Here is a 54,127-nt window from a genome sequence, read left to right as displayed (position 1 = left end):
AATTTGCCTGGCGGCTTTAGCGCGGTGGTCCCACCTGACCCCATGCCGAACTCAGAAGTGAAACGCCGTAGCGCCGATGGTAGTGTGGGGTCTCCCCATGCGAGAGTAGGGAACTGCCAGGCATCAATTAAACAAACAAGCCTCATGCGAAAGCATGGGGCTTTTTTGTGTCTGTGATTTATGGGTGGCGAGACGTTGGGGCGGCGTTTTCGCCGCCCGTTTAAAGCCGATCAGTGAATTACCTGCGACAGGAATGCGCGGGTACGCTCTGACTTCGGATTGGAGAAGAACTCCTGCGGCGGCGCCTCTTCGACGATCTCGCCGCGATCCATAAAGATCACCCGGTCAGCGACAGTGCGGGCAAAGCCCATCTCATGGGTGACGCACAGCATGGTCATGCCATCCTCTGCCAGACCAATCATCGTATCCAGTACCTCTTTCACCATCTCCGGATCCAGTGCGGAAGTCGGCTCATCAAACAGCATGATTTTCGGCTTCATGCACAGCGAGCGGGCGATAGCCACGCGCTGCTGCTGACCACCGGAGAGCTGGCCGGGGAATTTATGTGCATGCTCGGCAATACGTACGCGCTCCAGATAGTGCATTGCCAGCTGTTCTGCTTCTTTCTTGGGTGTCTTACGCACCCAAATTGGTGCCAGAGTGCAGTTTTGCAACACGGTCAGATGCGGGAACAGATTAAAGTGCTGGAATACCATTCCCACTTCAGTACGCACGCGTTCAATATTGCGCAGATCATCATTCAGCAGAGTGCCATCGACAACAATACGTCCCTGCTGATGCTCTTCCAGATGGTTAATACAGCGAATGGTGGTTGATTTACCGGAGCCTGAAGGACCACACAGCACGATACGCTCGCGCGGTTTGACCTTCAGATTGATATCTTTCAACACATGGAACAGTCCATACCACTTGTTAACATTCTCGAGCGTAATCATCATCGCGTCGTCAGAATTCATTTTAGATTGAGTCATTTTAAACCTCAGTGCGGTGTACGCCCGGTGTGAAAGCGCTTTTCCAGATGCTGGCTGTAGCGCGACATGCTAAAACAGAAAATCCAGTAGACCAGCGCGGCGAAAACATAGCCTTCAGTCGACATACCGAGCCAGGTCGGGTCGACAGTTGCCTGTTGCACACTACTGAAAAGATCAAATAAACCAATGATGATCACCAGACTGGTGTCTTTAAACAGGGCAATAATGGTGTTAACCAGCCCCGGAATCACCATTTTCAACGCCTGCGGCAGGATCACCAGGCCCTGGGTTTTCCAGTAGCCCAGTGCCAGCGATTCTGCGGCTTCATATTGGCCTTTAGGCAACGCCTGCAAGCCACCACGCACCACTTCAGCAACATAAGCTGACTGAAACAGGATAACGCCGACTAAAGCACGAACCAGTTTGTCGATGCTGGTGCCTTCCGCCATAAACAGCGGCAGCATTACCGAGGACATAAACAGTACGGTAATCAGCGGCACGCCGCGCCAGAACTCGATAAAGATAATCGACAGCGTGCGTAATACCGGCATACGGGAACGGCGACCCAGCGCTAATAAAATCCCCAGCGGCAGTGCACCCGCGATACCGATTGAGGCGATAATTAACGTCAGGGTTAAGCCGCCCCACTGGCGTGTTTCCACCCGCTCCAGACCGAAGTAGCCGCCATACAGCAACAACCACACCACAATCGGGTAGCTGACTGCCCAGATGGCAATATAGCGCCCGCGGTGTGGCAGGGTTTTGATAAACATCGGGATAATCGACAGCAGGCCAATGACCAGTGACAGATTGATGCGCCAGCGCAGTTCGTGCGGATAGAGCCCATACATAAACTGGCCGAAACGGGCATGGATAAACACCCAGCATGCGCCATCTTTAGTACAGTCGGCGCGGGTGCTGCCTATCCAGTTCGCCTGGAATATCAGCCAGTTCAGGGCCGGAGGAATCACTGTCCAGATCACCCACAGACAGAATAGCGTCAGCAGGGAGTTGGACCAGCTGGAGAACAGATTTTTTCTTGCCCAGCTCACCATGCGTGAAAACGCATTGGTGGGTACCGGCGGAGTTTCATGAGTGGTTACAGTCATAATGATACCGTTCTCTTAACGCTCAATCAGGGCGATTTTGCGGTTATAGATGTTCATTAACAGCGAAATCGACAGGCTGATGATCAGATAGACCGCCATGGTGATGGCAATGGTTTCGATGGCCTGTCCGGTCTGATTCAGTACCGTGCCGGCAAACAGCGATACCATGTCCGGATAACCAATCGCTGCTGCCAGCGACGAGTTTTTCACGATATTCAGGTACTGACTGGTAAGCGGTGGAATGATCACGCGCATTGCCTGCGGGATAATTACCTGACGCAGGGTGACCGGATTTGGCAGCCCGAGTGAACGTGCGGCTTCGTGCTGGCCGTGATCGACTGACTGGATCCCGGAGCGAATCACTTCAGCGATAAACGATGAGGTATAGATCGAAAGCGCCAGCGTCAGGGCCGCCAGTTCCGGGATCAACGCGAAGCCACCACGGAAGTTAAAGCCACGCAATTCCGGCACGTCCCAGTGCATTGCGGCGCCGAACGTAAGGTGCGCTACCAGCGGAAACACAATCAGCATCGCCAGCGCGCTGGGCCAGCTACGGCGCAGCTGGCCGGTTTTTAACTGATATTTACGGTTAAAACGGAACAGGCCGACGCTGGCGGCAATCGCAATCAACAGCGCGACCAGAAAAGGCAGAGTGCCGGGCGCGTATTCTGGCCACGGAATATAGAGACCGCGGTTGCTGACAAAAGCGAGATCGAAAGCGTTAAGTGCCTGACGCGGTCCCGGCAGATTGCGCAATACGGCAAAATACCAAAAGAAGATTTGCAGCAATGGCGGGATATTACGGAAAATTTCGATATAGATATTCGAAATTTTGCGCAGCAGCCAGTTATCGGACAGACGCGCTAAACCAATAAAAAATCCCAGAATAGTGGCGAAAACAATACAGAGCGCGGAAACCAGCAGGGTATTGGTCAGACCGACAAGAAAGACGCGGGCGTAAGTATCGGAATCTGAATAATCAATCAGATGCTGGACGATACCAAAACCGGCGCTGCGCTCAAGAAAGCCAAAACCGGAGGTAATACCACGGTTGCCCAGGTTCACTACGGTGTTATGAATCAGATAACCCACCACGGCGAAAACCGCGACAATTGCGATAATCTGATAAAGCCATGCGCGCACCGCTGGATTGCTGAATGAAATATCCCTTTTCACGGTTGGGCGTTGAGACATGTTGAAACCTCAGCTACGGAAACTCTGGCGTGGGCACCGCGTGTGCGGCGCCCGGTAAACGGTGGGAATTAACGTACTGGTGGAGCGTACTGGATGCCGCCAGCATTCCACAGAGCATTCTGACCACGGGCGATTTTCAGCGCGCTGTCTTTACCGACGTTGCGGTCAAAGCTTTCCTGATAGTTGCCGACCTGTTTAATGATGTTATAAGCCCATTTGTTATCGAGCTTCAGATCCTTACCGAAGTCGCCTTCACTGCCTAACAGGTGAGCCATATCCGGCGTGGTCGGTTTAGCGGCCATCTGATCAACGTTTTTCGAGGTGATACCCATCTCTTCAGCGTTCAGCATGGCGTTAAATGACCATTTAACGATGGTGAACCAGTCATCATCACCACGACGTACCACCGGTCCCAGTGGCTCTTTCGAGATCACTTCCGGCAGCACGATAAATTCGCCAGGTTTGCCCAGTTTAATACGCAGTGCATACAGCTGAGACTGGTCAGAAGCCAGCGTATCGCAGCGGCCGCTGTCCAGCGCTTTGGCTGACTCATCGGAGCGGTCGAAGGTGACCGGGGTGAATTTCATGTTATTGGCTTTGAAGAAGTCAGCCACATTGAGTTCGGTATCAGTACCGGCCTGCAGACAGACTGTCGCGCCATCAAGCTCTTTCGCGCTCTTTAGTCCGGCTTTGTTATGGGTGAGGAAGCCGATACCGTCATAATAGTTAACGCCAGCGAACATAAAGCCCATGCCGCCATCGCGAGCTGAGGTCCAGGTGGTATTACGCGAGAGGATATCTACTTCACCAGACTGTAAGGCGGTAAAGCGCTCTTTCGCAGTCAGTGGGGTGTATTTCACTTTAGTGGCATCGCCAAATACCGCAGCAGCCGTTGCGCGGCATACGTCAACGTCAAGACCAGTAAACTTACCGCTGGCATCAGCATACGAGAAGCCCGGCAGGCCATCGCTGATACCGCACTGCACAAAACCTTTCTTTTTAATGGCGTCCAGCGTGGTGCCAGCATGAGCCTGATTAGCAACTGTAAACAGTGCCGCAGTGGCAATCAAAGTTGAAAGCATCATTTTATTCATAAAGCATCCTGTGTGGCGTAATTGATTTTTTATGTTTAGTGCGCTTTATTGCAGTGCACTTTTTCCTGTCTGCGGCGTTAAGCCTTCCACGACTTTGCAAATGGAATGCCAAAATTGCAGAATCCTGAAATCACTGGAAAGGGATATTAATACCTGGTTCTGATTAGTAAGTTTCATTAATATCGCGCACCAAATAGAGGCAATACCAGATGCGGCGATCACAAACAGTGCAAATAGTTTCACTATATAGAAGCAGTGTGACCGTGAGCGCAGTTGCGGCGGTCCGTTTTTGGCTGGGTTACGGCAGAAACAAAAAAAGCCCGTTTGTTTTGCACAAACGGGCTTTTCGCATAATGGGGGCTAGTAGAGGGAAGAGGCTCCCGCCGGACGCGTTTTAAAGCGGCGATGCAGCCACATATATTGATTTGGCGCGCGCATAATTTCGCGCTCAATCACTTTATTCATATAGGCAGCAGCGGCGTGCTCATCTTCTAATGGGTAGTCCTGCAGTTCAGGCTGGATCACCAGCTCATAACCTTTGCCGTTCTCTTTGCGAATCAGCACTACCGTTACCATCGCCGGTTTGGCCAGCCGCGCCAGCATATAGGTCCCGCTGGTGGTCGCCGCCTGGGGCACGGCAAACAGCGGGGCAAACACGCTGCCTTTTGGGCCGTAGTCCTGATCTGGCGCGAACCAGACCGCTTCACCCTGTTTCAGGGCGCTCACCATGCCGCGCAGATCACGACGATTAATCATCGCTTTATTCGAGCGCATGCGGCCTTTAGTCTGCACCCACTCCATCAATTTATTGTTGTGCGGGCGATACATCGCCATCATCGGCTGACAGATGCCCATCACACGACCACCTAACTCCAGTGACATAAAGTGCACGCCAATAATCAGTGCGCCACGATTGCCTTGCTGAGCCTGTTGCAGATTTTGCAGGCCATTAACGGTAAACCAGCGTTTGACGCGCGCGTCGGACCAGAACCACGCCATACCGGTTTCCAGCAGGCCCATGCCCAGTGATTCGAAATTGCGGACAATACGCTGCTCAACCATGTCAGGCGCTAAATCGGGGAAACAGAGTTCCAGGTTGCGGCGTGTGATGCGCACCCGGCGCTTTAAGAAACGCATCGAAGTGCGGCCCATCCAGGTGCCGAGTTTTTCCAGCAGCGGGAAAGGAAGCTGAACCAGCAAGAAAAGCAGACCCAGACCTGCCCATGTCGACCAGTAACGCGGGCGTAGCAAATCCCGTGAGAAGGCCGGTGGCGCTTTTGGTGCTTTCATTAGTATCTCTTTATGCGTGAATAGGTAATGTAACGCACAAAGAAATTAATCCATCGCGGTACATAGCATCAGACATCATTTAAGCCGGGAAGTTGGCGCTTCGCTGAAACTTTACATAAGTCAGAGAAGTCTGACTACTGGCAGGGATTAAAAAAGGCGCTGATTATTAAGCAGCGCCTTCATAACAATGAACCGAAACCTTAGTTCATGCCGTATTTTTTCAGTTTCTTACGCAGTGTACCGCGGTTGATACCCATCATCAGGGCTGCACGGGTCTGGTTGCCACGGGTGTATTGCATCACCATGTCCAACAAAGGCTGTTCTACTTCAGCCAGTACCAGCTCATACAGATCATTCACATCCTGACCATTTAATTGAGCAAAATAGCCCTTCAGTGCCTGTTTGACCGAATCACGCAGAGGTTTTTGGGTAACCTGATCTTGTGAATTTACGGTAGAAACGGTCAGTACGTCAGAGTTTACGCGTTGTTCGAACATAGTTCTGTCAGCTCTTTATTTCTGTTTGGGCAAATTTTCGAAGTATGCCTCCAACGCCTCCAGCTGTTCGCTGGCATCCTCAATGGCGTTGAATGTGCGCCGAAACTGGTCGTTCGGGGCGTGCTCCTGGAGATACCAGGAGACGTGCTTCCGGGCAATACGGTATCCCTTGCGCTGACCATAAAAGTCGTGCAGTTCCCGTAAGTGCCCGATGAGCAAGCGCTTAACTTCTGCCAGCGGCATCGGTGCCAGCAGCTCCCCAGTGTCCAGATAATGCTGGATTTCCCGGAAGATCCACGGTCTTCCCTGAGCAGCACGGCCTATCATCAGGGCATCAGCCCCCGTATAGTCAAGTACTGCTCTGGCTTTGTGCGGGTCAGTAATGTCTCCATTCGCGATAACCGGAATGGAAACGTTCTGCTTAACTGTCCGAATGCTGTCATATTCAGCATCACCATTGAACATACAAGCGCGTGTGCGTCCATGTATTGTCAGGGCCTGAATACCACAGCGTTCAGCCAATTGGGCAATCTCTATGCAATTGCGATTGTCTGTATCCCAGCCGGTGCGAATCTTTAAGGTCACCGGTACGTCAACTGCATTCACTACCGCTGAGAGGATAGACTTCACCAGCTCAGGATGTTGCAGCAGCGCCGAACCTGCCATCTTGCGATTCACTTTCTTAGCCGGGCAGCCCATATTGATATCGATAATCTGTGCGCCAGAATCTGCGTTAAAACGCGCGGCCTGGGCCATCTCATCGGGATCGCAACCGGCAATTTGCACGGTGCGAATACCAGGCTCATCACTATGTACCATACGCAAACGGGACTTATCGCTGGCCCAGACTTCCGGGTTCGACGACAACATCTCCGAAACGGTCATTCCGGCCCCCATTGCATAACAGAGCGTCCTGAAAGGCCTGTCAGTAATCCCGGCCATCGGGGCTGCTATTAAACGATTACGAAGCTGGTGTTGTCCTATGCGCATGAAAAAGAAGTGACCATATATGTTCGCAAGGCGGCGTATATTACGCATTTTTTAACGAAGATGAAAGGCCAAACTTTGAACAATCCACCCGAACAGATCAAGGAAAGTGGCAATGAGAGTTAGCTTCCTGATATTTTTCCTTGATATACAATAAGTTAAAAAATAACGATGAAATTGTGTACAAAGTTTTTTCTTTTTTTGTGAGCTATATAGCGATATAAATCACGTCATATATGCTGCTTTACGTGATATCCGCCATGTCAAAAGGCGCCATTGCAGTGTTTCACCGTGATGAAAATGCAGCTGCGCCTGATGATTCACATTTAGCGGCGCACGCCGGTAATACGGCACCACTCCTCTTTTTCGGCGACCGGGTCAAGGGCAAATTTGTCAGCGTAAGCTTCACAAACGCCCTCTGCCTGACTGGCCAGTACACCGGAAAGTCCTAAGTGACCACCCGTGGTTGGCAGCACGCTAATCAGCGGCGCCAGCTCGCGTAACGGGCCGGCAAGGATATTGGCGACCACCACATCGGCAGAGAGATTTTCCGGCTGCTGATGCGGCAGATACAGCGACAGGCGATCGGAAACGCCATTGCGTTCTGCGTTATCACGACTGGCCTGAATCGCCTGCGGATCGATATCAATACCGATAGCCTGCGCAGCGCCCAGTTTCAGCGCGGCAATCGCCAGAATGCCGGAGCCACAACCGAAGTCGATAATGGTTTTGCCCTGCAGATCGAGACCATCCAGCCACGTCAGACAGAGCGCGGTGGTCGGGTGGGTGCCGGTACCAAAAGCCAGACCAGGATCGAGCATTACGTTGACCGCATTTGCATCCGGCACATCACGCCAGCTCGGGCAGATCCACAGACGCTCGCCGAAACGCATCGGGTGGAAATTGGTCATCCACTCACGTTCCCAGTCTTTGTCTTCGATCTGCTCGATCTTATGATGGAAACCGGCGCCGAGCTGCGGATGCTGCTGCAGACCCGCAACCACTTCGCTCATCTCGGTTTCGGCATCAAACAGGCCGATCACATCGGTATCACCCCACAGGCGGGTTTCGCCTGGCAGCGGCTCAAATACCGGATTGTCATGGGTATCCTGGAAAGTGACGGATACCGCACCCTGTTCGATCAGCGCGTCGCCCAGCTCTTCGGCATGGGTGCCAGTGGTATTAATCTTGATTTGTATCCAGGGCATCGTAGTTCTCTTATTCCAGTTTGACACGGGCGGCGATAACGCCGCCCCTACAAGAGTTGGACGTAGGGGAGCCGTTATCGGCTCCCTTCATACAGCATTTCGGTGGTACGACCAAAAAGATTGCCGATCACAAAGGCGATCAGGCTGAGCAGCAGGGCCGGGACAATCGGATGAAAGCCCAGCAGCTGCAGATTAAAACTGGCTAACAGCGTATAAACCACGGCGCCGATAATCATGCCGCTCAGGGCGCCAGTTGCGTTGGCTTTTTCCCAGTATAGTCCCAGCACCAGCGGCCACAGGAACACCGCTTCAAGGCCACCAAAGGCCAGCAGGTTAAGCCAGATAATCATGTCGGGCGGATGACGCGCCGCCAGCAGTAGCAGCACAACCAGCAGCAGGGTGATGATCCCCGACATGCGTTTCAGTAACGGTTCATTGTCCATCTGCTGCGGTCGTGCGCGCAGATAGAGATCTTTCACGATCGTCGCCGAAGACTGGAGCAGTTTGGCATTGATCGTCGACATGATCGAAGCCATTGGCGCGGCGAGGAAGATCCCGGCGGCAAACGGCGGCAGCACGGTGATCATCAGGGTGGGGATCACCTGATCGGGAATTTTAAGATCCGGCAGTACCGCACGACCCAGCGCGCCAGCCAGATGCATACCAAACATCAGGATCATCACCACAATGGTGCCGATAATAATGCCGCGATGCACCGCTTTGCTGTCTTTGTAAGAGATGCAGCGCACGGCGGTATGGGGCAGACCTACCACGCCAAAGCAGACCAGGATGGCAAAGGAACTGAGGAACGCCGGATTGATAATATTATCCACCCCCTGCGGTTCCAGCAGACGCGGATCGATTTGCTGTAGCTTATCCACCGCAGCATGCATGCCGCCAGCGGCATGGATCACCGCAAACAGCAGCAGGAAAGTGCCCGCCAGCATCACCATCCCCTGCATCGCATCGTTCAGCACGCTGGCGCGGAAGCCGCCAAACGCGGTATAGATGGCAATAGTGACGCCAAAGATCAACAGGCCCACATCGTAGGGGATACCTGCCGCGGTTTCCAGCAAACGGGCGCCGCCAATAAACTGCACCGTCATCGCGCCGATAAACGCCACCAGCAGGCTCAGGCTGGCCAGCCATACCAGCAGCTGGCTGCGATAGCGCGCATACAGCATATCGTTCAGCGTCACCGCATTATAACGGCGCGCCAGAATGGCGAACTTCTTGCCGATCACCCCGAGCGACAGCCAGACCGCCGGCACCTGCACCATTGCCAGCAGCACCCAGCCGAGGCCATATTTATAGGCAGCACCGGGGCCACCGATAAAAGAGCTGGCGCTGATATAGGTGGTGGTCAGCGTCATGGCTAATACAAAGCCGCCCATAGAGCGACCGCCGAGAAAATATTCATTAAGAAAGCTGCCCTGGCGGCGTTTGCGCATCGCATATACCGATAGCGCGCCGACCAGCAGTAAATAGCCAATCAGTGGCAGAAGGACTTCAATTTCCATGATTATCCTCGAGCGACATATCGCGGAATACCGTGCGAATCATCAGCCAGCAAAGCACCAGAAACAGTAGGGGAACGTACAGACAGGAAACCTCAAACCAGCGCGGCAGGCCGGTAAACCCGATCTCACTGCCCACCAGCCAGGCGCTTAATCCCCAGGCAGCCAGATATAAAATGGCCAGCGCAAACGACCAGCGGGCCTCTTTATGCGCCTGCAGAAAACGTGCGTCCATCACTCATCCTCACCCAATCACGCAGCAAAAAATAAGAAAGAAAAAGGCCGGTCAGACCGGCCTTTACATTGATACTCGCAACTTCAGGAAAATTAATCCTGCAAGCCGAGTTTCTTCTCCAGATAGTGGATATTGGTGCCACCCTGCTGGAAGTTTTCGTCGGACATAATGCGCATCTGCAGTTCGACGTTGGTTTTAATGCCGTCGATAATCAGCTCAGCCAGCGCATTCTTCATGCGGGCAATCGCCACATCACGGTTTTCACCGTAAGTGATCAGCTTGCCAATCATTGAGTCATAATACGGCGGTACGGTATAACCGGCGTAGATATGAGATTCCCAGCGCACACCAAAACCGCCTGGCGCGTGGAAACGGGTAATTTTACCCGGACTCGGCAGGAAGGAGTTTGGATCTTCGGCGTTGATACGGCATTCCACCGCATGGCCTTTGATCAGCACTTCATCTTGCTTGATTGACAGCGGCTGGCCAGCAGCGATACGCAGCTGCTCTTTAATCAGGTCAACACCGGTAATCATTTCGGTAACCGGATGCTCAACCTGAATACGGGTGTTCATTTCGATGAAATAGAACTCGCCGTTTTCATACAGGAACTCAAAAGTACCCGCGCCGCGATAGCCGATTTCGATACAGGCTTTCGCACAACGATCGCCGATAAAACGACGCATTTCGCTGGTGATGCCTGGTGCTGGTGCTTCTTCAACCACTTTCTGATGACGACGCTGCATGGAGCAGTCACGCTCACCGAGATAGATCGCGCTGCCCTGGCCGTCGGCCAGCACCTGGATCTCAATGTGGCGAGGATTCTCCAGATACTTCTCCATATAGACCATATCGTTGTTGAAAGCCGCTTTGGCTTCCGCACGGGTCATATTGATGGATTGTTCCAGATCTTTTTCCTGACGCACCACACGCATACCACGACCACCGCCGCCGCCAGAGGCTTTGATGATCACCGGGTAGCCGATACGCTTGCCGAAGGCACGGTTCTTATCCATGTCCTCGCCCAGCGGGCCATCAGATCCTGGTACGCAAGGTACGCCGGCTTTCTTCATCGCATTGATCGCGGAGACTTTGTCGCCCATCAGGCGAATAGTGTCAGCTTTCGGGCCGATAAAGATAAAGCCAGAACGCTCAACCTGCTCAGCAAAGTCAGCATTCTCAGACAGGAAGCCGTAGCCTGGGTGAATCGCTACAGCGCCGGTAATTTCAGCGGCAGAGATCAGCGCAGGAATATTCAGGTAGCTTTTAACCGACTGCGCCGGACCGATACAAACGGTTTCGTCAGCCAGCAGTACGTGTTTCAGGTCGCGATCCGCAGTGGAGTGCACCGCGACAGTCTTGATGCCCAGTTCTTTACAGGCACGCAGAATACGCAGCGCGATTTCACCACGGTTAGCAATTACAATTTTATCCAGCATGGTTCGCCTCGTTATTCGATGACTACCAGCGGCTCGTCAAACTCAACTGGCTGACCGCTTTCGACCAGAATCGCTTTCACAACGCCGGATTTATCGGCTTCGATCTGGTTCATCATTTTCATCGCTTCAACGATGCACAGGGTATCGCCTGCATTCACTTTCTGGCCCACTTCCACAAACGCTTTAGCGTCCGGGCTTGGCGTGCGGTAGAAAGTACCGACCATTGGGGAACGTACGATATGGCCACTGATCTCAGCTGGCGCTTCCACAACCGGTGCTGCTACGGGTGCGATGGCGTTAGCCAGCGCTGGCTGCTGCTGCTGCACAGGCATAGCGTACGCCTGCTGCATCATTGGGTAGCCCGTATTGGCAGGTGCGCGGCTGATGCGAACTGACTCTTCACCTTCAGAGATTTCCAGTTCGGAGATGCCTGATTCTTCAACCAGTTCGATCAGTTTTTTAATCTTACGAATATCCATGAGTGTGGTTCCGTACTCTGTTTAATTAGAATGTGACAGGCGTTTTACTGCCGTTTGTAAAGCCCAGGAATAACCGTCGACGCCAAGTCCACAGATAACTCCCGCAGAAATATCAGACAGATATGAATGGTGACGAAAAGGCTCGCGTGCATGCACATTAGAGAGATGCACTTCGATAAACGGAATGCTCACCGCCAGCAGAGCGTCACGAATCGCTACGCTGGTATGAGTGAATGCCGCCGGGTTAATCACGATATAATCGACATTGTCTTTTGCCTGATGGATGCGCTCAATTAACACATGTTCAGCGTTAGACTGGAGATGACTGAGTTTCACATTCAGTGCGTCAGCCTGCGTCGTCAAATCACTGACGATCTCGGCTAAAGTGGTCTTACCGTATTTTTCAGGCTCACGCGTGCCCAGCATATTCAGGTTGGGACCGTTCAAAAGCAGAATATGAAAGTTGACTGCCATCTTGCTGCTATCTCCTGCGATAATTGAGGCAACGCGTAAAATACCTTGTGGAAATCCATTTGTCACCTTTCCAGATGAAAATTGGGCTTCCGGCCTCAGCAAAGGCGGGCATTATATCGATTTCGTTGCAATTAGCAGCTAAATACTGGTCTTATCAGCGAAGATTATCAACCGCGCGCCGGAAATGACGCGCAGTTGCCTGCAGGATATGCGGGCTGGCACACACTATCAGGGACTATTTGGGCAGCCATTTGCGGAATTTTTTATAGCGCCATCCCAGTAAGATCAGCGCAATTAGCGCATAAATGATCGGTTGGGGCGATAAAATCTTCACTGACCAAAGGTAGTGAATCGGCGCGAGGATCGCCACCAGATAGATGCAATTGTGCAAAGTTTGCCAGCGGGCGCCCAGTTTACGCTGTGCGCGCTGGAATGAGGTTAGCGCCAGCGCCAGCAGAATCAGCCAGCTGATGACGCCTAACGTCAGGTAAGGGCGGGTGACCAGCTCCTGACCGAGCAGGCTCAGGTTGTTGATGCCCAGTTCCAGCACCGAGTAGCTGATTAAATGCAGGCTGGCCCAGGCAAAGCACCACAGGCCGAGCAGGCGGCGGGTACGGATCAGCAGCGGCTGTTTGCCATAGCGCGCCAGCGGCGTCACCAGTAAGCTGGCCAATAACAGCTTCAGCGCCATTCTGCCGGTAAAATGCTGGATATCTTTCGCCGGATCGGCGCTAAACCAGCCTTGATCGACAGAGAGCATCAGCCATAACAGCGGCAAAAAGGCCGCCAGATGCAGCAGCGCTTTCAACGCGGTAATCTGTTTTAACGTCAGGCGCACTTAATAATTCTCCCGCAAATCCAGTCCGCGATACAGCGAAGCCACCTGTTCAGCATAACCATTAAACAGCAGGGTTGGCTGGCGTTTTACATCAAGGATACCGCCGGACCCGATAAAGCGCTCGGTAGCTTGTGACCAGCGTGGATGATCCACATGCGGGTTCACATTGGCATAGAAGCCATACTCATCGGGGCCAGCCAGATTCCAGGTGGTTGGCGGGCGCTCGCGGGTTAACTGGATATGCACAATCGACTTAATGCCTTTAAAGCCATATTTCCATGGCACGGTCAGGCGGATGGGCGCGCCATTCTGCGGCGGCAGGGCTTTACCATATACGCCAGTGGTCAGCATAGTCAGCGGATTCATCGCTTCATCAAGGCGCAAACCTTCAACGTAGGGATATTTCAGGCCGCCGCCAATAAAGCGATCCTGCTGGCCGGGCATCTGATCCGGGGCGTAAACGGTCTGGAAAGCGACGAAGCGGGCATTGCTGGTAGGTTCGGCGGCCTGCAACAGCTTGCCGAGTTCAAATCCGACCCACGGCACCACCATCGACCAGGCTTCCACGCAGCGCATCCGGTAAATACGCTGTTCGAGGGGAAAACGCTTAAAAATATCATCCATATCCAGCGTCAGCGGTTTCGCCACTTCACCATCAATACGGATCTTCCAGTCGGTGGTTTTCAGCGTCCCGGCATTAGCTGCCGGATCGGCTTTATCGAGACCAAATTCATAGTAGTTGTTATAGCCCGTCACTTTATCTTCAGGAGTTAACGGCAGATCCGCCTGCCAGGCGGCGGGCTTGCTGAAGTCGAGCGCTTTACCCGCCGGCGCTGGTGGGCGGTCATTTCCTTTAAACCACGACAGCACATCGGCATGCGCGGCCTGTGGCAGTGTCAGCGCGGCGGCGGTCAGCCCGAGAGTTTTAATAATATCGCGCCGATGCTGGTTAAACACCGTTTCCGGCGTTACATCGGCTTCGGTAAGTTTGTTGACAGGCTTCATCTGAAGGCCCTCTGAAAATTAAGGATTATCTTCAGCATGATGTATGGCGCGGAAACTGGCGAGTTATTGGCGGAAAATGTGAAATTTCCTGGACGCGTTCCTTCGCATCCAGCAATGGTCAGCGAACTTTGACCAGCGTACGGCCGGTAATATCGTTATTCAGCAGACGTGCGGCGGTCTCGGCGGCCTGCGCCAGCGGCACTTCGGTCGTGGCTTGCTGGTAAAACGACTCTGGCAGGATTTTCAGCAGACGCTTCCACGCCTCAATGCGCCGATCCGCCGGTGTTTGCACGGAATCGACTCCCTGCAGACGCACATTCCGCAGTATAAACGGCATCACCGTGGTTGGCAGAGCAAAGCCGCCCGCCAGACCGCAAGCGGCAACGGTGCTGTTATAGTGCATTTGCGCCAGCACGCTGGCCAGCACGCGATCACCCGCGGTATCAATGGCGCCAGCCCAGCGCTGTTTCTCCAGTGGACGACTCTCGCCGCTAAATTCACTGCGCGGCAGGATCTCGCTGGCGCCAAGTCCGCGCAGATACTCATGGGTGCTCTCACGACCACTGACCGCCGCCACGCGATAGCCCAGCGCACTCAGCAGGGCAACGGCGGTACTGCCAACGCCACCGCTGGCGCCGGTGACCACAATCTCTCCGCTTTCCGGTGTTACGCCGCCGTCTTCCAGCGCCATTACGCACAGCATGGCGGTAAAGCCTGCGGTACCAATAATCATCGCTTTACGCCCGTCCAGCCCCTGCGGCATTGGCACCAGCCAGTCGCCTTTTACCCGCGCCTGCTCCGCCAGACCGCCCCAGTGATTTTCGCCAACACCCCAGCCGGTCAGCAGCACCGCCTGGCCAGCGTGGAAACGCGGATCTTCGCTGTGACGTACATGACCAGCGAAATCAATCCCCGGCACCATCGGGAAGTTGCGAATGATCTTGCCCTTGCCGGTGATCGCCAGCGCATCTTTATAGTTAATGCCGGACCACTCGACATCCACCGTGACCTCGCCAGCGGGTAACAGCTCGCTGGCAACGGTTTTAACTGTGGCGAGAGTTTTCCCCTCGGATTGTTCTAATAGTAACGCTTGCATAAGAATCTCCTGAAAGAGTGCATTAACCTGCTAAAAATGGTGCCTCTGCGACTATACTCGCCACAATCAGGCGCATCCTGACTGTGCGCAAACAAATGCACATCAGTTGGGCAAAGATCGCGATTTTTTGTAGGGGCGGCGTTATCGCCGCCCGTGTCAGGCCATAATAAATGGCTTATCTAATAACCGCAGTTAAAAGGCACAGGGATGCGATTAACCACCAAACTATCTGCGTTTATCGCATTGCTTAGCGCGCTGGCGATGTTGCTGATGTTAACCGGCTGCGCGCTTAGCTTCTTCTATCTCAGCAATCAGCGCGTGGAACATCGCGTACAGACCATGGTAACTGAGATTGATCAGGCGTTGATCAACGAGCCGGTCGCCAGCCTTGAACCCTGGTTGCGCCGAATGATGCCGTTGCTGAATATCGAACGCATTGATATTCATAATAGTCTGCGCACGCAGTTGTCATTGCAGCGCCACCAGAACGCGCTAATTGAGGATGAGCCCAACCGCTTTCGCCAGGCGGAAATCCCGCTGTTAAAACATCCTGCATTAAGCGTGCGAATTGTCTGGCTGGATCCGGCCAACACCTGGTTCCGCTCGTTTATCGGCGCGTCGACGATGATTGCGGTCGCCAGCGTGGCGCTGATTATGATGCTGATTTTACTGCTGTCGCACCGCTGGCTCTATCGCCACTTAAAAGGGCTGGAGAGTCTGGAAAGCCGCGCGCAGAGAGTGATTCTCGGGGAGCGCGCCAGCGTGGAACGCGGCTCGATTCATGAGTGGCCCGCCAAAGCCAGCAGCGCCATCGACCTGCTGCTGAACGATGTGCAGGAGGCAGGTGAACAGCGTATTCGCGTCGATACTCTGATCCGCGCCTTTGCCGCGCAGGATGCGAAAACCGGACTGAATAACCGGCTGTTCTTTGATAATCAGCTGGCCACCTTGCTGGAAGATGCGGAGGATGTCGGCGCCCATGGTGTGGTGATGATGATTCGTGTGCCGGACTTCGACAGCCTGCGCGACCGCAGCGGCAATCTGGTGGTCGGGGATTATCTGTTTGACCTGGTGAATATGCTGTCGACTTTTGTGATGCGCTATCCGGGCGCGTTGCTGGCGCGCTATTTCCGCAGCGATTTCGCCGTGCTGCTGCCGCACCGTACGCTGAAAGATGCCGGCAGTATCGCCAGTCAGCTGATCACCGCCGTGGATTCACTGCCGCCAACGCGCGCCTTAGATCGCGAAGATATGATCCATATCGGTATCAGCGCCTGGAGCAACGGGCAGACTACCCAGCAAGTGATGGAAAATGTGGAGCTGGCGACCCGCCATGCGGCGTTGCTCGGCGGTAATAACTGGTCCGTAGGCGAAGGCAATACGAATGAGGTGGGGCGCGGCAGTGTCAGATGGCGCACCCTGCTGGAACACACCCTGACGCTGGGCGGTCCGCGCTTATACCAGAAACCGGCGGTGACGCGCGAAGGACTGGTGCATCATCGTGAGATGCTGACGCGCATTTTCGATGGCGAGAAAGAGCTGCTGGCGGCCGAATATATGCCGCTGGTACAACAGATGGGCATGGCGGAAAGTTACGATCGTCAGCTGGTCACCCGGATTGTCACATTGTCAGATGTCTGGCCGGATGAAACCCTGGCGCTGCCGGTGACCGTCGACGCGCTGTTACAGCGTCCGTTCCAGCGCTGGCTGCGCGATACCTTGCTGCAATGCACTAAAATGCAAAGAAAACGGTTTTTATTTGAACTTGCAGAAGCAGATGTGTGTCAACACATCATTCGGCTGCAGCCTGTGTTTCGTTTGCTGCAGGGTTTTGGCTGCCGTATCGCGGTAAATCAGGCAGGATTGACGGTGGTCAGTACTGCGTATCTGAAGCAGTTTAAAGTGGAAATTATTAAGCTGCATCCGGCGCTGGTACGGGATATTGAGCGCCGCACAGAAAATCAGCTGTTTGTGCAGAGTTTGATCGAGGTTTGTAAGGCAACACCGACGCGCGTTTTTGCCGCCGGCGTCAGGACACGAGCCGAATGGCAGACCTTGTCGGGACTGGGTGTGGCAGGCGGCCAGGGTGACTTTTTTGCTGCCTCACAGCCGGTAAACAGCAACGTGAAAAAATATTCGCAAAGATATCGAGTTTAGTCTGCCGTTAACCGCGATTTCACGTAGAATAGCCGCGCGGTTGTGGTTCGAGACGGCTTCGTCGGTGAACCGATGAAACCTGAAAAAAAATGTTAAATTTTATGTATGTTATGTCCGCTTCCCAGCCATATATACAGCGCAGCGCCTGATTTCAGGCACGCAGTCGCAGTGTCGCTTGTGCGGTTATGTCATAAGTGAGAGATTGCGTGACTTTTCACCGAAGTAGAATGTTTTTGCGCCTTGTGGCTGCTTCGTGTGGTTGGTAAAGTAAGCGGATTTTATTTTCCGCCCCCAGCTTGCAGGATTATTCTTTAGTATGTTTAAAAAATTTCGCGGCATGTTTTCCAACGACTTGTCCATCGACCTGGGTACCGCCAATACCCTTATTTATGTCAAAGGGCAGGGCATCGTTCTTAATGAGCCTTCTGTCGTTGCTATTCGTCAGGATCGTGCCGGCTCCCCAAAGAGCGTAGCGGCTGTCGGTCATGATGCAAAACAGATGCTGGGCCGTACGCCGGGCAATATCGCCGCTATCCGTCCAATGAAAGATGGCGTAATCGCCGATTTCTTCGTGACTGAGAAAATGCTGCAGCATTTTATCAAGCAAGTTCACAGCAACAGTTTTATGCGCCCCAGCCCAAGAGTGCTGGTGTGTGTGCCGGTTGGAGCAACGCAAGTTGAACGCCGCGCCATCCGCGAATCTGCCCAGGGTGCAGGCGCGCGTGAAGTTTTCCTGATTGAAGAGCCGATGGCTGCCGCGATTGGCGCCGGTCTGCCGGTTTCAGAAGCGACCGGTTCGATGGTAGTGGATATTGGTGGTGGTACTACCGAAGTGGCGGTGATCTCGCTGAACGGCGTGGTGTACTCCTCTTCTGTGCGTATCGGTGGTGACCGCTTCGACGAAGCGATCATTAATTATGTGCGCCGTAACTACGGTTCACTGATTGGTGAAGCGACCGCTGAACGCATCAAACACAGCATTGGCTCGGCCTATCCGGGTGATGAAGTGATGGAAATTGAAGTGCGCGGACGTAACCTTGCTGAAGGTGTGCCGCGTGGTTTCACGCTGAACTCCAACGAAATCCTTGAAGCGCTGCAGGAGCCGTTAACCGGTATCGTCAGTGCGGTGATGGTTGCCCTGGAACAGTGTCCGCCGGAACTGGCGTCCGACATTTCCGAGCGCGGTATGGTGCTCACCGGAGGTGGCGCATTGCTGCGTAACCTCGATCGTCTGCTGATGGAAGAGACCGGCATTCCGGTGGTCGTCGCAGAAGATCCGCTGACCTGTGTCGCACGCGGCGGTGGTAAAGCGTTGGAGATGATCGACATGCACGGCGGCGATTTGTTCAGCGAAGAATAATCTGCCAGGGGAGTGGTGGTCAGTCCGTCACTCCCTTTTCTTGATGTCGAGGAATACGCTGCGTTTATGAAGCCGATTTTCAGCAGGGGTCCCTCCCTGCAGCTGCGCCTCTTTTTGGCGGTTATCGTGGCAATTGGGGTTATCGTTGCCGACAGTCGAATTGGGGCATTTACCCAAATTCGCACCTATATGGACACCGCAGTCAGTCCGTTCTATTTTCTGGCCAACGGGCCACGTCAAATTCTGGACAACGTTTCTGCAACGTTGGCCTCACGTCAGCAGTTAGAGCTGGAAAACAAAGCGCTTCAGCGCGAACTCTTCCTGAAAAACAGTGAGTTGTTAATGCTGGGTCAGTTTAAGCAGGAGAACGCACGTCTGCGTGAACTGCTTGGCTCGCCGTTGCGTCAGGATGAGCATAAAATGGTCACCCAGGTAATCTCTGTTGGCACCGATCCCTATACCGATCAGATGGTTATCGATAAAGGCAGCGTAAATGGCGTTTACGAAGGCCAGCCGGTAATCAGTGATAAGGGCGTGGTCGGTCAGGTGATTGCGGTCGGTAAAGTGACCAGCCGGGTATTACTGATTTGTGATGCTTCGCATGCGTTACCGATTCAGGTGCTGCGTAATGATATTCGGGTAATTGCCGCCGGCAATGGCTGTACCGAAGATCTGCAACTGGAGCATCTGCCAGGCAATACTGATATTCGCGTGGGCGATGTGCTGGTGACCTCCGGCTTAGGCGGTCGCTTCCCGGAAGGTTATCCGGTGGGCGTGGTCTCCTCCGTTAAAGTGGATACCCAGCGTGCTTACACTGTGATTCAGGCGCGGCCAACCGCTGGCCTGCAACGTCTGCGTTATCTGCTGCTGTTGTGGGGGGCTGACAGCCATGGCGATATGCCAATGGCACCGGATGAAGTGCATCGGGTAGCCAATGAGCGTCTGATGCAGATGATGCCGCAGGTGCTGCCAGCAGCCGATGCGATGGGACCGCCAGCACCACCGGTGCAAGCGGCCCCGGCAGAGGCTACGCCGCCTTCCGGTCGTGGAGGCCAGCCTTGAGTAGCTATCGCAGCAATGGTCGCTGGGTAATCTGGTTGTCTTTTCTGGTGGCGCTGGTGCTACAGATTATGCCGTGGCCGGATGAATTTTATATGTTCCGGCCGTCATGGTTGCTGTTGATTCTGATCTACTGGGTTCTGGCGTTACCGCATCGTGTAAATGTCGGCAGCGGGTTTTTGATGGGGGGCGTTATGGACCTTATCGCCGGATCGACGCTGGGTGTACGCGCGCTGGCGCTGAGCATCGTGGCCTATCTGGTTGCATTTAAATTCCAGCTGTTCCGTAACTTAGCATTGTGGCAGCAGGCATTAATGGTTATGGTGCTGTCGCTGGCAATGGATGTGATTGTTTTCTGGGCTGAATTTCTGGTTATTAATGTTTCATTCCGACCGGAAATTTTCTGGAGCAGTGTAGTCGACGGTATTTTATGGCCCTGGCTATTCTTATTGATGAGAAAGATCCGCCGTCAATTCGCTGTTCAATAAGGAAAACTATGCTATCCCTGTATCTTGCTTCCGGTTCACCACGTCGGCGTGAACTGCTGACCCAGCTTGGTCTGCACTTCGAACGCCTGTCGACTGAGGTCGAAGAGCAGCGCGGTGCTGATGAAGATGCCGAACACTACGTGCTGCGTCTGGCGCGCGAAAAAGCCCGGGCTGGGGTCGCTGTCGCGGCTGAAGACCTGCCGGTGCTGGGTGCCGATACCATTGTCGTACTGAATGGTGAAGTGCTGGAAAAGCCAAAAAATCAACAGCATGCCAGTGAAATGCTGACTAAACTTTCCGGGGAGACTCATCAGGTAATGACCGCTGTCGCGCTAGCCGACCGCGAACAGTTACTTGATTGTCTGGTGACCACCGATGTTACGTTCCGCAGCTTATCAGCCGATGATATTGCCAGCTATGTAGCCAGTGGCGAACCGATGGATAAAGCCGGCGCCTATGGCATTCAGGGCTCTGGTGGCAATTTTGTCAGAAAAATTAATGGCAGTTATCACGCAGTTGTCGGACTTCCGCTGGTTGAGACAGCAGAGCTGTTCAGCCACTTCCAGTCACTGCGTGAACTGAGAGGACAACATGACGGCTGAACTGCTGGTTAACGTTACCCCATCGGAAACGCGTGTGGCGTATATCGATGGTGGCATTCTGCAAGAAATTCATATCGAGCGCGAAGCGCGCCGCGGTATTGTCGGCAATATCTACAAAGGGCGCGTCAGCCGGGTATTACCGGGCATGCAGGCGGCGTTTGTTGATATTGGCCTCGATAAAGCCGCCTTCCTGCACGCCTCCGATATTATGCCGCATACCGAATGCGTCGCCGGTGAAGAGCAGAAAAACTTCAGCGTACGTGATATCTCCGAGCTGGTGCGCCAGGGTCAGGATCTGATGGTGCAGGTGGTGAAAGATCCTCTCGGCACCAAGGGCGCACGCTTAACCACCGATATCACCCTGCCGTCGCGCTATCTGGTGTTTATGCCGGGCGCGTCGCATGTCGGCGTGTCGCAGCGTATCGACAGCGAAGCCGAGCGCGATCGTCTGAAAGCGGTGGTTTCCGCCTATTGTGACGAGCTGGGCGGCTATATTATTCGCACCGCTGCCGAAGGTGTCGGTGAAGATGAGCTGGCGTCTGATGCCGCTTTCCTCAAGCGTCTGTGGACTAAAGTGATTGAACGCAAGAAGCGCAACCAGACGCGCTGCCGCCTGTATGGCGAAGTGGCGCTGTCGCAACGTGTGCTGCGCGACTTCGCTGGCGCGGCGCTTGATCGGGTGCGCGTCGACTCGCGTCTGACTTATGAACATCTGGTGGAGTTCACCAGCGAATATATTCCAGAGATGACCGCGAAGCTGGAGCTGTATACCGGCAAGCAGCCGATCTTCGATCTGTTTGATGTCGAAAACGAAATTCAGCGTTCGCTGGATCGTAAGGTGGAGCTGAAATCCGGCGGTTACCTGATTATCGATCAGACCGAGGCGATGACCACCGTCGATATCAATACCGGCGCCTTTGTCGGTCACCGCAATCTCGATGAAACCATCTTTAACACCAATATCGAAGCTACCCAGGCGATTGCCCGCCAGCTGCGGCTGCGTAATCTCGGCGGCATTATTATTATCGACTTTATCGATATGAGTAATGAAGAGCATCGCCGGCGCGTACTGCATTCACTGGAAACCGCACTGAGTAAAGATCGGGTGAAAACCGGCATTAACGGCTTCTCCCAGCTGGGACTGGTAGAGATGACGCGTAAACGCACCCGTGAAAGTATCGAACATGTGCTCTGTCATGACTGTCCGGTATGTAAAGGGCGCGGCACCTTAAAAACCGTCGAAACCGTCTGCTACGAAATTATGCGTGAGATTGTTCGCGTGCATCACGCCTACGACTCCGATCGCTTCCTGGTGTACGTATCACCGGCGGTGGGCGAGGCGCTGAAAAGTGAAGAGTCGCATGCGCTGGCGGAAGTCGAGATTTTCGTCAGCAAGCAGGTTAAAGTCCAGGTTGAACCGCTCTATACCCAGGAGCAGTTTGACGTGGTAATGATGTAGGGTCGCCGCCCGGCAGACGAAAGATTGAGTACAAGGAGAGATTAGTGAGGCAGTTGCCCAGGATCCTGTTATTAACAGGTGCAACAGTGATAGTGATCGTTGCGCTACTGGTCAGTGGCTTACGCTTAGCCATGCCTCATCTGGACAGCTATCGTACGGCTATTCTGCATAAAATCTCTGCCGTCAGTGAATTGCCGATCACCGCCAGTGCGTTACAGGGCAGCTGGCAAAACTTTGGCCCGACGCTGGAAATTAAAGATCTTAATGTCGGCCTGAAAGATGGCGGCCGTTTGAAAATCGATCGCGTGACGCTGGCGCTGGATATCTGGCAGTCGCTGCTGCATGCCCGCTGGCAGTTCCGCGATCTGACCTTCTGGCAGATGCATTTCACCACTAACTCTCCGCTGGTGGAGAGCGGCAATAACCGCACTAGTTTTAAAACCGATAAGATTAGCGATCTGTTTTTACGTCAGTTTGACCACTTCGATCTGCGTGACAGTAGCATCAGTTTTCTCACTCCCTCCGGTCAGCGTGCCGAACTTGCGATCCCAAAACTCACCTGGCTGAATGAAAAGACGCGCCATCGTGCGGAAGGTGAGGTCAGTCTCTCCAGCTTTACCGGCCAGCACGGTGTGGTGCAGGTGCGTCTCGATCTGAGCGACAACAATGGTTTGCTGAATGAGGGACGCGTCTGGATGCAGGCAGACGATGTTGATGTTAAGCCGTGGCTCGGCCAGTGGATGCGCGATAATACTACGCTCGATAGCGCGCGGTTCAGCCTCGCAGCCTGGCTGAGTCTGAAGCAGGGTGAAGTCTATGCCGGCGATGTCTGGCTGAAAAAAGGCGGCGCAGGCTGGCAGGGCGATCAGCGTCCGCACCGGCTGGAGGTGGATAATGTCACGGCCCATGTCACCAGGGTAAACAGCGGCTGGACGGTGAAGGTGCCACAAACCCGGCTGACCACCGATGGCGAAGCCTGGCCAACCGGCGAGTTCTCGCTGCTGTGGCAGCCGGAGAATGGCATTCTGCCGGGGCCGGACCACAATGAAGAGCTGCGCGTACGCGCCACCAAACTGAATTTACAGCGCCTTGAGCCGCTGATACCGCTGTTTTCTCCCTTATCGCCGCAGCTGCTCAGTAACTGGCGCGCGATTCAGCCGCGTGGTCAGCTGGATGCACTGGCGCTCGATATCCCGCTTAAGCAGCCAGAAAATAGCCGCTTCGCCGCTCAGTGGCGCGACCTTAGCTGGCAGCAGTGGAAATTACTGCCGGGAATGGAGCATTTTAGCGGTACGCTTTCCGGTGGCGTGGCGCATGGCCGTGTCGATCTGCTGGTGAACGATGCCACCTTGCCCTATGGCGATATGTTCCGCGCGCCGCTGGAGATCAAGCATGCGAGCGGCGCCATTGACTGGCGCTATGGTCAGCAGGGCCTGAGCTTAAGCGGTAAAAATCTCGATATTCAGGCGCGCTCGCTGTGGGCTAAAGGAGATTTTAACTACCATCAGCCCGCTAACCAGCCGCCGCGTCTCGATATTCTCGCCGGTATTAACCTGACTGACGCCGCAGATGCCTGGCGCTACTTCCCTGAGCCGTTAATGGGCAAGTCACTGGTTCACTACCTGACTGGCGCGATAAAAGGCGGCGAAGTGCATAACGCCACCCTGACCTTTGCCGGCGATCCGCATAAGTTCCCGTTTAAACATAATGACGGGATGTTCGAAGTGTGGGTGCCGTTGCGTAACGCCACCTACGAGTTTGAACCCGGCTGGCCCGCGCTGGAAAACCTCACCATCGACCTCGATTTTCTGAATGACGGCCTGTGGATGAATGCGCCACAAGCGATGCTCGGTAAGGTGCAGGGGAAAAATATCACTGCGGTGATCCCGGACTACCTGAAAGAGAAACTGATTATTAATGGTGATATCAGCGGCGCCGGACCGGAAGTACGCAACTACTTTAATCAGTCGCCACTGAAGCCGTCACTGGGCGCGGCCCTTGATGAACTGCAGATTGGCGGCGATGTAAGTGGACGCTTACATCTGGATATTCCGCTGGATGGCCAGCAGGTGCGCGCCAATGGCGAGGTGGCGTTACACGACAATACGCTGCTAATAAAACCGCTTGGAAGCACCCTGTCGAAGCTTACTGGCCGCTTTAGCTATGACAATGGCAACCTGCAAAGCGATGAGATGAGCGCCAGCTGGTTCGGGCAGCCGCTGGGGGTTAATTTTAATACCGTGGAAGGCGAGAAAGATTACCAGATCGGCGTCAACCTGAAAGGCGACTGGCAGCCCGCGCAGATCAAAGCCCTGCCGCAGCCAGTTGCCAGCCAGCTTAAAGGCAGCGCGGCGTGGAACGGTAAAGTCGCGATTAATCTGCCGCATCAGGGTGGCGCTAAATACCAGGTCGATGTGGATGGCGATCTGAAAAATGTGAGCAGTCACTTACCTTCTCCGCTGGATAAAGCCGCGGGCAGTGCTTTGCCGGTGAAAGTGAGCGCCAGCGGCAACCTGCAGCATTTCGATCTCAGTGGTTCGCTGGGTGATAAGCAGCGTTTTAACAGCCGCTGGCTGCTGGGCGACCGCCTGCGCGTAGATCGTGGCATCCTGGTCAATGACAGCAAAACCACGCCGAAACTACCGGACCGCACCGGAATGGTACTTAATCTACCGCCGCTGGATGGTGAAGCCTGGCTGGGGTTAATGGCGGGTGGCAGCGAAGGACAAGCCGGGCGCAGCTATCTGCCGGGCAATATTATTCTGCGTACTCCGTCGCTGACGCTGGCAGGTCAGCAGTGGCGCGATCTGGAGGCCACCATCAGTCAGTCGGTGGGAGGCAGTACGCAGATTGAGGCGCAGGGGCGTGAAGTGAAAGGCAGCCTGACGATTCCGGCCAGTTCCGCCTGGCGCGCGCATCTCAATTACCTCTATTACAATCCGCAGTTTGACAGCAGTGGCAATGGCGGCAAATCGGCGCTGCCGGAAGATGCATCCTCGATTAATTTCAGCAGCTGGCCAGCGCTGGACGTCACCTGTGATGAGTGCTGGTTACGCGGCCAGAAATTTGGCCGCATGCAGGCCAGCCTGGTGCCAGATAACGATACGCTGACGCTGAAAAATGGCCTGATTGATAGCGGCAACGCACGCTTAGCCGTGGCGGGTGAATGGGTGAATCGTCCGCATGAGCAGCGCACCTCGTTGAAAGGTCAGTTAAGCGGCAAGAAAATTAATGATGCGTCGAACTGGTTTGGCGTCAACACGCCACTGCGCGATGCGCCTTTTAATATCGATTACGATCTGCACTGGCGCTCAGCGCCGTGGCAGCCATCGGAAGAGAGTTTAAGCGGCGTGCTGAAGAGCCATTTTGGTAAAGGCGAGATTGCTGACGTTAATACCGGGCGCGCCGGCCAGCTGTTACGGCTGATCAGTTTCGATGCTCTGCTGCGTAAGCTGCGCCTCGATTTTAGCGACACCTTTGGTCAGGGCTTCTATTTTGATTCAATTAACGGCACCGCGTGGATCGAAAACGGGGTGATGCGTACCGACAATCTGCTGGTGGATGGGCTTGAAGCTGATATCGCCATGCAGGGCAAAATGGATCTCGTCAAACGCCAGATTGATATGGAAGCGGTGGTGGCGCCGGAAATTTCCGCCACCGTCGGGGTTGCTGCCGCCTTTGTGGTTAACCCGGTGGTGGGAGCGGCGGTGTTTGCCGCCAGCAAGGTGCTGGGGCCGCTATGGAATAAAATTTCGGTGCTGCGCTATCACATCAGCGGGCCGATCGATAAGCCAGAAATCAATGAAGTATTGCGCAAGCCGCGCGAAAACAGCGCAAAGTGAATTTGACGCCACCAGTGATTTAACGCAGGCTTAACGTAGGGGCGGCGTTCTCGCCGCCCGTGCCGATGATTTGCATCATTGCTAAAAGTGGCGTTCTTGCCGCCCACGCCAATGATTTGCACCATACAAAATAAGTGAGAAACGATGAGTCTGAATCTGGTAAGTGAGCAGTTACTAACTGCTAACGGTATTAATCATCAGGATCTATTTACCCTTTTAGGGCAGCTTTCAGAACGTCGACTGGATTACGCCGATCTCTATTTCCAGACCAGCTATCACGAGTCCTGGGTGCTGGAAGATCGCATTATTAAAGATGGTTCCTACAACATCGACCAGGGTGTCGGTGTGCGTGCGGTAAGCGGCGAGAAAACCGGTTTTGCCTACGCAGACCAGATTACCCTGAATGCGCTGACGCAGAGCGCCAATGCGGCGCGCAGCATCGTGCGTGAACTGGGTGACGGCAAAAGCAAAACCCTGGGCGCGGTAGAGAACCGTTTACTGTATCCAATCCTCGATCCGTTACAGAGCCTGTCGCGTGAAGATAAGATCGCTTTGTTGCACCGGGTGGACAGCGCAGCGCGTGCTGCTGATAAACGTGTGCAGGAAGTAACTGCCAGTCTGACTGGCGTCTATGAGCAGGTGCTGGTTGCCGCCACCGACGGCACGCTGGCGGCGGATGTCCGTCCTTTAGTGCGTCTCTCGGTCAGCGTACAGGTCGAAGATAACGGTAAGCGCGAACGCGGTTCCAGCGGCGGCGGCGGCCGTAGCGGTTACGAGTTCTTCCTCGCCGACGAAAATGGTGAAGTGCGTGCTGAAGCCTGGGCGCGTGAAGCGGTGCGTATGGCATTAGTGAATCTTTCCGCGGTTGCCGCGCCGGCGGGCACTATTCCGGTGGTGCTCGGTGCGGGCTGGCCGGGCGTGCTGCTGCATGAAGCGGTTGGACACGGCCTGGAAGGTGATTTTAACCGCCGTGGCACGTCAGTATTTAGCGGTCATATGGGACAGCTGGTGGCTTCAGAGCTGTGTACCGTGGTTGATGACGGCACTATTGATGGCCTGCGTGGTTCGCTGGCGATTGATGATGAGGGCGTTCCGGGTCAGTACAACGTGCTGATTGAAAACGGGATTCTCAAAGGCTATATGCAGGACAAACTGAACGCCCGTCTGATGGGGGTTAAGCCAACCGGTAACGGCCGTCGTGAGTCCTATGCCCATCTGCCGATGCCGCGTATGACCAATACCTATATGCTGGCAGGCAAATCAACGCCGCAGGATATTATCGAAAGCGTAGAGTACGGTCTGTATGCGCCGAACTTCGGTGGCGGTCAGGTAGATATCACTTCCGGTAAGTTTGTCTTCTCGACTTCCGAAGCTTATCTGATTGAAAACGGCAAAGTGACCAAACCGGTGAAAGGCGCCACGCTGATTGGTTCCGGCATTGAAGCGATGCAGCAAATTTCGATGGTCGGTAACGACCTCGCGCTGGATAAAGGCGTTGGTGTTTGCGGCAAAGAAGGCCAGAGCCTGCCGGTGGGTGTGGGTCAGCCGACACTGAAACTGGATAAGCTGACGGTGGGTGGTACTGCCTGATTCAGGGTTGCCAGTAACGGGCGGCGAAAACGCCGCCCCTACAGAAAATCGCGCTCTTGTGTAGGGGCGGCGTTTTCGCCGCCCATTCTGTTATCGCTTGCGGTGCTCCTGATATATCGTCGCCACCTGCTTAAAGTATTCCGCCAGATAGTTGATACACACCTGCACCTTTAGCGGTAGCTTATCTTTCTGCGTATAGACCGCATAAACCGGTCGCGGATCGGACTGATACTGACTAAACAGGATCTCCACCTCACCCGCATTAATCTCATCAATCACCCACATCAGCGGAACATAAGCGATGCCGGTGCCTGCTTTCAGCCAGCGCGTCAGGGTCTGTGAATCATTGGTGACAAAGCGTCCCTGCGGCGAGATGCGAATCGCGTTGCCTTCTGGCGACACCAGCTCAAAATCATTATCCGGGCGCACGCTATATTCCAGCCAGGAAAAATTACCAATATCCCCCGGCTTCTCCGGCGCGCCATGCTGCGCCAGATAGCTTTTCGCTGCGCAGACCACCATCGGCATCGAGCCGAGGCGACGCGAGAACAGGCTGGAGTCCTGCAATGCGCCGACGCGGATCACCACATCGAGGCCATCGGCGATTAAATCAGGCGCCGGGATACCGGTGACCAGATTAACGGTCAGGCCAGGATATTCACGCAGCATCTCAGCGCTCATGGTGGCGAGGACGTTTTGCGCCATGGTGGATGAGCTGCCAATGCGCAGGGTACCAATCGGCGTATTGTTAAAAGCATATAGCTGTTCATGGACTTCCTGCGCTTCCGACAGCATGCGCCGGCAGCCCTGGAAATAGATTTTTCCGGCCTCGGTCAGGCCGATACTGCGGGTGCTGCGGTTCAGGAGTTTTACCTGCAGCTCATCTTCCAGTTTGGCGACGATCTGACTGATTGCCGACACGCTCATCTGCAACCGGCGCGCTGCGGCAGTGAAAGAACCCAATTCGACTACTTTGGCAAAAACCGACATGCCCTTAAGTCTTTCCATTGTTAACTCTGGCTTAAAAGTGATTTAGATCACATTATGGTGAAAACTTATAGTCATCAGCGTTACTATATGGCTGCCGGGTGACCGTCTGGTTACTCACCCCATGTCGAGATTACCTGATGTTAAACTATCATTAGGTGACGATTCTGATTTTCGTCTGACAGTTTACCTGTTGCCCGACCATCATCAATCGGTAACGCGCACATCCCCAGCATCACGGGTGGCGTTTTTTTTGGCATCACGGCACCCCGGCACTGTATGCAAAAGGATAAGAGATGAGTGTGCTTCCGGTTATTGTGGTGTTTGGACTGTCGTTCCCGCCGATATTTTTTGAGCTTATCGTCGCGCTGATGCTGTTCTGGCTGGTGCGTCGCGTGCTGATGCCCAGCGGTATTTATGATTTAGTCTGGCATCCGGCACTGTTTAATACAGCCCTGTTTTGCTGTCTGTTTTACCTGGTATCCCGTCTGTTCGTCTGAGGTCATAGTGAAAGCTCTAATAAGAAAAACCGCACGTTATGCGATCACCATCATTCTGGTTATCATCGCCATTATCGTTATTTTCCGTGCATGGGTGTTCTATACCGAATCCCCGTGGACACGTGACGCCAAATTTACCGCGGACGTGGTGGCAATCGCCCCTGATGTTAGCGGCCTGATCACCGACGTGCGGGTGCATGATAACCAGCTGGTGAAGCAGGGTGACGTATTGTTCACTATCGATATGCCGCGTTTCCAGAAAGCGCTGGATGAAGCGGAAGCGGATGTCGCCTACTACCAGGCGCTGGTCAGTGAGAAACGCCGTGAAGCCGGACGCCGCAATCAGCTGGGCGTGCAGGCGATGTCGCGTGAAGCGATTGATCAATCGAATAACGATCTGCAAACCAGCGAACATCAGTTAGCCAAATCCCGTGCGACGCGCGATCTGGCACAGCTGGATCTCGATCGTACAGTGATCCGCGCGCCTTCTGCAGGCTGGATCACTAACCTGAATGTGCATGGCGGTGAATTTATTACCCGCGGTTCCACCGCGGTGGCGCTGGTGAAACAGAACAGTTTCTATCTGCTGGCCTATATGGAAGAGACCAAACTGCATGCGGTACGTCCGGGCTATCGCGTTGAAATTACGCCACTGGGCAGCAATATCGTGCTGCGTGGCACCGTCGACAGCGTAGCGGCGGGGGTAAATAACAGCAGCAGCACCGTCGACAGCAAAGGGATGGCGACTATCGATTCCAACCTCGAGTGGGTGCGTCTGGCGCAGCGTGTGCCGGTGAAAATCCGTCTCGATCAGCAGCCGGGTAATCTCTATCCTTCCGGTACCACCGCGACCGTAGTGGTGACCGGCAGTGTTGACCGTACTCATGAGCAGCTACCGCCGATGACCCGTTTCTTCCAGCGCTTACGTGAGTTTGGTTAAGCGGAGGCACTATGCAAGGTTTCACCTTCGAACGTCTCCGCTTTCCGTTAAAGCTCACCTTTGCGGTGGTGCTGGCGCTGTTTATCGGCTTTCACTTTAATCTGGCCACCCCGCGTTGGGCTGTGATGACCGCCGGTATTGTTGCCGGTGGCACCGCATTTGCCGCTGGCGGCGATCCCTTCTCCGGTGCGTTGCGCCATCGCGGCATGCTGCGCATTATCGGTACTTTTCTCGGCTGTATCGCCGCGCTGGTGATTATGATCAGCACCATTCGCGCGCCGGTAGTGATGCTGCTGCTGTGCTGCTTATGGGCGGGCATCTGCGTCTGGTTGTCGTCGCTGATTAAAGTGGAGAACTCCTACGCACTGGGCCTTGCCGGTTATACCGCGCTGATTATTGTGGTCACCGCTGATGCCAATGGTTCCCTGCTGCTGGCGCCGCAGTACGCGATTGAGCGTTGCAGCGAAATTGTCATCGGGATTGTCTGTGCGATCCTTGCCGATCTGCTGTTTTCACCGCGATCGGTGAAAAACGATATCGATCGCGAGATCGACTCGCTGCTGGTGGATCACTATAAGCTGTTGCAGCTATGCATCGCCCATGGGGATAAAGAGGAGGTCGATAAATCCTGGAGCAGCCTGGTGCGGCGTACCAATGCGCTCAACGGCATGCGCAGCAATCTGATGATGGAATCCTCGCGCTGGCAAAAGGTCAACCGACGCCTGACAGCGCTACATACGCTATCGCTGACGCTAATCACCCAGGCGGCGGAAACCTTCCTGATCCAGAACAGTCGCCCTGACTATCTGCCGCCACAGTATAAAGTTCTGTTTGAGAAACCCGTCAGCAGCGTTGGCGACGTGCATAAACGTATGAAGCTGATGCGCCGGGTGATCACCGCCAGCGGCAGTAAAAATACTCCCGTCACCGTTGCCAGCTGGGTCGGGGCCGCCACCCGTTATCTGCTGTTGCTGAAAGGGATCCATACCAATAGCAGCATCAGCACTGTCGAGGAAGCGGTGCTAAGCGACGCGGTAGTGATCAAAGCCAAATCGGCCGAAACCCGCCATGCGCTGATTAACGGTATTCGTACCTTTGTGGCGACCGCTTTAGGCTCGCTGTTCTGGTTGTACACCGGCTGGACTTCAGGCAGTGGCTGTATGGTGATGCTGGCGGTAATAACCGCGCTGGCGATGCGCATGCCCAATCCGCTGATGCTGGCGAAAGATTTTCTCTATGGCATGACCGTCGCCGTGCCGCTCGGTGCGCTCTACTTTATGGTGATTATGCCCGCTACCCAGCAAAGTATGCTGTTGCTGTCGATTGCCATCGGCGGTTTAGCGTTTGTCGCCGGGATATTTATCCAGCGCCGTCAGATTGGTACGCTCGGCGCCTTTGTCGGCACGCTGAATATTCTGGTGCTGGATAATCCGATGACCTTCGAGATTAAAACCTTTCTCGACAGCGCGTTAGGCCAGGTGATTGGCTGCTTTGTCGCCCTGATGGTGATTCTGCTGATTCGCGATACCTCCAAAGCGCGTATTGCCCGCACGCTGCTGAACCGATTTATGTATGCGGCAGTATCGGCGATGACCACGAATCAGGCGCGCCGCAACGAAAACCATCTGCCCGCGCTCTATCAGCAGCTGTTTATGTTAATCAACCTGTTCCCTGGCGATATCGATAAGTATCGACTGGCGCTGACGCTGATTATTGGCCATCAGCGTTTACGTACCGCCGATATCCCGATTAACGCCGATCTCTCTGCGTTCCATAAGCAGCTACGCTATACCGCCGATCGGGTAATCGCCGCGCGCAGCGACGATAAACGCCGCTACTACTTCGAGCGCCTGCTGCGTGAGTTCGATGAGTATCAGGAAAAGCTGGCGGTGTATAACGCGCCGCTTAGCGTTACCGAGCCGGTAAAACGGCTGGCGGATATGCTGAAAAAGTATCAGAACACGCTGATTTTAGTCTGAGACCACGCCGGTGCCCCACGGGCATCGGCGTCCCGCGTTGACAATTCTTATCTTCTGAAACAACTCCGTCATCAAACCCCTGAGTTTTGCCAACTATACTGAGCTAATCAGGATGGCAAATTGATCAGGAGAAACTTATGTCTCATACCAGCTTACAAGATAGTGACCTTTTCCAGACCGGCTATCTGGCCGACGGCCAGTGGCATGCATTGCAGGAAACCTTTGCGGTGCTTAATCCCGCCACTGGTGAAACCATCGCACAGGTAGCGAAAGCCGGTAAAAGTGAAACCGAACAGGCAATTGCGGCGGCGCAAAAGGCATTCCCGGCGTGGCGGGCGAAAACCGCTAAACAGCGCGCTGAAATTCTTAATCGCTGGTATCAGCTGATGATTGAGAATAAAAGCTGGCTGGGTCAGCTGATGACCGCCGAGCAGGGTAAGCCGCTTAAAGAAGCTGAAGGTGAAGTGGAGTATGCCGCCAGCTTTATTCAGTGGTTTGCCGAGCAGGCCAAACGCGTCAACGGCGAGATTATTCCGCCCGCCAAAGCGGGATCGCGTATCTATGCCACCCGTGAACCGATTGGCGTGGTGGCGGCGATTACGCCGTGGAACTTCCCGATGGCGATGCTGACGCGCAAACTGGGTCCGGCGCTGGCCGCTGGCTGTACCGGGATTATCAAACCGGCCAACAATACGCCGCTTTCTGCTTTTGCGCTGCTGGCGCTGGCGAAAAAAGCCGGTGTGCCGGATGGCGTGCTGAATGCGGTGGCGGGGGATACGCATGCCATCAGCGATGCGATTATGGCCAGCAAAGCGGTACGTAAAATCTCCTTCACCGGTTCGACTCAGGTCGGCAAGCTGTTAATGCGCAACGCCGCCGAAACCATGAAAAAGGTGTCGATGGAGCTGGGCGGCAACGCTCCCTATATCGTGTTTGACGATGCCGATATCGATGCCGCGGTTAAAGGCGCGATTGCCAATAAATTCCGCAATGCCGGACAGGTGTGCGTCAGCGTGAACCGCTTCTATATCCACGACAGTGTCTATGACCAGTTTGTAAACCAGCTGGCGGCGGAAGTGAATAAGCTGAAAGTGGGTAATGGCGCCGATGATGGTGTGGTCGTCGGGCCGCTGATCGAGAAGTCGGCGCTGGAAAAAGTGGAAGAGCACGTTAAAGATGCGGTGGCGCAGGGCGGACGCATAGTGGCGGGCGGCGCGCGTCATCAGCTGGGCGGCAATTTCTGGCAGCCAACGGTTATCGCCGATGCCCATGAAGGGATGAAGCTGGCGCAAGAGGAGACCTTTGGCCCGGTGGCCGCCTGCTTCCATTTTACCGATGAAGAGGATGTGATCCGTCGCGCTAACGATACCGAATTTGGCCTTGCCGCCTATTTCTATACGCAAAATCTGCAACGGGTATTCCGCGTCTCGGCGGCGCTGGAGAGCGGGATGGTCGGCATCAACGAGTGTGCGGTATCGACCGAGCTGGCACCGTTTGGCGGTGTAAAAGAGTCAGGTCTGGGTCGCGAAGGATCGGTGCTGGGGCTGGAAGAGTTTCTGGAGGTCAAAGCCCTGCATCTTGGAGGGCTGTAGGGGTGTTTGCGGAGCGGTCGGCATGAAAAAAGAGAGCTTTGATTTTAACGAGATCGTCGATCAGGCCCATTTTTATCGTCAATTTAGTGAGCGTTTCGCGCTGGCCGATCGCCTGATTATTGATCTGGATTCGCTATGGGATGCGGTGACGCTGTCTCTGTTACCGTTACCGGTCGAGATTGAGTTTATTAATCTGGGATCGGGTCAGAAGCGACGTTATGGCGCGCTGATCCTGTTGTTTGACGAAGCTGAAGAGGAGCTGGAGGGACAGCTCCGCTTCAACGTTCGGCAGGGATAACAGAATGGCTGAATTGCAGTGGCAAAAAGGGCCCCGGCGAACGGGGCCAAAAGGTTCGTAGATCAGCAGATCGACGAGGAATTACTTATACAGTTCGGCGGTGGCGTGCCAGCTGTCGCCAGTACGCGCTTCAATCACCCGGTAAGCGCTGGCGCCTTGCGCATCGGCTTTCTGTGACAGCGCCTGGCGCATATCAATCGGCGCGCCGCCGGTACCACTCACGCTAATCGTTCCCGCAGACTGCAGATTGCCTGCCTGTTGCGTGGTGATCAGTTCAGCAGCCGAAGCGCCAAAAGTGATCAGTGACAGCAGACTCAATGTTGCGATGGTTGTTTTGATTTTCATAGGTTCCTCTCCTCATTGTGATCAACAACCTGCGGGTTAAACATCATGACCAGGTCGTCGATGTCACGGACGGACGTGACGGTATTACGTCCGTAGCGGTGAATTATTTATAGATTTCAGCGGTAGCGTGATAGTTGCCGTTGTTATACGCCTCGATCACACGGTATGAGCTGGCGCCCTGCTGGTTAGCTTTCGCTGACAACGCTTCACGGATGGTCATTGGTGAGCTATCCAGGCCGCTTACCGAGATGGTGCCGATTGATTGCAGGTTGCCATTGCTGGCTTGCTGACTGGTGACCAGGTCAGCCGCGCTGGCGCCGAAAGAGAGAACAGAAGCCAGACCTAAAGCAGCGATAGCGATTGTGGTTTTCATGATATTTACTCCGGAAATTTGTTTTTCAGGGCAACCGAAAGGATTGAAACGCCATTTTTATTCTTGGGGTCGCCGTCGTGGTTAAGAGGTTTACTGCAACAACTTATTTATAGACTTCAGCAGTGGCGTGCCAGTTGCCGTTTTCGTAGGCTTCAATCACGCGGTAGGCTTTTGCGCCTTTCTGGTCAGCTTTTTCTACCAGCGCCTGTTTCATATCCATCGGCGAACCGGCGATGCCGCTGACACTGATCACACCCGCAGGCTGCAGATTTTGCGCCTGTTCTGCATTAATGGATTCAGCTGCAAAAGCGCCAAATGACAGAGCAGAAAGGATGCTAAAGGTAGCGATAGTAGTTTTAATGTTCATGTTCATTTCCTCGTCGTCTATTTTTATCTTTTTATTTACTGTGATTCTCATCACGGAAATAAGTATAGATCTAATCACGTAGGAAATTAATACTCTGCTAATAATGTTTTGTTGGGACACTTCGCAAAGAAAGGACTTTTTAATAACCATAAGTTATAAAAAACGCTTATAGTTTGCGCTTGTCATGTTAATGTCATGTAAAAACAGTCACATAAGTGACTTTAGCTATTCGTGCGTAACTTTGCAGTTGATCACGCTACAGCAGCAGCGCAGGCAGGGTAAAAGAGTGAGATTGTCGTCTTAAGCCAGTGATTTATGCGCTGTGGCGGGCTTTGCGGGCGATAAATAACAAACAGCCGACGATGTCGGCTCTAAGTAAAGGTGATGATAACGCGGGGTAAGCGGCAAGTTACAGACGGGCTATTTATAGTTCCTGTTCGAATAACATCAGGATTGCGTCGTAAAGCTGCTTAACCGTAAAGGCACGTGCAGGCGTAATAAAGATGGTGTCATCACCGGCAATGGTTCCGAGAATCCCTTCGGCTTTACCCAGTGAATCCAGCAGACGTGCAATCAGCTGTGCAGCGCCCGGGCTGGTATGGATCACTACCAGCGCATCATTGTAGTCGATATCCAGCACCAGGTTTTTCAGCGGGCTGGTGGTGGTGGGTACGCCAAGTTCGGCAGGCAGGCAGTAAACCATCTCCATTTTCGCATTGCGGGTACGCACCGCACCGAATTTGGTCAGCATACGCGAGACTTTGGACTGGTTAATATTGTCGAAACCCTCATCCTGCAGCGCCAGAACAATCTCGCCTTGAGAGCTAAATTTTTCTTCTTTCAGTAAGGCTTTAAAGGCCTTAATCAAATCGTCTTGTTTTGATGGGTTACGCATACGCTACCGATATAAAAGAGGAAATAACAGGAAGCCCAACTGCGGGCGATAAATTATTATGCATTTAAATGAATGGTTATGCAAATGGACTTTAACGGTAAATGGGCGTGATTTTCACTGCGGGCGCGCATTTTAACAAACTTTTCTCATGATGAGAAATGTGAAGCAACGCATAGTATTAACGTGTGAAGTGAACAGAATGTTATAAAATTGATAGTGTTCTGATTACCATCGGCGGCATGCCTGCGCAGGATTTGCTATCTTCAGGTTGTACGAACTGACTTCTGTTCTCTGTCCGGGCGCTCTGATCTGGCTTTTTTTAACTAAGTTAAGCGTGACAGCACGTAAAATGATGTCAACATCCTCGTCATTCGCCTGTGGGTTGGTTATTCTCGCAACCAGATGGATTCACGGCACTTTTTGCTCACAATAATAAGGAGTTTAGGATGAAAGTTGCAGTTCTCGGTGCAGCTGGCGGTATTGGCCAGGCTCTCGCACTTCTGCTTAAAACCCAGCTTCCGGCAGGTTCAGAACTTTCCCTGTACGACATCGCTCCGGTCACCCCTGGTGTGGCCGTTGATTTAAGTCATATCCCTACGGCAGTGAAAATCAAAGGTTTCAGCGGAGAAGACGCGACTCCAGCGCTGAAGGGCGCGGATGTGGTGCTGATCTCTGCGGGTGTGGCACGTAAACCGGGTATGGATCGCTCCGACCTGTTTAATGTTAACGCCGGTATCGTGCGTAATCTGATTGAACAGGTTGCCAGCACCAGCCCGAAAGCGCTGATTGGTATCATCACTAACCCGGTCAACACCACCGTGGCGATTGCTGCTGAAGTGCTGAAAAAAGCCGGTGTGTACGACAAAAATAAACTGTTCGGTGTCACCACGCTGGATATTATCCGCGCCAATACCTTTGTGGCTGAGCTGAAAGGCAAGCAGCCGGAAGATCTGAATGTGCCGGTGGTCGGTGGTCACTCAGGCGTGACTATTCTGCCACTGCTGTCACAGATCCCTGGCGTCAGCTTCAGCGAGCAGGAAGCAGCGGATCTGACTAAACGTATCCAGAACGCCGGTACCGAAGTGGTGGAGGCCAAAGCCGGTGGCGGTTCCGCGACTCTCTCAATGGGGCAGGCGGCGGCACGTTTCGGTCTCTCTCTGGTACGCGCACTGAAGGGTGAAAGCAACGTAGTGGAGTGTGCCTATGTTGAGGGTGACGGTGAACATGCCCGTTTCTTCTCACAGCCGCTGCTGCTGGGTAAAAACGGTATTCAGGAACGTCAGTCAATCGGTGCGCTGAGTGCCTTTGAACAGCAATCGCTGAATGGCATGCTGGATACGCTGAAGCAGGATATTAAGCTGGGCGAAGAGTTTGTTAAATAAGCCCGCGTAATAATCCAGGGGCGGCGTTTTCGCCGCCCTTTTTAATTCTGTTGCGGATATTCGAGGATGGTAACCGGCAATGTCAGCTTCTGATCATTGCGGATCACCTGTACATCAATCACTGAACCCGGGCGAATCTCCGCCACCTGATCCATCGTCTCCTGAGCAGAAACCGCCGCTCTGCCATTTACGCTGGTAATCACATCGTTAATTTCGATGCCCGCTTTAGCCGCCGGGCCGCCTGGCGCCACTTCACTGACTACAATGCCCTGAATACGGTCAATACCCGCTCCCTGACCATGCAGCGGTGGCACTTCACGTCCGGTAATGCCGATATAGCCACGAATCACGCGACCGTCACGAATCAGCTTATCCATGATTTTGCTGGCCAGCGCGGTAGGAATGGCAAAACCAATACCTTCCGGCGTTTCGCCATCGTTGCTTTTATCAAAGGAGAGGGTGTTGATGCCCATCAGCTCGCCCAGCGAGTTGATCAGCGCGCCGCCGGAGTTGCCATGGTTAATGGAAGCGTCGGTCTGCAGGAAGTTCTGACGGCCGGAAGGGCTAAGACCAACACGCCCGGTGGCGCTGATAATCCCCTGAGTCACGGTCTGGCCGAGGTTATACGGGTTGCCAATCGCCATCACGATATCGCCAACATGGGCGATGCGTTTCGGATTGATGGCGATCACCGGCAGGTTGGAGGCGGTAATTTTTAACACCGCAAGGTCGGTCAGACTGTCGGAACCGACCAGCATTGCTTCAAAAAAGCGCCCATCCTGCAAGGCGACAATAATCTGGTCAGCATTATTGATCACATGCCGGTTGGTCAGGATATAGCCTTTTGCGTTCATAATGACGCCGGAACCGAGCGTGGTGACGCCACCATTTTGCGCACCATTGCTGGCGCCACGATTGTAGACGTTGACCACGGCGGGCACCGCGCGGCGCACGCCCCGGTTATAACTCACGGGCGTCTCATCGGCGCTGTCATCCTGCGCAGAAATCAGATTACTGCTAAGCCTTAGCGCTGGCATCGCTGCTAATAAAATACCCGCAACGATCAGGCCAAGGATCACCGAACGCAAAAGTTTAGGAAACATGGTGTTAAGTTAGCCAGGAAAGAACGGAAGGAAGAATAACATGAGTTACGCGGACACACACGGGGTTGTGTGTCCGCGTCGTACTAACAATAACCTTAACGCAGCAGCAGATAGATGCTTTCGCCGGCGCGCACCACATTCAGCGCTACCAGCGGCGGCTTCGCTTCCAGTGCTTTACGCAGTTCAGCAAGGTTGTGAATCGGGTTACGGTTGATGCCGATGATCACATCATCTTTATGCAATCCGATCTGCTCAGCAGGCGTTGATTTGGCGACCGCATCGACTTTCACTCCTTTAGTGCCATCTTTCAGCTGGCCGTCACTGAGCGTGGCGCCCTGCAGAGCCGGTGACAGCTGCGCGGCGCTGGCGGTGCTCTGCGCGCTGTTTTCCAGCTTAACCGTCACGGCGACCGGCTTACCGTCGCGCAGCAGGCCAATTTTCACCTCTTTACCCGGCGCGGTGGTGCCAATCTTCACGCGCAGCTCAGCAAAGCTGGTGATCGGCTTATCATCTATGGAGACAATAATATCGCCCGCTTTAATCCCGGCGGTAGCCGCCGCTGATTTCGGCAGCACTTCACTGACAAAGGCGCCGCGCTGGGCATCCACATTAAAAGCTTTGGCCATTTCAGCGGTCATTTCGGTGCCTTTAATCCCTAACTGGCCCCGTTTCACTTCGCCAAATTCAATCAGTTGCTGCGCCAGATTCATCGCCATATTGGCCGGAATTGCGAAGCCGATACCAATATTGCCGCCGCTTGACGCCAGAATCGCGGTATTAATCCCAATCAGCTCACCATTAAGATTGACCAGTGCGCCGCCGGAGTTACCGCGGTTAATAGCGGCATCGGTCTGAATAAAGTTCTCCAGCCCTTCCAGGTTCAGGCCGCTGCGGCCCAGCGCCGAGATAATCCCGGAGGTGGCGGTTTGTCCCAGACCAAACGGGTTACCAATCGCCACGGCAAAATCACCGACTTTCAGCTGGTCGGAGTCGGCGATTTTCACCTGCGTCAGATTTTTTGCGCCGCTAATCTGAATCAGAGCAATGTCGGTCTGCTCGTCATGGCCGATCAGTTTGGCGTCATATTCGTTACCATCACTCAGCTGCACGCTGATTTTATCTGCGCCATTCACCACATGATTGTTGGTGAGCACATAGCCTTTCTCCGCATTGATAATCACCCCGGAGCCAAGACCTTCAAACGGCTGCGGTTGACTTTCACCCCCTCCCTCCTGGCCGAAGAAGCGCTTCAGTGGCTCGGGAATATCCTGAGTCTGCACCTGGGTGCCTTCTACATGCACGCTGACCACCGCTGGCAACACTTTTTCCAGCATTGGCGCCAGACTCGGCAGCGATTGTCCCTGAATTTGCGCCGGCAGCGCCGCCATGGCTTGCGGTGCAACAGTTAAATTCAGGCCAATACTGAGGGCTAATGCGCTAAACAGTAATGATTTTTTCTTCATCGTTACGACGCTCTCGCTGCAAAAAAATGGGAGTTAAAAGAGTGTGAGGACTGCAAATTGTGACAGATGATTCGGTAAAGGGTTCGGCGTTTTCACGCTAAAAGGGGCGCAAAGCGCCCCGGAAAAATCAATTAGTCGCGTTTGGCGCGTTCGCCACGCAACAGGCCAGATGCGCCGTCGGAGTAATCACGCGGCATCTGCACCGGCACCTGATCGTTATCTGCTTCTGCTTCCGTTAACTGATAAGCAAACGGGTTTTTCTCACCCGGCAGATTTGGCAACAGGTCGTTCGAACCTTTCGCCATATGCTGATAAAGTTGACGATAATCGCGCGCCATATTATCGAGTAACTCGGCACTCTGCGCGAAGTGATTGGTCAGTTCATCACGGTAGTCGGCCAGCTCAGCCTTGGTTTTTTCCAGCTCATACTGCATGCTACGCTGCTCACGCAATTTCTTGTTACCAAAACGCATTGCCACCGCGCCGATAAAAACACCAACCACTAAACCAATAAGCGCGTATTCCCAGGTCATATCATGACTCCCATGTTGTCTTCGTTGTTCCGTAGGGCCTTTCAACTTAATAATAGCCACTATACCCGCTAATCTATTCGAAGTGGAATCCTGCGGCTGCATCGCTTAGTGTAGAACGGCCTTTTTTTCGCCAGTCAACGGCGGGACAGACCTCTTTTTCAGGGAATGTAATCGAACCATGCAAACAACTTCTCCTCTCGCGCTCTATCAGCAGGCGCTGAACAATGGCGAATACCAGGCCGATGATGTCCAGCGCGCCGCCATTACCCGTTTAGACGCGATGCAGCAGGCTTTAAGCGCCACACCAGCGTTGACGCCAGAGTCAGGTAAAGGGCTATTTGGCAAGCTTAGCAGGTTGATGGGCAAGGAGAAAAACAGCCGAATTGAGCCGGTGCGCGGCCTGTATATGTGGGGTGGTGTCGGTCGCGGTAAGACCTGGCTGATGGATATGTTTTTTCGGGCTATTCCTGGCGATCGCAAACTTCGTCTGCATTTTCACCGCTTTATGTTGCGGGTGCATCAGGAGCTGACCGAACTGCAAGGGCAATCAGATCCGCTGGAGATTATCGCCGACCGCTTTAAGGCGCAGACCGATATTCTCTGCTTTGATGAGTTTTTTGTTTCCGATATTACCGATGCGATGCTGCTGGGGACGCTAATGGAAGCGCTGTTCGCCCGCGGCATCTCGCTGGTGGCGACCTCCAACATTCCGCCGGACGATCTGTATCGCAATGGTCTGCAACGCGCGCGTTTTATGCCAGCAATTGAATTGATTAAGCGTCATTGTGATATCATGAACGTGGATGCCGGTATTGATTACCGTCTGCGTACCCTGACCTCCGCACATTTGTGGATGCAGCCGCTCAATCAACAGACCGATCACGAGATGGATCGGATGTTTGTTGCGCTGGCCGGACAGGCGCGCGACGAGGAGAAACCGGTACTGGAGGTCAATCATCGCGCTCTGCCGACGTTAGGTATGGCCGAAGGGGTGGTGGCGCTGGATTTCCACACCTTGTGTGGCGAAGCTCGCAGCCAGCACGACTACATCGAACTGTCGCGTCGTTTTCACAGCGTGCTGCTGTTTAATGTGCCGGTGATGATCAACCGCACCGAAGATCAGGCTCGCCGTTTTCTGGCGCTGGTAGATGAGTTCTACGAGCGCCACGTCAAGCTGGTGGTAGCGGCGGAAACGTCGCTGTTTGAGATTTATCAGGGTGAACGGCTGAAGTTTGAGTACCAGCGCTGTTTGTCGCGTTTGCAGGAGATGCAGAGCGAAGAATACCTGCGGCTTGACCATTTACCCTGAGCGGGTGAAAAAACCTTCCGGGGTCGTGGATTTAATCGTAAAAAAGGGTCGCGCTTTGTGTGCGACTTCTCTATAATCTTGCGACCCCACGTTACAGCAAAGGTTTTTTTCCCAAAACTTTTGTGTTCCGGTAACGCTATCCGAAGGGGTGGCTTGCTGGTCAAGATGGTCGTGTGAGCCTCAACCGTTTATTCAAGCGTTTGGGATTTCACCAACGTGTAACTTAATTTGGGTAAGCTTTCAGATGAAAACTTTTACAGCTAAACCAGAAACCGTAAAACGTGACTGGTACGTTGTCGACGCAACGGGCAAAACTTTAGGTCGCCTGGCGACTGAACTGGCTTCGCGCCTGCGCGGTAAGCACAAAGCGGAATATACTCCGCACGTCGATACTGGTGATTACATCATCGTTCTGAACGCTGAGAAAGTTGCTGTAACCGGCAACAAGCGTACTGACAAGATTTATTACCATCACACCGGTCACATCGGTGGTATCAAGCAAGCGACCTTCGAAGAGATGATTGCTCGCCGTCCTGAGCGTGTGATTGAAATCGCGGTTAAAGGCATGTTGCCAAAGGGCCCGCTGGGTCGTGCTATGTACCGTAAACTGAAAGTTTACGCGGGCAACGAGCACACCCATGCGGCACAGCAACCGCAAGTTCTGGACATTTAATCGGGATTATAGGCAATGGCTGAGAATCAAAACTACGGCACTGGTCGCCGCAAAAGCTCTTCCGCTCGCGTCTTTATTAAGCCGGGTAGCGGTAACATCGTTATCAACCAGCGTTCTCTGGAACAGTACTTCGGTCGTGAAACTGCCCGCATGGTAGTTCGTCAGCCGCTGGAACTGGTCGACATGGTTGGTAAATTTGATCTGTACATCACTGTTAAAGGTGGTGGTATCTCTGGTCAGGCTGGTGCGATCCGTCACGGTATCACACGCGCTCTGATGGAGTATGACGAGTCACTGCGTGGCGAACTGCGTAAAGCAGGCTTCGTTACTCGTGATGCGCGTCAGGTTGAACGTAAGAAAGTCGGCCTGCGTAAAGCACGTCGTCGTCCACAGTTCTCCAAACGTTAATTCGCGCTGTTTACAGAGCAAATTATCGAAAACCCGGTGCCTTGCACCGGGTTTTTTTATGGGCTGACGCCAGATAAATGACCAAATCTCGACGCTCACTAGCATTTTCCCGCCAAATCTACAACACTGCCCCCACAACCTGCCTAAAATCTGGTAAACTGTCTGTCACTTTGCGCCCGTAAGCCGGGTGGTTACAGCTGCTGATCTTCTGCGGATGCCGGATTGGCGTAACTTCAGGCCGGGCGGTTGTATTAAGCAGGTTAGTCGCCTCGTGGTTGGCTATTCGCAGTAATTTTCTCGATAAACTTGGAGGTTTTCATGGCTGTCGCTGCCAACAAACGTTCGGTAATGACGCTGTTTTCTGGTCCGACTGACATCTTTAGCCATCAGGTACGTATCGTACTGGCTGAGAAAGGTGTCAGTGTAGAGATCGAGCAGATTGAAACGGATAATCTGCCGCAGGATCTGATTGACCTCAACCCATATCGCACCGTGCCAACTCTGGTGGACCGCGAGCTGACGCTGTATGAATCTCGTATCATCATGGAATACCTTGATGAGCGTTTTCCGCATCCGCCATTAATGCCGGTTTACCCGGTGGCGCGCGGCGAGAGCCGTCTGATGATGCACCGTGTGGAGCAGGACTGGTACAGCCTGATGCGTAAAGTTGAAAACGGCAATGCGCAGGAAGCTGACGCAGCACGTAAACAACTGCGTGAAGAGCTGCTGGCCATCGCGCCGCTGTTCGCCCGCACCCCATTCTTTATGAGCGAAGAATTTAGCCTGGTGGATTGCTATCTGGCGCCGCTGCTGTGGCGTTTACCGCAGATGGGTATTGAGCTGATCGGTACCGGCTCGAAAGAGCTGAAAGGCTACATGACGCGTGTGTTTGAGCGTGATTCCTTCCTGGCTTCCCTGACGGAACCAGAACGTGAAATGCGCCTGCAAACGCGGGGCTGATAGTATGGAAATGTCGCAACTAACCGCACGTCGTCCTTATCTGCTACGAGCATTTTACGAGTGGCTGCTGGATAACCAGTTGACGCCGCATTTAGTCGTAGACATCAATCTGCCTGGCGTAATGGTGCCGCTGGAGTATGCGCGTGATGGACAGATCGTTCTGAATATCGCACCGCGTGCCGTCGGTAACCTTGAGCTGGGCAATGATGAAGTCAGCTTTAATGCTCGCTTCGGTGGCGTACCGCGTCAGGTATCGGTACCGCTGAATGCGGTGCTGGCTATTTATGCGCGTGAGAACGGCGCAGGCACCATGTTTGAGCCTGAGCCAGCGTATGAAGAGGGCGGCGAAAACAGCTTTATGGCTGAGCAGGATGAACCGGAAACCGTGATGTCGGTAATTGATGGTGACCGTCCTGATGATGCCAGCGATGACGATAATAACCCTGATGATGATCCGCCTCCGCGCGGTGGTCGTCCGGCGCTTCGCGTCGTCAAATAAGAAACGGGCCCTGGCGGCCCGTTTTTTTATACCCCTACCAGATAGATTGACTGCTGATTGTTGCCTTCTGCGGCGCTGTCCGCCGTGTGCAGGAACAGAAACCAGGCTTGCGAAACATCTTCTGTGGCGCGCGCAGGATACTGTTCGATAAAGCGGTCGCAGAGCAGAGCGAACAGCATTTCCACATCAGTCATAATCAGTCGCGTCACCAGCAGGTCGCTGTTGAATAGCTGGCGAAAAAATTGTGCATTACCCGGCTTATTCAGCCGTTCGGTGGCGCTTTCCTGCAGGAACGCAGTAGTATCCGCCGCGCGGTAAAAGTCATCTTCTTCCTGGCTCCAGCTGGCACTTTCCTGCTGGATAACCCGTTGAATGCTGAGCTGTAAACGCGTCAAAAAAGCAGGCCCGGAAAACTCCGCCAGCGCCCAGGCGCTGGAGAGCCTGAGTTTCGCCCAGGCGACAAACGCCTGGGCGGTGCGTGGGTGAGCATTAATCCCCGCCAGACGCGTAGCGGCTTCCTGCTGGTCGGCTGGTTGCGGCATTGTCAGCAAGAGATCTTCCTGCTGTTCTGCACTGAGTTGCCAGGCTGGCGCTATTCCTTCCGCCTGACTGGACATCGGATCGCCTTTGCCGGCGGAGAGGATCAGGCGCACCGGCCAGTGATAGTGTTGCGGGATAAGGGGGAAATCCTGCGCGGACAGCTTCGGTCGCAGCAGAGTGATTTGTTCAGCCTGATGCGGGGTTTGCCAGTAGCAGGTGGCGGCATGGCAAATCTCTCGCCACTGCTCTGCACGCTGCGACATTTCCACGGCACGCCACTGGGCGCCGGATAAGTATAACAATCGGTTCAGTAGCCGGTAATCCTGCGGCAACGCGCTTGTCAGGGTATGCAGCTGGTCCAGTGCTGCTTGCCAGCCATGACGCGCCGCGGTGGAACCGCCACTGACGCGTATACAGGGCCAGGCGTGCTGAAAAATATCGGCAGTCACATGCAGCTGCAGCTCGTAATAGCTGAATAAATAGTCCTCAGCGAAACACTGCCGCTGCAGCAGTCCCTCCGGATCCGAGACGGAAAGTTGATGCGGAGGTTGTTGTTGAATAAATCTAATCGCCGCCTCTACCTGTGCCGTAAGATTCAGATTCTGTTTAATCCACGGTCGTAACGCGTCGGACATTGTCTGCAGAACAATCTCTGATTCCAGCTGATTCAGCAGCTTCTTCAGCAGCGCTATTTTCGCCCGCACCAGAATGAGCGCCTGCTGACGTTCACTGGTGTCATAAAGGTTAAACCCGCGCCAGTCAAATGGCCGCGATAACAACGCGCTGAGTGAAGTGCTTACCTCCTGCAGCGCGAGGCTGGCTTTTATCTCACGATCCAGGTCTCTGCCCAATGTCCGAAGATGCAATCTGATATCAAACAGTTCGTGCAGGGCTTCCTGGTTTTCGCTGCAACGGAAAGGGATGGCGCTCATGATGCCGCTGGCGTCAGTTATCGCCGTCTGCCGGTTGCTTTGGCTGGCAGACAATTGCGTCACCAGGCGTTGCCGCTCATCGGCATCGAACAATGCCCGGTAATCAGAGCTATTTTGCTGAGCGAGCAGCGTGATGAGGGTGGCGTTAAATTGCTGTTCATTGGTCGCCGTGCTCTCCTGTGGCCAGTGGCTGGGAAGCGTGGGGGAGAATTGTAGTCTGCCATCCGCATCCAGCATGCGATAACTGATGCGCTGAAAGTTATTCTCACTAAAGATAAACACCATGGAGCCATCGCTACGTTGCAGTACCTGCGCGGCTGGCGCCATAGTGCTGATCTTACTGGCATCTTCCCCCCACTGCAGATAGGCGACCGGAGAAAAAATGCCCTGTTCGATTAATGTGCTGGCGGCGAGCGCGGAGATCAATTGCCAGCCTGGTTGCGGCATAGCAATCCACTTGCCTTCCTGCGCCAGCGCAACCTGATGGGTATCGAGGGAAAAAGCCTGATCCGGTGAAACCTGGTGACTGGATGCTGAAAAATCAATGCGATAACCACCATCGGGTAAATCAGCCAGCGTTACCGGTATAACTTGCTGCGGCACGCCGGGATTAAAATAGCTCCCACCATCGCCTGTGATATACACATCCGCTAATGCGTTGTGGCGGACAGCGTCCGCAGGCAGCGGGCGTGCAGCGGACATCGCTTGTTGCAGCTGCCACGCCAGTGGAATGGCGTAATCAAAAAAATGCGCACTGGAGAGGGTTGCGTTACGCAACGCCTGCACGCTCTGTTGTAACCAGTCAAACAGGGTTAATACTGGCCAGATAGTGGCGCTGGCGGCGTCATCCGGCAATTGATATAAGATATCGCGGTTTGCGGCAAGACTGGCGAAGAGTGTGCGTTTCTCTCCCGTTATCCAGCCCAGGTAACAGAAGCCACTGATCGGGTCCCACCAGAAACCGCAGAAACCGTTTTCGGGCAGACTGGCTAAGGTCGTTGCGCCCTGTGCCGGAATAAGCGCCCTTAATTGCATCGTCAGTGTCGGCCAGATGGTGCTGGCTCCCAGCACGCGGGTGATAGCCTGGTTAAAGTGCGTGACCGTTGTCAGATTGCCCGGCTGACTCTGTTTCTGCTGCATCCAGCTGTCCAGTTCAGGATGCGTCGCTATCTGCGTCATACGTTCCGTCTGTTGCTGGATAAATTGGTAATCATCCTGCTGCTGCTGGTCAAAGAAAAACAGATGCTGGCTCAGCCAGTGGCCCAGTGCCGCTTTCCGGGCGCTAAAGGTGATTTCATCGCGGGCGCGATTCAGCAAGTTTAACTGCGTTTCGATTGCTGACTGTAACCATCTGAACAATGACGCTGCGGGATCGGTAATCGGTGCGCCACCGGCCTGAGGATCTGTGGTTAGGGTTAATCGGGTGGGTTCCGTAAAGTTATGCGGCGTTTCCTTTATACCAAAGCAAAGGAGGGTCAACTCACTATCTGTTGGCGACTGCGGCAGCTGGCGGAATATCAGCGGCAGGTATTGGGGATCGGCCAGTGGCAGTAATAACCCACGCTGGTTATCGCGCGCGAAGGCGAGGCCGGCGACTTTAGCGGTCTGTGCAGGATCTGGCTGCACCAGATACCAGCGAGCTTGCAGCGTCCCTTGTTGCAAAAATTGCGAAAGACGCAGCTTATCGTCGAGCGAAAGTTGCTGTAGCGCGATATGCAGCAAATCCCGCTGATTTTGCAGCGCGTTTTCCACCAGTGTATGCAGCTGGCTCTCCTGTGCAGGCGATAATGCGTCAAAGGCGAGATGAGTAATAAAAAGCGCCAGCAGCTGGTTAGCATCGAGGCAGGCGAGAATACGCTTATGCATTTCCGCCGCGGTTTTCATATGGGGTGCCATGGTCCGCAGCGCATCCTGTGACACCTCACGTTGATCCGATGCGCGACACCCACAAAGCAGCGCGGTTTGCTGGATGGCGGTATCCTGCAGGGAAAGCAGACCAGCATCATGCTGGGCGGCCCAGCTCAGGGTCAGTAATTCTTCGGCAGAGGCGGCTTTTACCTTCAGCTGGAGAGCAATAATCGCGCCGAGGCTAAGCCATTGCGAAGCAAGATCCTGCAGAGGCGCTTCCGCCAGCAGTGGCTCAATATGTCTGAGATAGATCGAGAAAGAGAGCAGATGCCGCAGTGTGGCGGTGATATAGCGCCGCAGCGCCTGCGTAGCATCCGCATCAATATTTGTCAGTCGGGCTGAAAATTGCCGGTAAATATGGGCAACCTGCTCATCAATAAAGCTTTGCTGCCACAACATCGATAAGGTGAATGATGGTGCTGCGAGCTTATTTTGCAAATGATGCAAGATAAACGGGTATAACGTTGGCGCCGCTGGTGTGGTCATCTGCAATATATCGCTTAATAACTTCAGTATGGGATAGTTGTCCGGCGTGTTCACCTGCGGCAGATAGTGACTTAACAGCCGCTGCTGATAATCGACAATATCTCCCTGTGCATCTATCACGCTGTTTATCAGCACCATGGCGTCACGCTGCACCGTACGCTGCGTCAAAGGGCGAACATCCAGCACATCACTCTGTAAGCGCTGATGAAAAGGCAGAGCCGCGTCACGCCGAAAGGCATTCTGTAACATATTCAACTGTTGCTGATATAACCTGCGGTTATTGAGATGAAGGGTCGGATAGCTGACGGGCAATATCACGCTCTCTTCCAGCGTCGGACTGTCTAATGGCGTAAGTGGCCACGAGGACGACGCGCCGTGCGGCTGGCGCTTGGGACGTTGCTGTACATCGGAGGTAAAGTCGTTAGCCAGAAAGGTAAACCAGTCGCCATGCTCTAACAGATAAATCTGGCAAAAAAACATGCCAGAATGCCGGGTACAGCCGCTTTCCAGTGCTGTTTTGACATCATCGATAAATAACGGGTTAACCACTCCCTGAGTGACAATTGCCATTGAATCGCCTGTCGTGGATTGTCGCTGTTGCCAGGATTGGCGTAATTTCTTCGCCGCATGGGTTAATACCGGCGCGATATTTTCATAGCGCATCTCCGGGAACAGATAGCTCTGCAATGCGGCCAGCCAGGCGGCCAGCGCCGCTTTTGCATCCCACTGTTCCACGCGAAAATCCGCCAGCGCTTTCGCACTGTATTCAATGCGGGCAAATGACTGATAGATATCGCTAATATTTTTTGCCAGCAGCAGCCAGTTATGGGTGAAATCGGCAGGTGAAGGAAGTATGGCGGCAGGGTAAAGCTGCTGATAGTATTCCGCACGGCTCAGAAAGGTGTCAATATTCGGGCTGAACAGCGTGATATTGGCGGGGTTACTGTCGGTAATCTGTTTACAGTAATGGCAAAATTGATTGATGACGGTGGCATGAAATTTCTGTTGCGCCGCAGAGCGGTAAGCGCCATAGAGGGTAAAACTTTTCATCTCATAGGAGAGGTGCTGTTGGATGAGATCCAGATAATATTGTCTGTCCTCCGGATTTTCGTTCATGTCCCACAACAGTGAGGCGATATCCTCTTTCATCAGAAAATACTGAATCATAAACAGATAATTTAATTCAATCCCCTGAATATTACTCTCCAGCACCGTCTTAATTGTCTGAATGGATTGATTTACCAGGATGTTCTGGTCTTCCTGCATAATAAACGGTGGGTTAATGCAGGGATCGCAGGGGGGAGTGATATAATCTGACAGGTAGTCAATTATCTTATCTTCACTAAGATCAATATCATTTTTATAATAATCTTGCTGTGCCAGTACGGTGTCGATATAAAACCGCACAGCAACTGTCATCGAAATAAAGCTGAACATCGTTACCTGGTTGTAATTACCAGCGATAATCCATCCCGCGTTTTCTGCGCTGGCAATCACTACTTCGGGCGAAGGATCACGCAATGCGGTGAAAAAAAGTTGCTGGTACAGCGTGGTGTTTGTCCGACGCAAATCAAAAATATCAAAAACAATATTATCGGTGGGGTGTTCACCAGAGTAGCACATTGAATTATTATGTTTCGGAGAAAGCTGACTGTAACTCTGATTATCAGTTAACAACGCTAACTGTGGATTACCCCACGGAACAGACTCCATGCTCTCTTTTGTGCGGATATAGGCCTTTTTTAACTCTTTTTTTACGATATTAATACCCCAGGTGATACTTGCGGACAATAGATTACCGCCAGGTTTGAGTGACAGGACAGGAAAAGCGACAAAAACCGGGATGGAAGCGATATTACCCATCGACAGATGAATTTCACTGCGCAGTTGCGCTATTTCATCATCAAGTTTTTCCAGTTTATTTTTTACCTGTTCTATTTCTGCCGCCAGGCGGTCAGCATAGCCTGAGGAGGAGGGCTGAGTAAGGGATTCAGTGATTTTCTTATCCAGCAGGGTTAGCTCACTTTTTTTTACCCAGCGTGTAGTATAGGATTTTTTTAGCGCATTTAGCAGTGAGTTGAGTGTTTTTTTGACACCATACCCCCCATAGAAATCAGCAGCGCAGATAGCGGCCCGGAACAGGGGGATCGCGACAGAAGGTGGTGTGTCATCCTCTCTTGAAATAAGGTAATCGCGAAGAAATTCATAACAACTATAGTACGGAAGCCACTCAATTAATTGTTTTGCCTTACCTTTAGCGGCTTCCTTCTCTACACTGGAAGGCTTATGGTGTTTTTCCTTCATATGATTCAACAGTTTTCTTCGGTTCGCTACGACCTCCTCTTTTAATGCATTCAGGGGAGAGATATCTTTATCTCCGAGGCGTCTTTCACGATAAGATAAACTTATCTCCTCGGGGTGTCTGGCCGCCGCGCAAATTTTATTTTTATAATAGTGATAATGCTCAACGATAAAATCATCAACTCTGTCCCAGCGATTAAGTTTAGTGCTGGGATCCTTAATATCATCGCAAGGGTCAAAAAAAGGCCTTTCATCCATAAAGATATAATTCTCATTAAGAATTGAATTATCAAGATGGTAAATATATTCTTTTTCATCAATCGGCAATCGCCTGACCGGAAATTGCCTGAAATGCACGCGGCTGGATTCAATATTAATAATGTAGAAGCGTTTCTCTTTAGTTTTTATATTATAGCCAAAAAATATTTTGCCAATTTCGTGGTACGGTCGATTATGATAGGAAAGGTGTTTGCTGACGCTGGGTTTTGTTCTTAATAAGCTTGGCATAAACATATTACGTAATGTTTTAAAACGCTTAACTTTAACATCTATGGCGTAAATTTGTGTATCAGTCTGGTTAAGAAAAAGTGCCTCATCTTCTGCCATAATGTTAAATGCATTATCGACAATATCGCGATACAGGTTACAATGCTCATTAACCATTTCCTCGTATGCCTGATCAAATTGTTGGTATAGCTCCTGCCGTTTAGGATGTTTTTTTAAATCAAATGTTTTTTGATTGCCGGGAACGTAATAGCGCAATTCTTCAGGTGTTTTTCGTGGCAGGTAATGGTATAACTCTGCAAAACCATCCTCCATATTGCGGATGATTTCGCCAAAACTTTTGCATCCGGCTATAATGCGGATCTCCTTATCAATACGCCCCTGCGTTTTGATTCTGAATAAAAGAGTGTCAAAATCCTGTGGCGCGTGAATATCAATATCAGGATAGGCATTCTGAATAATGTCATCAAAGGTGACAGACTGCAGAGCTTCAAGTTTAGTATCTTGCTGATGATAGTAATGCATTCTTTCGTTATAATCTTTATAGACCTCCTCAAGGTATGCTCTCTCGCTGGTGAAATTATAGCCTGCATAGCTGATTAAACGAGCGCCCACAAAGGCTTCAGCCCGCCCCTCGGTGAGGGCGGTTGAAAACTCCATGTTGCTAACATATTGGTTATCAATAAATTTCTTAACAATATAGAGCAGTAAGTAATAACTTTCCTTAGAGCAGAAATTGTCACCCCCTTTGCCGTTTCTTTCCAGCATAAGCAAGTCAGTGACCACAAAAGATAACAGGAAATCTGATATCTTTTGCATATCTGACTGACTGTAAATACCCAGGTCGGCATATTTCTTGGCGCAATGTAATCGCAGAAGATCAAGTATTTCACTGACGGTTTTATTTTTTTTGTTTTTGATTAACGGTTGCCATAGCTTATTGGCTTTACGTTTCAGAGCGGCTATGATACTGCTGGTGTTTATCAGGTCACGCTGATCGCCAGGAGTAAAAAGCAATGACAATATAGTGAGCAAGTAAGTATTCATTTCATTGCGATTGGTGATTTTGAAACTGGTGATATTCTCTTTTTCCAGCAATTTTTTGGCGAGCGTGGAATTAACGTTGCCATTATAATCGAAGAGCTTATCAAATAACTCCACCGCCAGAGATACACCCGTTTTATTTGACTGGATAAGTTGCCTGATATTATTGGTGGCGCTCAAACAGATATTGCTGGTGGTTTGCAATAAATTAAGCTCAGATGCCGATGGTTTCAGGGCGCGTGGCAGGTTATGGCGCATATACATCGCACCCGCTATCAGCGTCAGCCCGGTTGCCGCCAGCGCTATATGTGTCCGGCTATGCCACCAGTGGTGCGGTACTGCAGCCCCAGCCAGTACCGCTACGGGGAGAAGAAAAGGGGTGGACGCCCCATCTGACGAAGAGCTGGCCTGCGCGCTGCCAGCGTTTTCTGCTGCCGCCGCAGCGCTATTGGCGGGCATCCCAGGTACCACACTCCTGCCGCCTGTGGGGCAGATTGCCAGCTGCCCGGATAAAATTTGTTGCGCCATCCGCTGGCAGGCACGATAAAAATCGCTGCTGTCAGGATTATCGGTTGCCTGGCGTTTTGCTCGGTTTATCAGCACTTCTTTTGGCAGACAACGGATCACCGCGCGGTCTAACGCTTTGCTGGCTTTGTCCTCGTCAAACTCTTTGCGGTAAGTTTGCTGGTACCATTTTTTTAGCTGTTCCTGCTGTTGTTGTCGCTCATACTTGCGCTGAAAGTCCTGACTGGTTGCGGACAGCCTGTAGAGGCCCTCGATAATCCTGATGCCGTGAGTGAAGATATTTGCCGGTGGCAGCGTGAGCTCTAACCCGCCGACAAGACGCAGCATGCAATATATCCCCAGGATCAGTGTAACTCCGCTGACCACGATGTCGCTGATGCCTGTCTCACTGCATAACTGCATCAGGGGCGCAATCACACCAGCATGAAGTTCGATCAGCAAGGCAGGTTGCGCAATATCATGGTACGCGCAGATGGCCAGCCCGCTGGAGAGCAGTGCGTACAGGGTCTTCAGCAGACTTTCAGGCAGTGAAACCTGATGTCCTTGCAGCCAGACCAGCAACAGTTCCGGCAGGCAGGACAGCACCGCAGCGGTGGATGTCGCACCGGCGGCAATATAAATGAGTTTATTAATCAATTGCAGTCCGGCCATCAGACTCGCCTGGCAGACAATCTCTTTCCCCCGGCCGCTACAGATTAAGACGGCGGCCAGCAATTTACTGAGGTCGGGGTGGATCACATTTAACAGGCCGTAAGCAAAGCTGGTCTGGCTGAAAATATGAAGCTGATAATGGATGGCATCCCTGACTTGTGAGGCCAGACTGGTTAATGATGGCCACTGCCGCTGAGCCGGTACCATCCATGGCTGGTCAGCCAGGGCATCGAAGAACTGCTCGTGCTCACACTCGCCGGGAATAGCCGATTCGACGTGCGGATTCAGTGGTTGCGGGCAGGTTGCCACGGGCCGCCGGTGTTGGTCATCACCCGGCGGAGGCAGTGAGATATTGCGAATATTTGCGACAGGTAGCGAACACAAATCAGTACGCTTTGCCTTAATCGGCGTCGCTACCCTTGCGGTGACGACAACAGTGGCGATGTCAGTTTTCATATAGTCACTCAGGCTCCTTGAGTAAAAAGATATCCATAGGGGGTACGTAGCCGCTACACGCCCACCAGATAGAGCGGCAGCTGATTTTTCTCGTCTGTTGATGGGGTAAAAGTCTGCTGGAACAGAAACCAGGCTGCGGCAATGTCTTCTCTCGCCCGCTGCG

Annotated in this window: 45 protein-coding genes and 1 rRNA gene (1 of these 46 cut by a window edge); 20 read left to right on the top strand and 26 right to left on the bottom strand. The window is 53.2% G+C overall.

The genetic code is table 11. The features are described 5' to 3' along the window. Positions 1-6: 6 nt before the first annotated feature. A 5S ribosomal RNA gene (gene rrf / locus N5923_RS04780) occupies positions 7-122 on the top strand. Positions 123-230: 108 nt separating this feature from the next. On the opposite strand, the gene N5923_RS04775 is transcribed toward rrf, so the two are convergent. The 16 genes from N5923_RS04775 to acuI form a co-directional block, all read right to left on the bottom strand. Further along, the gene (locus N5923_RS04775) at positions 231-992 is read right to left on the bottom strand and encodes an amino acid ABC transporter ATP-binding protein (RefSeq protein WP_323372660.1); all 762 of its coding nucleotides are present in this window, start codon (positions 990-992) and stop codon (positions 231-233) included. Positions 993-1,000: 8 nt separating this feature from the next. Further along, positions 1,001-2,101 carry an amino acid ABC transporter permease gene (locus N5923_RS04770; RefSeq protein WP_267140739.1) on the bottom strand — a complete coding sequence of 367 codons (1,101 nt, stop codon included), beginning with the start codon at positions 2,099-2,101 and terminating at the stop codon, positions 1,001-1,003. Positions 2,102-2,116: 15 nt separating this feature from the next. After that, the gene (locus tag N5923_RS04765) at positions 2,117-3,295 is read right to left on the bottom strand and encodes an amino acid ABC transporter permease (protein ID WP_267140740.1); all 1,179 of its coding nucleotides are present in this window, start codon (positions 3,293-3,295) and stop codon (positions 2,117-2,119) included. A gap of 68 nt (positions 3,296-3,363) precedes the next feature. Continuing rightward, the gene (locus tag N5923_RS04760; protein ID WP_267140741.1) at positions 3,364-4,389 is read right to left on the bottom strand and encodes an amino acid ABC transporter substrate-binding protein; all 1,026 of its coding nucleotides are present in this window, start codon (positions 4,387-4,389) and stop codon (positions 3,364-3,366) included. A gap of 360 nt (positions 4,390-4,749) precedes the next feature. Next, complete coding sequence (gene lpxP, locus N5923_RS04755) at positions 4,750-5,679, bottom strand: kdo(2)-lipid IV(A) palmitoleoyltransferase (RefSeq protein ID WP_267140742.1); 930 nt, start codon at positions 5,677-5,679, stop codon at positions 4,750-4,752. 200 nt (positions 5,680-5,879) lie between these two features. Then, a complete protein-coding gene (gene fis, locus N5923_RS04750; protein WP_004097144.1) occupies positions 5,880-6,176 on the bottom strand; it encodes a DNA-binding transcriptional regulator Fis in 297 nt (98 codons plus the stop codon). A 15-nt stretch (positions 6,177-6,191) separates the two neighbouring features. Next, entirely contained in the window at positions 6,192-7,166 is a 975-nt protein-coding gene (gene dusB, locus N5923_RS04745) for a tRNA dihydrouridine synthase DusB (RefSeq protein ID WP_267140743.1), read from the bottom strand. A 323-nt stretch (positions 7,167-7,489) separates the two neighbouring features. Further along, positions 7,490-8,371, bottom strand: coding sequence for a 50S ribosomal protein L11 methyltransferase (gene prmA / locus N5923_RS04740; protein ID WP_267140744.1), 882 nt, complete (start codon positions 8,369-8,371; stop codon positions 7,490-7,492). Positions 8,372-8,445: 74 nt separating this feature from the next. Beyond that, positions 8,446-9,891: a sodium/pantothenate symporter gene (panF, locus tag N5923_RS04735; RefSeq protein WP_267140745.1), complete on the bottom strand. Its 1,446-nt coding sequence runs from the start codon at positions 9,889-9,891 to the stop codon at positions 8,446-8,448. After that, positions 9,881-10,123: a YhdT family protein gene (locus N5923_RS04730; RefSeq protein ID WP_267140746.1), complete on the bottom strand. Its 243-nt coding sequence runs from the start codon at positions 10,121-10,123 to the stop codon at positions 9,881-9,883. The genes panF and N5923_RS04730 overlap by 11 nt, the downstream gene beginning before the upstream one ends. A gap of 92 nt (positions 10,124-10,215) precedes the next feature. Next, on the bottom strand, positions 10,216-11,562 hold the full coding sequence (gene accC, locus N5923_RS04725; RefSeq protein WP_267140747.1) for an acetyl-CoA carboxylase biotin carboxylase subunit: 1,347 nt from the start codon (positions 11,560-11,562) through the stop codon (positions 10,216-10,218). A gap of 11 nt (positions 11,563-11,573) precedes the next feature. Next, positions 11,574-12,041, bottom strand: a complete 468-nt coding sequence (gene accB, locus N5923_RS04720) for an acetyl-CoA carboxylase biotin carboxyl carrier protein (protein ID WP_267140748.1) — start codon at positions 12,039-12,041, stop codon at positions 11,574-11,576. Positions 12,042-12,062: 21 nt separating this feature from the next. Next, positions 12,063-12,515: a type II 3-dehydroquinate dehydratase gene (gene aroQ, locus N5923_RS04715; protein ID WP_017801506.1), complete on the bottom strand. Its 453-nt coding sequence runs from the start codon at positions 12,513-12,515 to the stop codon at positions 12,063-12,065. Between the two features lie 235 nt (positions 12,516-12,750). Beyond that, positions 12,751-13,353 (bottom strand): protein-methionine-sulfoxide reductase heme-binding subunit MsrQ, encoded by a 603-nt coding sequence (msrQ, locus tag N5923_RS04710; protein WP_267140750.1) that lies wholly within the window; start codon positions 13,351-13,353, stop codon positions 12,751-12,753. Then, positions 13,354-14,358, bottom strand: a complete 1,005-nt coding sequence (gene msrP / locus N5923_RS04705; protein WP_267140751.1) for a protein-methionine-sulfoxide reductase catalytic subunit MsrP — start codon at positions 14,356-14,358, stop codon at positions 13,354-13,356. It lies immediately after the preceding gene. A 118-nt stretch (positions 14,359-14,476) separates the two neighbouring features. Beyond that, positions 14,477-15,454, bottom strand: coding sequence for an acrylyl-CoA reductase (NADPH) (gene acuI / locus N5923_RS04700; RefSeq protein ID WP_267140752.1), 978 nt, complete (start codon positions 15,452-15,454; stop codon positions 14,477-14,479). Between the two features lie 207 nt (positions 15,455-15,661). Here acuI and csrD point away from each other — a divergent pair, with 207 nt between their 5' ends. The 8 genes from csrD (at position 15,662) to tldD (ending at position 28,011) form a co-directional block, all read left to right on the top strand. Next, positions 15,662-17,611: an RNase E specificity factor CsrD gene (gene csrD, locus N5923_RS04695; protein WP_267140753.1), complete on the top strand. Its 1,950-nt coding sequence runs from the start codon at positions 15,662-15,664 to the stop codon at positions 17,609-17,611. Between the two features lie 316 nt (positions 17,612-17,927). Next, positions 17,928-18,971, top strand: a complete 1,044-nt coding sequence (gene mreB, locus N5923_RS04690) for a rod shape-determining protein MreB (RefSeq protein ID WP_017801501.1) — start codon at positions 17,928-17,930, stop codon at positions 18,969-18,971. A gap of 66 nt (positions 18,972-19,037) precedes the next feature. Continuing rightward, positions 19,038-20,033 (top strand): rod shape-determining protein MreC, encoded by a 996-nt coding sequence (gene mreC / locus N5923_RS04685; protein WP_267140754.1) that lies wholly within the window; start codon positions 19,038-19,040, stop codon positions 20,031-20,033. Next, entirely contained in the window at positions 20,030-20,518 is a 489-nt protein-coding gene (mreD, locus tag N5923_RS04680; RefSeq protein ID WP_267140755.1) for a rod shape-determining protein MreD, read from the top strand. Before mreC ends, mreD begins: the two co-directional genes overlap by 4 nt. A gap of 8 nt (positions 20,519-20,526) precedes the next feature. Then, entirely contained in the window at positions 20,527-21,120 is a 594-nt protein-coding gene (locus N5923_RS04675; protein ID WP_267140756.1) for a Maf family protein, read from the top strand. Then, positions 21,110-22,579 carry a ribonuclease G gene (gene rng, locus N5923_RS04670; protein ID WP_267140757.1) on the top strand — a complete coding sequence of 490 codons (1,470 nt, stop codon included), beginning with the start codon at positions 21,110-21,112 and terminating at the stop codon, positions 22,577-22,579. Before N5923_RS04675 ends, rng begins: the two co-directional genes overlap by 11 nt. Positions 22,580-22,623: 44 nt before the next feature. After that, positions 22,624-26,421 carry an AsmA2 domain-containing protein YhdP gene (gene yhdP / locus N5923_RS04665; protein WP_267140758.1) on the top strand — a complete coding sequence of 1,266 codons (3,798 nt, stop codon included), beginning with the start codon at positions 22,624-22,626 and terminating at the stop codon, positions 26,419-26,421. A 144-nt stretch (positions 26,422-26,565) separates the two neighbouring features. Continuing rightward, positions 26,566-28,011, top strand: coding sequence for a metalloprotease TldD (gene tldD / locus N5923_RS04660; RefSeq protein ID WP_267140759.1), 1,446 nt, complete (start codon positions 26,566-26,568; stop codon positions 28,009-28,011). Positions 28,012-28,101: 90 nt separating this feature from the next. On the opposite strand, the gene aaeR is transcribed toward tldD, so the two are convergent. Then, positions 28,102-29,019, bottom strand: a complete 918-nt coding sequence (gene aaeR / locus N5923_RS04655; RefSeq protein WP_267142802.1) for an HTH-type transcriptional activator AaeR — start codon at positions 29,017-29,019, stop codon at positions 28,102-28,104. Positions 29,020-29,294: 275 nt separating this feature from the next. Here aaeR and aaeX point away from each other — a divergent pair, with 275 nt between their 5' ends. From aaeX to N5923_RS04630, 5 genes are all read left to right on the top strand, one after another. Further along, positions 29,295-29,498, top strand: a complete 204-nt coding sequence (aaeX, locus tag N5923_RS04650; protein WP_267142801.1) for a p-hydroxybenzoic acid efflux pump operon protein AaeX — start codon at positions 29,295-29,297, stop codon at positions 29,496-29,498. A gap of 7 nt (positions 29,499-29,505) precedes the next feature. Next, positions 29,506-30,438, top strand: coding sequence for a p-hydroxybenzoic acid efflux pump subunit AaeA (gene aaeA, locus N5923_RS04645; RefSeq protein WP_267142800.1), 933 nt, complete (start codon positions 29,506-29,508; stop codon positions 30,436-30,438). Between the two features lie 11 nt (positions 30,439-30,449). Continuing rightward, positions 30,450-32,417, top strand: coding sequence for a p-hydroxybenzoic acid efflux pump subunit AaeB (aaeB, locus tag N5923_RS04640; RefSeq protein ID WP_267142799.1), 1,968 nt, complete (start codon positions 30,450-30,452; stop codon positions 32,415-32,417). Between the two features lie 137 nt (positions 32,418-32,554). After that, on the top strand, positions 32,555-34,009 hold the full coding sequence (locus tag N5923_RS04635; RefSeq protein WP_267142798.1) for an NAD-dependent succinate-semialdehyde dehydrogenase: 1,455 nt from the start codon (positions 32,555-32,557) through the stop codon (positions 34,007-34,009). 22 nt (positions 34,010-34,031) lie between these two features. Beyond that, the gene (locus N5923_RS04630) at positions 34,032-34,307 is read left to right on the top strand and encodes a barstar family protein (protein ID WP_267142797.1); all 276 of its coding nucleotides are present in this window, start codon (positions 34,032-34,034) and stop codon (positions 34,305-34,307) included. Between the two features lie 81 nt (positions 34,308-34,388). Here the strand turns inward: N5923_RS04630 and yhcN (N5923_RS04625) are convergent, their stop codons facing one another. The 4 genes from yhcN (N5923_RS04625) to argR all read right to left on the bottom strand — a co-directional run bounded on the left by yhcN (N5923_RS04625) (position 34,389) and on the right by argR (position 36,287). Next, positions 34,389-34,652: a peroxide/acid stress response protein YhcN gene (yhcN, locus tag N5923_RS04625; RefSeq protein ID WP_267142796.1), complete on the bottom strand. Its 264-nt coding sequence runs from the start codon at positions 34,650-34,652 to the stop codon at positions 34,389-34,391. 103 nt (positions 34,653-34,755) lie between these two features. Then, positions 34,756-35,025 (bottom strand): peroxide/acid stress response protein YhcN, encoded by a 270-nt coding sequence (yhcN, locus tag N5923_RS04620; protein WP_267142795.1) that lies wholly within the window; start codon positions 35,023-35,025, stop codon positions 34,756-34,758. 103 nt (positions 35,026-35,128) lie between these two features. Continuing rightward, on the bottom strand, positions 35,129-35,392 hold the full coding sequence (yhcN, locus tag N5923_RS04615) for a peroxide/acid stress response protein YhcN (RefSeq protein WP_267142794.1): 264 nt from the start codon (positions 35,390-35,392) through the stop codon (positions 35,129-35,131). 424 nt (positions 35,393-35,816) lie between these two features. Then, the gene (argR, locus tag N5923_RS04610; RefSeq protein WP_017801485.1) at positions 35,817-36,287 is read right to left on the bottom strand and encodes a transcriptional regulator ArgR; all 471 of its coding nucleotides are present in this window, start codon (positions 36,285-36,287) and stop codon (positions 35,817-35,819) included. A gap of 446 nt (positions 36,288-36,733) precedes the next feature. Between argR and mdh the strand changes: the two genes are divergently transcribed. Further along, positions 36,734-37,669: a malate dehydrogenase gene (gene mdh / locus N5923_RS04605; RefSeq protein WP_267142793.1), complete on the top strand. Its 936-nt coding sequence runs from the start codon at positions 36,734-36,736 to the stop codon at positions 37,667-37,669. A gap of 41 nt (positions 37,670-37,710) precedes the next feature. Here the strand turns inward: mdh and degS are convergent, their stop codons facing one another. The 3 genes from degS to zapG form a co-directional block, all read right to left on the bottom strand. Then, entirely contained in the window at positions 37,711-38,772 is a 1,062-nt protein-coding gene (gene degS / locus N5923_RS04600; protein WP_267142792.1) for an outer membrane-stress sensor serine endopeptidase DegS, read from the bottom strand. A 95-nt stretch (positions 38,773-38,867) separates the two neighbouring features. Then, positions 38,868-40,235, bottom strand: coding sequence for a serine endoprotease DegQ (gene degQ, locus N5923_RS04595; RefSeq protein ID WP_267142791.1), 1,368 nt, complete (start codon positions 40,233-40,235; stop codon positions 38,868-38,870). Between the two features lie 131 nt (positions 40,236-40,366). Continuing rightward, complete coding sequence (gene zapG / locus N5923_RS04590) at positions 40,367-40,768, bottom strand: Z-ring associated protein ZapG (protein WP_267142790.1); 402 nt, start codon at positions 40,766-40,768, stop codon at positions 40,367-40,369. A gap of 178 nt (positions 40,769-40,946) precedes the next feature. On the opposite strand from zapG, the gene zapE reads away from it, so the two are divergent. The 5 genes from zapE to sspB all read left to right on the top strand — a co-directional run bounded on the left by zapE (position 40,947) and on the right by sspB (position 44,617). Next, positions 40,947-42,077 carry a cell division protein ZapE gene (gene zapE / locus N5923_RS04585; RefSeq protein ID WP_267142789.1) on the top strand — a complete coding sequence of 377 codons (1,131 nt, stop codon included), beginning with the start codon at positions 40,947-40,949 and terminating at the stop codon, positions 42,075-42,077. A 244-nt stretch (positions 42,078-42,321) separates the two neighbouring features. After that, the gene (gene rplM, locus N5923_RS04580; protein WP_017801479.1) at positions 42,322-42,750 is read left to right on the top strand and encodes a 50S ribosomal protein L13; all 429 of its coding nucleotides are present in this window, start codon (positions 42,322-42,324) and stop codon (positions 42,748-42,750) included. Between the two features lie 15 nt (positions 42,751-42,765). After that, on the top strand, positions 42,766-43,158 hold the full coding sequence (gene rpsI, locus N5923_RS04575) for a 30S ribosomal protein S9 (RefSeq protein WP_017801478.1): 393 nt from the start codon (positions 42,766-42,768) through the stop codon (positions 43,156-43,158). 318 nt (positions 43,159-43,476) lie between these two features. Then, positions 43,477-44,118: a stringent starvation protein SspA gene (gene sspA / locus N5923_RS04570; RefSeq protein ID WP_017801477.1), complete on the top strand. Its 642-nt coding sequence runs from the start codon at positions 43,477-43,479 to the stop codon at positions 44,116-44,118. 4 nt (positions 44,119-44,122) lie between these two features. Next, complete coding sequence (gene sspB, locus N5923_RS04565) at positions 44,123-44,617, top strand: ClpXP protease specificity-enhancing factor (protein ID WP_267142788.1); 495 nt, start codon at positions 44,123-44,125, stop codon at positions 44,615-44,617. A 26-nt stretch (positions 44,618-44,643) separates the two neighbouring features. On the opposite strand, the gene N5923_RS04560 is transcribed toward sspB, so the two are convergent. After that, on the bottom strand, positions 44,644-53,964 hold the full coding sequence (locus tag N5923_RS04560) for a hypothetical protein (RefSeq protein WP_267142787.1): 9,321 nt from the start codon (positions 53,962-53,964) through the stop codon (positions 44,644-44,646). Between the two features lie 53 nt (positions 53,965-54,017). After that, positions 54,018-54,127, bottom strand: the final stretch of a protein-coding gene (locus tag N5923_RS04555) for a hypothetical protein (RefSeq protein ID WP_267145222.1). The gene runs 664 nt beyond the window's last position; the window shows 110 of its 774 coding nt (coding positions 665-774); its start codon lies off the right edge, out of view; the stop codon is at positions 54,018-54,020.

This window comes from Winslowiella arboricola, from assembly GCF_025527015.1.
GTDB lineage: Bacteria > Pseudomonadota > Gammaproteobacteria > Enterobacterales > Enterobacteriaceae > Erwinia > Erwinia arboricola.
This window is presented reverse-complemented; position numbering and strand designations above follow the sequence as displayed.

Bases quoted from the DNA above. Each gene is read 5' to 3' on its own strand.
- sspA (WP_017801477.1), top strand. From the start codon at position 43,477: ATGGCTGTCGCTGCCAACAAACGTTCGGTAATGACGCTGTTTTCTGGT.
- accB (WP_267140748.1), bottom strand. From the start codon at position 12,041: ATGGATATTCGTAAGATTAAAAAACTGATCGAACTGGTTGAAGAATCA.
- acuI (WP_267140752.1), bottom strand. From the start codon at position 15,454: ATGCAAGCGTTACTATTAGAACAATCCGAGGGGAAAACTCTCGCCACA.
- N5923_RS04560 (WP_267142787.1), bottom strand. From the start codon at position 53,964: ATGAAAACTGACATCGCCACTGTTGTCGTCACCGCAAGGGTAGCGACG.
- fis (WP_004097144.1), bottom strand. From the start codon at position 6,176: ATGTTCGAACAACGCGTAAACTCTGACGTACTGACCGTTTCTACCGTA.
- zapE (WP_267142789.1), top strand. From the start codon at position 40,947: ATGCAAACAACTTCTCCTCTCGCGCTCTATCAGCAGGCGCTGAACAAT.
- mdh (WP_267142793.1), top strand. From the start codon at position 36,734: ATGAAAGTTGCAGTTCTCGGTGCAGCTGGCGGTATTGGCCAGGCTCTC.
- N5923_RS04675 (WP_267140756.1), top strand. From the start codon at position 20,527: ATGCTATCCCTGTATCTTGCTTCCGGTTCACCACGTCGGCGTGAACTG.
- aaeX (WP_267142801.1), top strand. From the start codon at position 29,295: ATGAGTGTGCTTCCGGTTATTGTGGTGTTTGGACTGTCGTTCCCGCCG.
- aaeB (WP_267142799.1), top strand. From the start codon at position 30,450: ATGCAAGGTTTCACCTTCGAACGTCTCCGCTTTCCGTTAAAGCTCACC.
- csrD (WP_267140753.1), top strand. From the start codon at position 15,662: ATGCGATTAACCACCAAACTATCTGCGTTTATCGCATTGCTTAGCGCG.
- N5923_RS04630 (WP_267142797.1), top strand. From the start codon at position 34,032: ATGAAAAAAGAGAGCTTTGATTTTAACGAGATCGTCGATCAGGCCCAT.
- mreB (WP_017801501.1), top strand. From the start codon at position 17,928: ATGTTTAAAAAATTTCGCGGCATGTTTTCCAACGACTTGTCCATCGAC.
- argR (WP_017801485.1), bottom strand. From the start codon at position 36,287: ATGCGTAACCCATCAAAACAAGACGATTTGATTAAGGCCTTTAAAGCC.
- zapG (WP_267142790.1), bottom strand. From the start codon at position 40,768: ATGACCTGGGAATACGCGCTTATTGGTTTAGTGGTTGGTGTTTTTATC.
- yhcN (WP_267142795.1), bottom strand. From the start codon at position 35,025: ATGAAAACCACAATCGCTATCGCTGCTTTAGGTCTGGCTTCTGTTCTC.
- N5923_RS04775 (WP_323372660.1), bottom strand. From the start codon at position 992: ATGACTCAATCTAAAATGAATTCTGACGACGCGATGATGATTACGCTC.
- N5923_RS04765 (WP_267140740.1), bottom strand. From the start codon at position 3,295: ATGTCTCAACGCCCAACCGTGAAAAGGGATATTTCATTCAGCAATCCA.
- N5923_RS04635 (WP_267142798.1), top strand. From the start codon at position 32,555: ATGTCTCATACCAGCTTACAAGATAGTGACCTTTTCCAGACCGGCTAT.
- accC (WP_267140747.1), bottom strand. From the start codon at position 11,562: ATGCTGGATAAAATTGTAATTGCTAACCGTGGTGAAATCGCGCTGCGT.
- yhcN (WP_267142794.1), bottom strand. From the start codon at position 35,392: ATGAACATTAAAACTACTATCGCTACCTTTAGCATCCTTTCTGCTCTG.
- msrP (WP_267140751.1), bottom strand. From the start codon at position 14,358: ATGAAGCCTGTCAACAAACTTACCGAAGCCGATGTAACGCCGGAAACG.
- rplM (WP_017801479.1), top strand. From the start codon at position 42,322: ATGAAAACTTTTACAGCTAAACCAGAAACCGTAAAACGTGACTGGTAC.
- sspB (WP_267142788.1), top strand. From the start codon at position 44,123: ATGGAAATGTCGCAACTAACCGCACGTCGTCCTTATCTGCTACGAGCA.
- rpsI (WP_017801478.1), top strand. From the start codon at position 42,766: ATGGCTGAGAATCAAAACTACGGCACTGGTCGCCGCAAAAGCTCTTCC.
- mreC (WP_267140754.1), top strand. From the start codon at position 19,038: ATGAAGCCGATTTTCAGCAGGGGTCCCTCCCTGCAGCTGCGCCTCTTT.
- dusB (WP_267140743.1), bottom strand. From the start codon at position 7,166: ATGCGCATAGGACAACACCAGCTTCGTAATCGTTTAATAGCAGCCCCG.
- N5923_RS04730 (WP_267140746.1), bottom strand. From the start codon at position 10,123: ATGGACGCACGTTTTCTGCAGGCGCATAAAGAGGCCCGCTGGTCGTTT.
- N5923_RS04760 (WP_267140741.1), bottom strand. From the start codon at position 4,389: ATGAATAAAATGATGCTTTCAACTTTGATTGCCACTGCGGCACTGTTT.
- aroQ (WP_017801506.1), bottom strand. From the start codon at position 12,515: ATGGCAGTCAACTTTCATATTCTGCTTTTGAACGGTCCCAACCTGAAT.
- N5923_RS04770 (WP_267140739.1), bottom strand. From the start codon at position 2,101: ATGACTGTAACCACTCATGAAACTCCGCCGGTACCCACCAATGCGTTT.
- panF (WP_267140745.1), bottom strand. From the start codon at position 9,891: ATGGAAATTGAAGTCCTTCTGCCACTGATTGGCTATTTACTGCTGGTC.
- yhcN (WP_267142796.1), bottom strand. From the start codon at position 34,652: ATGAAAATCAAAACAACCATCGCAACATTGAGTCTGCTGTCACTGATC.
- prmA (WP_267140744.1), bottom strand. From the start codon at position 8,371: ATGCCCTGGATACAAATCAAGATTAATACCACTGGCACCCATGCCGAA.
- lpxP (WP_267140742.1), bottom strand. From the start codon at position 5,679: ATGAAAGCACCAAAAGCGCCACCGGCCTTCTCACGGGATTTGCTACGC.
- rng (WP_267140757.1), top strand. From the start codon at position 21,110: ATGACGGCTGAACTGCTGGTTAACGTTACCCCATCGGAAACGCGTGTG.
- aaeR (WP_267142802.1), bottom strand. From the start codon at position 29,019: ATGGAAAGACTTAAGGGCATGTCGGTTTTTGCCAAAGTAGTCGAATTG.
- tldD (WP_267140759.1), top strand. From the start codon at position 26,566: ATGAGTCTGAATCTGGTAAGTGAGCAGTTACTAACTGCTAACGGTATT.
- degS (WP_267142792.1), bottom strand. From the start codon at position 38,772: ATGTTTCCTAAACTTTTGCGTTCGGTGATCCTTGGCCTGATCGTTGCG.
- degQ (WP_267142791.1), bottom strand. From the start codon at position 40,235: ATGAAGAAAAAATCATTACTGTTTAGCGCATTAGCCCTCAGTATTGGC.